The organism is Bartonella sp. SL320, from assembly GCF_059687635.1.
In genome coordinates this window covers 461,370-510,000 of record NZ_CM185143.1, presented here as the reverse complement: position 1 = coordinate 510,000, position 48,631 = coordinate 461,370, and the positions used below count along the sequence as shown (strand labels likewise).

Sequence of the window (48,631 nt, the reverse complement as noted above, 5' to 3'; positions counted from 1 at the left end):
AATGTAACCGTTTCTCCGCAAAGTCACCGTATCGATCTGGCAAAAAACTATGTTGAAGATATTATTCCTATTCGTAAAAAACAAACAATAGCCGATGCTTTTAAAAAAACCAGTTACACAAAGAATCAAGTTGAACAAGTTGTCAGTACGCTAGAAAAATTTAACCTTTCCGATACCTTGAAAGAGGGAAGTCTTTTACGCATTGGTATCGTCACACAAGCTGGAGAAGAAGATCATCTCGTACGTGCAAGTATTTATCAAGGGATGTATCATGTGCTCACCATTGCCCTCAATGATAAAGGTCAATTCATTGAAAGCACAGAGCCTAAAATGTCTAAAGCCCTTAAAACGGCTTTTCAAAATGGTATTCCGCATTCTTATATCAATAGCGCGCAATTACCAACAGCCTATGATGCCCTCTATAGTGCTTTGCTAAGCCATAATATATCACAATCTCTCTCTCATCGTCTTATTCGTCTGCTGGCCACCAATATTGATATGAAAAGCCGAATAACCCCCAATGATCAGATTGAAATATTTTATGCCATACCACAAAGCGATAAAGAGACCTCAAATGGCAAAAAGAATTTAAAAACAAAAGAACCATCCAAAAATGTTGATCCAGAAATTCGTTATATCAGTGCAACTTTTGGCAATACAACCTATAAATATTACCGTTATCAATCAAAAGACGGCAGCGTCGATTATTATGATTCTGAAGGAAAAAGTTCAAAGCCTTTCTTGCTGCGCAAACCCACACCAAACGGCATTTTTGGTTCCCCATTTGGACCACGCAAACATCCTATTTTAGGCTATGTCCGCATGCACACAGGTGTTGATTGGGTTGCACCAAAAGGATCTCCTATTATTGCTGTGGGAGATGGTATTGTCACAAGAGTCGGTATAACAGGTGGTTATGGAAATCATACAGAAATTCAACATGCCAATGGATATGTGAGCAGTTATTCCCACCAAAGTCGTTATGCACCAGATATCAAACCAGGCGTGAAAGTACGACAAGGACAAATCATTGGCTATGTTGGAACAACAGGGATGGCAACCGGCCCCCATTGTCACTTTGAAATCATTGTCAATGGCGTCAAAGTTGATCCCATGCGCATTCGTATACCCGATAGCAAAGCCTTAACCAATCAAGACCTGCAAGTATTCTTGCAAGAAAAAAATAATATTGATTCCTTAATCAACAGCCCAATAACACCATCTGAAGAAACGTAAAGTATGGAAAGATCTAAACCGCTTTTTTATGACTTAAAATATCTAAAAAACAGGCTGTCCACTGACCTTTCTCAAAAAATTCTGCACTTTAAAATATCCGCAAAAGAATAGGCTAAGAAAGAGACATCCCATGCAAAGCAGCAAAGCAACAATCAAAAATTAAACGCCCTCCCCTTTCAAATTTTGGCCTCTTTCAGATTTTACGCATACATCATACATAAAGTGCAAAATATGATCTAAAGCATAAAAGAAGTCCGTAAAATTTTGACTTTTCTTCCTTGTACGTTGATCCAGAATCTGAAAAATGCATCATTGATGCGATCTCAAAACGCATGAATCAATAATCAATTTTTAAAAAGTTATTTTATACAAATTGATAAAATCATTTTGAGCTTTATATCATAAAGATAATAAAATATTTAAAAGAGATTGAGTTTATGAAATCTCCAACAATAAGCATGATTATTGTTACACTGATGAATCCCTTTTTCCTTATCTCTGAAAAAGTGGTGGCGATGCCTTATCATGTGCAAAACGGTATAACAGAATCAAAAACGCAATCAGAAAAACGACAAAATCACGCACCAACGAAGAAAAACATCCCAAATAAAAAAAACATCAATGGCATTAAAAATCTAAGAAACTCCGGTATTTCAGTTAAAATTGAGGGACATGAAAATGCACAACAAAAAAAGAGAGCTTTCCCCATCAAGAGATTGGCTAAGCTAAAAAATGAAAAACGCGCATCAAGAATTCTTCATATAAACTGGCAAAAGTGGCTGAAAGAAGGGGGAAAAATTGAGAAAAGCAAACTTCTGTATGGTCCATTTTCTAATGCTCCCCCCACCCATCCATTAAAATTTCTTCCCATCAACAGCAGTGACATTTTGCAAAAGCAGCAATCTCAAAAAAATAAGCATTCAACAGCAATACAGCAAGCTCAAAGACAGTCTCAATCTCCCAACAATTACACCATTATTATCGCAGCCGACCCCCAACCATGGAAATTGCCAACCGGTGATCCGAATTCAAGAACAAATAGAGATCCATGGATCAAAAAAAATAAACAAGTTGCAGAGACCATAAAATCACATAACGCCGCTTTTATCATCGTGAATGGTGATTTAACAGAATATGGCCGAAAAGAAACATACGACGACTATGCTAATATTTATAAAACACTTGGTATTCCTGTTTATGAGGGGCTCGGTAATCATGATTACGCGAATAATGTTGACGATTGCATAACGCCTAAGGCATTGAATTTTTTTAGAGATTCTTGTGCGATAAGTGCTGTGGAAAGAATGGTCGTAGAAATAAAGAAATATGAAAAAACTCTCTCTAATTTCAATAAGCACCTCTCTGAAAAATGGCTTTTTAATGGTTTTTATCTCCTCGAAGGCAGTTTGAGTTATTCATGGGATCGCGGCGATATTCACTACGTACAACTTCAACATCATCCACTCTATGAAGTAACTTTAAGAGAACGCACGACATCCGTACGCATTAAGAACTCTTTGGATTGGCTGAGAAAAGATTTAGCAGCAGCTGAGAAAAGAGGGAAAGTGATAATTCTCAACTTTCACGATGGGCGTCCCTATTTGCAAGATAGAGATTCGCATTTTCTTCAACCCCAAAATGTGCAAAAGCTCGCTGAATTTAAATCAATTATTACAAAGTACAATGTCAAAGCAATTTTTGTAGGACATGAACATGTTCCATTCTATTGTCTTTCAAAGGACGATAAAGTCTTTGGCAATATCCCAGTCTATACATCTGGCGCACTCTTTATGGGATTCTACCATCTCATCAATGTGCAAGGGCAAAATATTCGTGTTCAATCATATATTGAACAAACAGGAGAAGAAATTTCAAGCGCTGATCTTTTAGAAAAGAGTAGACACAAAACATACTCCTTGAAAGGGTGTAGTAATTTATAAAAATATTTTTTTCCCATCAAAAAGCAAACCTTTAAAGACTTCTTTAAAAAAAAGTTTTCTTAAAAAAAGCGGGTGAATTACTTTAATGACTGATGATGAGTTTTGATAAAAGAAAGAGTCTTTGCGTGCTCTCAAAGCAGAAATGTCAAAAAGAGTTTTTTTGACCTAGGTACCAAACGGTTCCCCAAGTGCCAAACGGATCCCCAGTTGCCAAACTGTTCTATAAACGACACGGACTAAATGCCGTCTTTTATTCTAAAGCTTGGCTCTTCATCCCAACACCTCATCTTCTATCATAAGCATCAATTGTCCATTGGGCTTAGAGCCAAATGACAAATTTTTCGACAATACTTTTACAAAGAGAGCAAAAGCATTTTGCAAAAGAAGCTTATCAAAGCGCAGAAAAAACTCTCCATATTAAAGATGATAGTGTTCTCTTAAAGCCTTATACAAACCTTATTATTAACGATGCACGCTACCATTGATTATCGCTTAATTTATACCCTAAAAAACATAAAGCTTTGTTTTTGGAATTTCTCACGCATAATTCAATAGAGAAGAGTAAAGAAAGAAATTGCAAAAAGAAAACGCATAAATCGAGCAAAATTTGTAGATTGATCTTATTGTTTTCAGTATGAGCCGTCTGACAGATAGATCTGTATCATCTGAAAAAGAGTGACCAAAATACCATAAAAAAATCGAATTTAAAGTTTCTAATTGATATGACACCTATCAGGTATTTTCTGGGGGGGAATTTTTGATGATACCCTCATGAAATGCAACATAACAGTTCCTATAATTTTTTTTACCACCTTTGTTTGTATGAAGCCTTATAGCCTTCACGCGCAAAATGTTTGTATAAAAAACGAAACAAGGCGAGATTTTATCGACAAATTACCTAAACCGCAACGCGTTGCATTTGATGATCGTTCTACAGATGTCTATATCGTTAATGAGCTGACCAATCCGCCTACTTCTATGGTATTAATCGATAAAGGTATAGAACGTGGAGTATGGAAAACAGATGAATATTGGAAGAATAAAGGACCTTCAAATATAATTGCATCTGGTTGTGTGGGAAAAGCAGCAACAACCTCCAATGCGTGGCTTTTTGGATCTGGAGGATGGGCTAAATATAAAGTACAAGATGATGGCACGATTTTAACATTCCAATGGTATAACCCTTATCACGGTGCCAATCAATATTCTGCGACCGCAAGCAGAAAAGGTTATTATTTTGAACGTGTGGAAGGGGTTGGTGATAACGCGAGAACAATTTGGTATATAAAAAGAAAAGCCCCTATCAAAAATTATAACATTGTCATAGCAGCTGATCCGCAACCATGGCGTTTAGATACTGGCGATCCTAATGGGAATAGCAACAGGCAGCCATGGCTAGAAATAAATAAGAAAGTCGCGCGTGCACTAGAATCTCATGCAGCTGCATTTTATATCGTCAATGGCGACTTAACAGAATATGGCCGCCCCCAAACCTACCAAGACTATGCAGATGTCTATAAAAGCATGCCTTATCCTGTCTATGAAGGACTTGGAAATCATGATTATTACAATAATATTAATGATTGTACGATACCGATAGCAAATCTTTCAAAGGATGCATGTGCGCTAAGTGCTATAAAAAGAATGTTGCAAGAGCTAAAAAAATATAGTCAGTCTTTACCTGAGTTTAATCAACATGTCATTTCTCGTAAAATTTTTCGCCTTGAAAGATTCTATGACATCATAACGGGAAGCTTAAGCTATTCATGGGATTATGGAGATATTCACTACGTACAACTGCACAATTATCCAACATATACTGCATATTTATCTGATGGTATGACTAAAGTAAGAATAACGGGTGCTCTTAAGTGGTTAAAAAAAGATTTAGAAGCAGCTGATAAAAGAAGGAAAGTGACAATTCTCAACTTTCACGATGCTCGCCCCTATTGGCACGATAACGATTCGCATTTTCTCCATCCTCGAAATGCGCAAAAGCTCGCTGAATTTAGATCAATTATTACAAAGCACAATGTCAAAGCAATTTTTGTAGGACATACACATCGGCAATTCTATTGCCGTGCACACAATGATAAAGTCTTTGGCAATATCCCTATATACACATCTGGAGCACTCTTTAGAGGAGACTATTATCTTGTCGATGTACAAGGAAAAAATATTTACGTTAAAGCCTATAATGGGAAAACAGGAAAACCAGTTTTGCTCAAAAATTTAAAACTCAATGGAACCAACCCCTCCCTCTGGACGAGTTGTAGTAATTTATAAGGACATTTTTTCGCTTTCAACTTTCACACACAAAAGGGAGGACCTTCAAATTATCTAAGGTGCTCCCTTTTTACCCTCTACATTTACGTTTTGGTCAAGGAATGATAATGGTTATCCCCTCTCAAAGCAGGAGCTCAAATAAAGGTTTTTGACCCAGTTACCAAACGGTTCCCCAGTTACCAAACTGTTCTATAAATGACACGGACTAAATGCCGTCTTTTGTTCTAAAGCTTGGCTCTTCATCCCAACACATCATCTTCTATCGTAAGCATCAATTGTCCATTGGGCTTAAAGACCAAAAGAGATATAAATATGCCCCGAACGTTGATCAGGAAAAGCCTATTTTAAAGAATGAGAACAGTTTGATCATTTCAAGTGTTTTCACATCTCTTAAAAATTGTCGAGACTCTTTAAATTCCATTTGAATAGTCATGTTTTTTGCCATTCAAAAGGATTGACCAATTCGACGTCATGCACCACAAAACTAAGTAAACTCTGCCAAGAGCGTCATTTCCCTGTCATCACTCAAGCGCAAACGACGATATGCTGTGAAAATTGTCTGAATACAATCGCGTTCAGCTCTTAGAACAATGGGGGAATTCCAAGGGTTATGGCATCTCTTGAAGACAAGCAGGTTGCGTAGGAATAATCAAGCAAATCTCCTATAAATAATGATGTGTTCGAAAAGCCATCTTTTATTTTCCTATGAAAACAAACAAGCAGAAAAAATTGATGCTTTTTAAAAAGATGCCTTTTAAAAATCAGTCAGAGATTTTTTTTGAACGCTTCGTGACTGAGTTTTGGCAAAGGAATGACAATTTTTGTTCCTCCTAAAGAAGACGTTTCAAAAAGGGGTTTTTCACCAAATTGCATACAAAGCTGTTCCACCACCACACGACCAAGTCCTGTCTTTTGTTCTAAAGTTTGGCTCTTCATCCCCACGCCATCATCTTCGACAACGAGTATCAATTGTCCATTGGGCTGAGGACCAAAAGAGATATAAATATGACCCGGCCGTTGATCAGGAAAAGCATGTTTTAAAGAATTGGTCAGCAATTCACCCAGAATAATTCCAAGGGTTGTTGCATCTCTTGAAGACAGCCGACACTCTTTAAAGTTCGTGTGAATGGTAATGTTTTCACGCAATTCAAAAGGCACGGCCAATTCGACATCATGCACTACAGAACTGAGAAACTCTGCCAAGAGCGTCGTTTCCATATCATCACTCAAGCGCAAACGACGATGAGCTGTAGAAATGGTCTGGATACGATCCCGTGCAGCCCCAAGCACAGAACGGACTTCTTCATTTTTACTCCGGCTTAATTGCAGCCCCAGTAAAGAAGACACCGTCCCAAGAGAGTTGCCAATACGATGACTTGCATCCTGCAACAATATTTCAACCCGTTGACGTTCTTTCTCTGCGTGATTGCGTGCTCTTTCTAATTCTTGTGTTCGTTCTTTCACACGAGCTTCCAGAGCGATATTTTCGCTATGAAGCAGCAATTGATACAATTTTAAAGAGCGCACATCACGATGAAAACGATTAATAACAAAATAGGCAGAAATAAAAGTACTCACCACAGAAACAATCGCTGCCAATGTTAAAGCAGCCCGCATTAATGCAATACCCTCACGCTGTTTTTGCCGCACCACATCATCACCATTAATAAAACTTGTCATCAATTGCGCTAAACGGGCCACAGGAATTCTCGAGACGTCCGGAGCAGAAGAAGTTTGTAAGGATTGATCCGGCAGTTTATCAAGAGCCTGCATATGGGCATTCATAAATTCTTTTCGTGCTTCAACCTCGCCTTTAAAAGCCGTAAACCATTCATCCCATTGCGGATGTGCATAAACAATCAGCGCGATATAATCGAGAATATCCCCCAACTCCCGCTCGGCATTTTCAAAGCGGATCTTATCTTCCACCTTGTGCGTTTTTGCGTAGCTGCGATCAGCAACCGCCATATCAATCAAGCTAATAAGCACCAAATCAGCCTGTTCGCGCAATTCTGAACTTGTATTTAACTGAGCAACTTCTCGATCAACGGCATTGGAAAGCAACATAATAAAAATCGATGCTAAAAGAGCCATAACAAGAGAAACAACAATCGCCACCCACCGCCAGCGTGATATCGTTGCATCAGAAGAAGGCATTTGAGGCAGCAAATTTGTCTTTGTTGTCATAGAATTTCCATTGGCGAACTTAAAAGTCGTCATTTTTCAGCACAAAGGAAGGCAAGCTTATGGAACAAACCCCAAAAGCCTACAAGAGCATTTCATCAAGGCTTTTCTTGTGTTCCTAAGGAGCAAACGCCACATTTTCTGAATTTCCTCAGATACTGACTTTATTGTAATAGCTATAACGGGAATAAAAAAAACAAGGCTATCCATCATAATTATTATGCTTTTTTAGCCGTTAAATGAACACAATGTACTTCCAGCTGAATAAGAATCGGGACCATAATCGGATTCACCATCCACATGAAGAAGCTCCTGTAATCGATGACGCGCCCTGCTCACACGGCTTTTAATGGTTCCAACAGCACAGCCACAAATAGCCGCCGCATCTTCATAAGAAAACCCCGATGCTCCAATAAGAATAATGGCTTCTCTTTGATCGGCGGAAAGCAGATTTAAGGCTTTTTTAAAATCTTGCAAATCAAGCGATCCATATTGGGCAGGATGAACCGCAACATTTTGGGTAAATGCGCCATCAGTATCTTGAACTTCCCTTCCCTTTTTGCGCATTTGACTATAAAATTCATTGCGCAAAATCGTAAAAAGCCACGCTTTAAGATTGGTTCCCATCTCAAAGGAATCTTGCTTAGCCCATGCTTTCATCACCGTATCTTGAACCAAATCTTCGGCTTTGTCATGCTTGCCGCTTAAAGAAACAGCAAAAGCACGTAAAGCCGGCAACACCAAAAGAAGTTCTTGTTTAAAATTTTTCGCGCACTTTGACATAAAGGACTCAAACCTTTTCCACATTGTTTAAGCCAAATTGCTCTGCACGCTCTAACTTCTCTAAAAGATCGAGCAAACGCCGTGGCAGCGCTTCTTCTTGAATTTCCATGTAAAATTGGCGTAATTTCCGTGCTATTTCGCTGTTGACCCCGAGAAGATCATCTCCAACTTTAAATTGTGTGGTGAGATTTTTTTCATCACGGTCGTTCATTTTTCATCCCCCTAATCCATATAATATCAGTAGCACCGCGAAGAATTTTTTCGCCTTATGGTTGTAAATATAGCTATCGGTAAAAAGTTCCATACAAATCAAGGAACTTTTTTATCTGTTGAGAATTTCAACCAACGAAATGCTTGAAAGGTCAAAGGAGTTATAAATTATGTCATTATCAACGCGCATTGCCCCGCATCTTCCCTATCTTCGGCGTTTTGCCCGCTCAGTTACAGGAAGCCAATCCTCTGGTGATGCCTATGTATCAGCGATGTTGGAAGCCCTCATTACCGACATTACCATTTTTCCCAAAGCATCCAGTGACCGGATTGGAACTTATTGGCTTTTTTGCCATCTTTTTGACCAAACCACCCCGAATATCCCTGAACCCTTGCCACAATTGGGGCTTGAACAAAAAACCAGTGCCAAATTATCCTATCTCACCCCCCGTGCTCGCCAGGCATTTTTGCTCATTGCCGTTGAAGGATTTAATGAACAAGAAGCCAGTGAGATTATGAATCTGGATACGAAGGCATTTCGTAAGCTTCTCAACCAAGCCTCGATTGATATTTCTCAACAAATTGCCACTGACGTGATGATTATTGAAGATGAGCCTCTTATTGCGCTTGATATTGAGCAAATGGTCGAAAGCTTAGGTCATCATGTTGTCGGCATAGCACGCACACGCGATGAAGCTGTTATTATGTATCATAAGAAAAAGCCACGGTTGATTTTAGCGGATATTCAATTAGCCGATAACAGTTCAGGCATTGATGCGGTCAACGAAATTTTGCAAAATGACCGTATACCAGTGATTTTCATCACGGCTTTTCCCGAAAGGCTTCTGACCGGCGAACGCCCCGAACCGACTTTTTTAGTGACCAAACCTTTTAACCCCGATATGGTGAAAGCCCTTATTTCGCAGGCTTTATTTTTTCAAGAGAATGCTTCTAAAGCGGCTTAGATATCTTCTGTCATGATCGTTACGCCTCTTTCAAAGCCTCCTATGGACAGATCTCATATGAACGCGCTCATGCAAGCAATTCGTGGCGCTGATATTTGTGTTCTCTATCAGGCAACAAATCTGGTTTATTTATGGGCTGAAAACTTGCCCCACCATTTGCACCATAAATGGCGGGTTGGCTGTCGTGACAGCGACTTTTTCTCGCTTGATCTTGCAGACAATATGGAAACCATCAAACTTCAGGTTTTAGCCAGTGGTAAAATGCAAACCGTTGAAGCCCGTTTTGAAGATAAAAGCAAACAAGAGATTTGGTACAAATTTTCTATTGATTGCCACCGTAACGATAACGGAGACATTATCGGTATTATCACCACCGGTGTTAATATTTCGGGCTTACGCCGCCGTGAACAAGTGCTTAAAATTCTCCTTAGAGAAGTCAGCCACCGTTCTAAAAATCTTCTCGCAATCATTCAAAGTATTGCCAGCCAAACGGCCCGCTATACTGAATCCCTTCAGGTTTTCTTACGCAAATTTCAAGGCCGTCTTCATTCTCTTTCTCATTCTCAAGATCTAATCACCGATTCCGATTGGCGTGGTGCCCAATTTCGTGAATTGGTTCAAACGCAGGCTTTAGGCTATTTAATGAAAGAAACGGACCGTTTTTCACTTGAAGGTGTCGATCCTTATCTTTTTCCCAATGCTGCTTTGCATATTGGTTTGGCTTTTCATGAATTGATTATTAATTCTCTTTCTTTTGGTGCCCTTTCCCAAGAAAAGGGCAGCGTCTGTGTATGCTGTGAAATCGAAACAAACCTGAATGGCAAAACACAACTCCTCATTACTTGGAATGAACATTTTGAATCTGGTTCTCCTCTTACAAACAATAAAAAAGCTTGTTTTGGCAGTGCTGTTCTCGAAAAAATTGTTCCCATTTCTGTCAATGGCTCTGCTTCCTTCAAATGGACAAAAGAAGGGATTGTTTATTGTCTTTCTGTTCCGGATACTTACTTTGATATTTTTTCTTAAAAAAGCCTTTTCAAAAAAAGAACCTTTCAAACCATAAATTTCTCTCTTTAGAAAAATCTCTAATTTATTCAGCACTCTTTTATGAAGCATAAAGATTATTTTCCAACTGCGACCTTAACAATGAAAACGTTGCCACAGTCAAAGTCCCTTCCCGCTGTCCATTAACTTCCCCCCTCCTATAACCACATATTTTATGATCTTTTATGATCATTGAACCTTTTTCACCTTAAACAAGAATCTCCAATATCATCAGATTCTCTCATTTTAAACTCCTCTCATGTTGCATCAACGAAAACCATTTTTTTGCACGTCACAAACGCAAAGAGCCTGTGTGGATAAAAACATGATGAAGAAAGGACTAAAAATACTTTTTCATGAGAATCATCAAAACATGCCAAGGATCGGCCCACAAACACTCAAAGGCTGGAACAAGAGGATGATGATGCCTGCTTCACAAGCGTAAAAAGGAGCTTGCCCAATGGCTTTTATATTATTAATGGCTTTTATATTATGACATGGGAGCTTTATTGTTATACTATTCACAAGCATCGCCGTGATAAGGTGTGTGAAGTGCTGTCTCCTTTAAGAGAGAAATTAAAACGATGAAGAACAAGCTGTTTTAGCGTTGACATGCCCGATCAAAGCGAACCGATCCCCCTTTTTTTGCGTTATTTTTGCAATAGGCATAGCTTTTCATTTTGCAAGAAGATGAAATTTCAAGCATTAAAGCCAACGTCTATCATTACTCTTGAGCTTGACGCGCTTAAAACATCCACGACAATGAACGCTCAGAAATTACTAACGCATAAAAATTACACGGTTTTATACTTTTATTTTATTGATCATATATCTAAGTCATCTTTTTCACGCAAAAAAGAATATCAGGCACTTTCCTCTTCTCACATTTTTTTTAAATAATTTCTCATTGCCTGCAAGCCATTCTCAAATGCCTATAAGTGCTCAAATGCCGGCAAGCGCCTTTTAAAACAGCACTTTATAAATAGGCTACCACCTCTCCTAGAAAGGTAAACCACTCCGCCCCCCGCTCTTTACCTTCACCCCATTTTACCTTCACAAAAATACCTCCCTTTTACGCCGCAAAAGCATTGAGCATCATTATCCCCCCATACAAGAAAACTCCTTTATATTGCCTCGTACCCCCCTCCTCATACAACACCCGCCCCGTACAAATCCCCCCTCGTACAACAAACTTTTGACATTAGAGAGCATTCACAAGAGCATTTGTATTTTCTTCAAATATTTTGCTCCCCCATAAGTTTTCCCTACACAAAGCCTCTTTTTATGAGGTGCAAAACCATGGCTTTAATTGCATCACAATAAACTTGGAACGACTTGGAACGACTTGGAACGACTTGGAACGACTTGGAACGACTTGGAACGACTTGGAACGACTTGGAACGACTTGGAACGACTTGGAACGACTTGGAACGACTTGGAACGACTTGGAACGACTTGGAACGACTTGGAACGACTTGGAACGACTTGGAACGACTTGGAACGACTTGGAACGACTTGGAACGACTTGGAACGACTTGGAACGACTTGGAACGACTTGGAACGACTTGGAACGACTTGGAACGACTTGGAACGACTTGGAACGACTTGGAACGACTTGGAACGACTTGGAACGACTTGGAACGACTTGGAACGACTTGGAACGACTTGGAACGACTTGGAACGACTTGGAACGACTTGGAACGACTTGGAACGACTTGGAACGACTTGGAACGACTTGGAACGACTTGGAACGACTTGGAACGACTTGGAACGACTTGGAACGACTTGGAACGACTTGGAACGACTTGGAACGACTTGGAACGACTTGGAACGACTTGGAACGACTTGGAACGACTTGGAACGACTTGGAACGACTTGGAACGACTTGGAACGACTTGGAACGACTTGGAACGACTTGGAACGACTTGGAACGACTTGGAACGACTTGGAACGACTTGGAACGACTTGGAACGACTTGGAACGACTTGGAACGACTTGGAACGACTTGGAACGACTTGGAACGACTTGGAACGACTTGGAACGACTTGGAACGACTTGGAACGACTTGGAACGACTTGGAACGAAAAAACTTTAAAAACGTTCAACAGTGAAGAAGCCTTAAGGCTGACAAATTGGAGACCACGGTGTCAACTGCTCATTTGGAAAATATTTTATGAATCCCCTTGTCTTTATTCTCTTATTGGTTTCATGTACGGATGATTTTAACAGTTGCTATTCCAACAATACAATGGCTAAAATCTACCCAACAGCTCAAACATGTGAACAAGCCATGGTGCCATCTACAAAAAAATCTAAATTTTATGGACAACAAATTTTTGCCCAATGCATAAGCGTGCACCCCAATTTACATCAAAAAACAGTAAATTTGATCTGGTCTGTAACAAATCATGGAAATTTTCTGCTTAAAAGCGAAAATGTCCATACCAAAAGATTGACAGTCCATAAAGAAGACATTTTACCAACATCGCTTCCTCTGCTGCGTTCTTCTTCCACAAATCTCTTGCACAAAAAACTTTAAAAGCATAAACCCATCAGATCTAAAAAAATAATCAATAGAAGACATGATGGATAAGAAGCCAATGACCTCCTCAAAAGACCCTCACACAGAGCAAAACCCTCTGCCCCAAGATCTCCCCCTAGATCCTGCTGTAGAACGGGTGAGAAAAAAATTAATGGGTTTAATGATGATCTCCGTTTTAATAACGCTCTTCCTCATTCTGATCGTACTGTTTTTAATCGTTTATAAAGTAACAACGGGATCAACACTCAAACAAACAGAAGCCTCTTCCTCTCATAACAAAAATCCACTCGTTATCCACCACACGCTCTCTCTACCAGAAGGAGCACAGATTTTGTCACAAAGCCTCTCAGAAGAAAATATTGTCCTGCAAGTTTTAACGCCTGATGGACAAATAAAATTGATGATTTATAATTATCATACCGGTGCACTGATTGCCGTTCTTGCAATTAAAACAACTGAAAAAATATCAACGACAATACCGCATTAAACAAGCCAACAGCACAGCGAACACAGCTCTTCTTGAAAGCCCCTACTTATCATGCAGATGATACGCCTTAGGGGAGGAGAGTTTTTTCTCCGTCTCCCCTCTCCAAATACATACAAAGAGTCAACCTTTCTATCACCCCCATTCTTATTTTTAAGAAAACGAAGGTTACCCCATGAAAACTCAAATGAAAGCACAAAAAGCTTCTTGAATACGAAAATTCAACATCTTAATTGATCATGATCATTTATTCTTGCGTTCTGCAAAAAAATTGATTGGTCAATATCATTGAGCATTCTTCACCCTAGAATAAGAAGACCCGAAAATTGTAAGCTTCTCTCATTTTAAAATCTCTCTCATGTTGCATCAATCAAGATCATGTCTCTTGCACGTCAAAAACGTCAGGAAGCCCTATAGACTGAGACGGTATAAGAAAGAAGTAAAACATGCCTTTTCATGAATGGTCGAGAAGGGCCCAAAGGATGATCTGCAATATGTCTCAAGCTGGCTCAAATATATGAGAGCTGACAAAAGTCGTATGATGATGCCTGCTTGCTCTTTCACAAGCGTAAAGATGAAAGGCTCAATAAATGTTATATTAGGAGGCTTTGATATTATCCCGTGGAGGTTTTACGCGTTTATAGACTTCATGAGTAACACCGTGAAACGGGTGCGCCGTGCTGCGCTCTGAAAGATGTGTCTTTAAAACAAGCTTGTGAATATGCCACATACCTATATTCCATTTGAAGCGTTCTATTTTACATAAAGGTCGTGATCCCATTAAAAGACACGCAAAGCTGAAAGGTTAATGGTAAAGATAAGTACTCATTTATCCCTTCTTCATATTCTTCCCAAATGAGAAAGCTTACTCGTTTCAAAGATTATACAACCGAAAGAGAGACAATAGGCTTCTCCTATTTAGCATACACAAATTAAAGCAACGCATTTTGCTCTAAACCGTTTTAGTGTCTTCAACATGGCAGCTGCATTGGAATTGGATGTTGATTGATAAGCAATAGAAAAAACAAAGGCTTTCTTGAGAAAACAACGCCGTAAAACCATTAATAGACCCGCAAGGGATTAGAAAGATGTGTGAACGTATGACCAAACACTTTACCAAACAAACACCCATAACACATTGAGCTTTACGTCCCCTTACTGTATTCGTACACGCCCTTTGCGTCATACCCATAAAAATCAACTTGAAGAGGATCGCTATTCTTGACTCAAGAATATGAAAAGCACGCGTGATGCGACGACAGAATTTCGCATGCCCTTATAATCAAAGGCATGAGAAATTTTCAAAAGCATTGACTTTCTCGTAATGATTTCTTTCTGCAACCGTTCACGGCCCCCTTAGGTATATACAACGATCTGGGCTTACTGCTTGTCCGCATGACTTTCGTTCTCATTGACATGGGATTGCACTCACTCAAAAAAGCAATGCCTCTTACTGAGATCGCTGCCCCCCTCCTAAGGCATATGGTTAAAAGTCAAGGAGAGCGTGCTTATCGTCGTATTGATTATTAAAAACAACATCCCTATCTACAGCACTCGTAACTATAGGGATAGCATTCCCTTAAGAAAAATGGGCTGAGCTCCATTGGAAGATTTTCAACCTAGCTGCGAAGAAACAAAGCAAGCTGTTTTTTTATAAAAGAACAGCCTCTAAAAATACATGAATAAATATACAAACGCATTTTTTCTCTATATCCTCACACCTATTCCAAGCCAAGAAACAATCTTTTTGCTCACTCCCCTACATGCAAGAGCCCATAAAAACACAAAGAATAAAAATTAAAGCAAATACAAACAGCTCCTCCTTGAGCCCCTATAACGCATCACTCCCCCACGGACAGGAAAAGCATTTAAACAGCATTCTTGCGGCTTAAACATTTTCTTCTGTTTCAAGATTGGTCACACGACGACGACGCGTTTTCCTCTGTATCCCCTCACTTAATTTAGGCAAAGAAGCAACCTCTTCTGTTGATGCGGATGCATCCCCATTTTTAGAGCTTTCTGCTGTTGTCAGTGAAAACTCAAGAGGTGCTTGATCTTGAGACCGCGCAGCCCTCCGACGGGGAGAACGACGCGTTTTCTTGACAGGTTCAACAGTTTCCTCACCAAGAGCGTGTTCTTGATCCGTTTTCTCATTCGATAAAGCTTCTACAGCATTTTCACGCGCATCGCCATTTTGCGCCTTGGCAGATTGGTCATAACCATTTTTTTGCGACGGTATCTGTAATGCCTCAGTATCCCCCTCGACAGCATCCTTTTTGTCACCGTCAAGATTTATTTCAGCATTTATTTCAGCGCATTCCTGTTCATTGTTTTCATCACCGCGATTGTCATCACGTCGTGCCGATTGGGACATTTGCCCAGCTGCCGCTAAAATAATACGCAAATAGTGCTCGGCATGTTGTAAATAATTCTCTGACATCACGCGATCACCGGCACCTTGTGCATCACGCGCAAGACTGATGTATTTATCGGCAATCTGCTGAGCATTCCCACGAATTTTAACATCCGGACCGCTACTTTCATAATTGCGAGACAACGGATTAGGACCGCGACGATTATTATTGTTATTACCATTATTGTTATTATTGCGACCGCGTACCCGTCTATTTTGTTGTGGCCTCATTTTTATCCCTTTTTGGAGTGTGTGTCTTAATTGACTCTTCTTCATTGCATTACTGTTTGATAATGCTGATCATGTTTAACATGCGGTTATCAAGCTATCCGCGTTTCATTTCACTCAAACGCCCCCTACTGATATTGATAAAAGCATATATTTTCTTGAAAATCACAAAACAGCAGGGAAATCTAAATCAAAAATTCCCTATTTCTCTGTCAACCAGCAGAAACGTAGTGATGTTCACATAAAATGCCAAGTATTTTTTTTTAAATAAACCATATTTCACTAAAAAAATAACTATCTTGTGGAAAACAAAAAGGAGAATACACATCAACATACCCGACACGAGGAAAAATTCCCGCCAGAGAACATTAAAAGCATTTCTTTTCTTTTTTGCTCTAAAACCACCGCTCCTAAAAACGCTGATATCCTCTACCCCTAGTGCCTTTAAAATAAGCACTTCCATCCCAACGAGTCACTGCGCGAACCTCTTTGTTGTATGAATATAGCCTCTCTTCACCGCTAAAGCAACCCCACTGCGAGCAATTATCTGTAATCACTTCACAAAACCCCTTACCTTTTATAGATAGATTAATATGAAGTATTATTCAAGCCCTATAATCACGAAAGAGAGCATTCTTTTCCCAAATAGCGCAACGATACAATCAATTTCTATTTTACCTCCATGAATTTTTAAGTTAATCACGCCCTTTAATTTACAACAAAGTAAATTTAAAATAAAAATATTTAAATACAAAAAATATCAAACAATGAATTATAAAATACAACCAACAGATCACACTTGCTTAAAAAGTTAGTTTTTTCTCAAAAAAACATGCCCCTCTCAAAGTCTATCAATAAAAATGGAATGGTGCATTTCCTTTCCTATTTTTTCGGATAAAGAAAACGAGGAGAGATAAAACAAACCAGCCTAAAACAATCCCATGTGTAAACCCAATAGAGCACTTTATGCATCAAGATGCATAAAGCATGCCTTAAAGATCTATAATCTTTCAAATATAAAAAATATTTCTTTTTTATGCATTTGTACCATATCTATTGTATATCATGCCTATTAACTTATTTGTCATATCTATTGAGTTACCGCTCTTACAAGAACGAGTTTTTTTAAATCCACACTATTCTGTCGACAGTTCCAATAGTTATATCGTACAATAGATTGATCTATAAAAGAGTATTTATTTTTTTGTGTTAAGCCAAAAACTTTCATACCCTAGGATCTTTTCATTCTAAATTGATTCTCTGTTCAATTAAAATCATAACTGTCCCGTTACACGCAAGAAAAGCCTACCTGAAATAAAAAAACAGAGAAAAAACGAACAATGGCATCTTGTGGATTGTGAGCCGTTTTAAGGATCAAAAGCTTTCGTCATATTGGAGAGCAAAATATATAAAAACACCAGAATTTCCTTTTATGAGACATGAAAAAGCACCTTCCCCATTTACGAAGCATCAATAGACTAGAAAGCGAGATGTCTCTTACAAAAAATCTTGTGAAGATGTGCCCCTCCAAGTACCCCCTAAACACCCCTCAAGTGTATTTAGTTTGTATTATTCTATATTACGGGAGAAATATGACCTCAAAAATCACGGGATCAATAAAAGCTGTCCATAACATTGGAGAGAAAAATATAGCAAAATACCAACTTTCCCTTTTATGAGACATGAAAAAGCATCATCCCCATTCACGAAGCATCATCGAAAAAACGGAGTGCCGTCGAAAATAATCTTTCCATACCAGTTATGTCTTTATAAATAAAAAACGCAACAAATTCTTCAGAATCTCTCTCTCCCTTAAACATTTCAAAGAAACATCCATGGCTTATATTACGCACTTTAAATGAGAGGACTTGGCAGCTGCATGAGACAAAGATTGAAACGGATAAGAGGATTGAAACAGACAGGAACTCTACGCGCTGTTTTCAGCTTTTGTATGCCAGATGGAAACGTAAGTGTTGCGTCTGTTTTGTTTGTGTAATCTCTAAAACCGGCAGATAGCCTCATTTGAGAAAAATAGAAAGTTTTAAAGGGATAAATTAGGTTTCATCGTTCCTCTCATCTTCCAACTTTACGTGTTTTCAAAAATATTCAAGGCGATCTTGTTAAAAGAATAAAGATTTTTGTTTATTACCTGTTTTTTAATGGGTCACAACCTTCATGTAAAATAAAATGCCCCAAATGAGAAAGATATATTGCATCCCCACGAGCTTGTTTAAAAAGAACATCTCTCAAAAGCACACCTCACACCTGTTTCATGGCACCGCTCATGAAGGCCATAACGCGTAAAGCCCTACGGAATAATATAAAATTCCCCCAATATAAAGTCTATTGAGCACCACGATCTTTACATCCACTATCTTTACGCTTGTGAAGAAGAAAGTAGGCACCCTCACACAACTTGTACCAACCCGAAACATGTTGCGGATCATCCCTTGGCACTTCCCAACGATTCATGAAAAGGCCTTTTTATTATTTTATTGTACTGTTTTTACCCATGAACCTCCCTCGCCTTTGATAGGCAAGCGACATGGTTTTGATTAATGCAACATGAAAAAGATTCTTAAATGAGATAATCTCACGATATTGGGGACTTTTCTTCAATATAAAGAACAGAAAATGATCATTATAAGTCAATATATTATAACAAGTTAAATATCGTCTGTTGATATAAAGGCAGAAAACAATAACATGCTTTTTATCTTTTCATCAAACCTTATACCTTTTTTACATACATCTTTAAAAGTAATGGCCATCTTTAAAAGTAATTGCGCCTTTTACCTTTTTCATTTTCTTTTTCATTGAGAAAACAGTCCCGTAAGAGAAAGTAATTCCCATCTCCGGGTCGTACCATTGTCAAACATTGTTTTTTTGCAGTCTCCGAAAGCTTATCCCACATTTCACGAATAGCAAAATAGGCTTCACTTTCCAAATTAAGGCAATGCTGATAGACTTCTCTTTTCATATCAGGCATCACGGAAGCAGAAATTTCCTTACAATACACGCGCATATCAAAGACAGGAATAACTAATTTAACAGGTTCTTGTTGTGTTATTTTTTCATGAGAAGAAAAATAACTCACCACCTTTGCAACAACAAAAAACAAAATCACGATAGAAAAGAGTATTATGCAAACAAAAGCAATCTTGCGATATAGCCTTTTGAAATAAGCCTTTTGTCTTGCACGGATTCTTTTTTCCATAAAAACTATACCCTTTAAACATCCCCCAAAAAAGCTGTTTATAGCAAAAAATGAGAGAAATATCTGTGTACACAATACAGGGGATAACAACAAACAATCAAGACTCTTAAAAACTCTTTTTTCTCTGTATGATTATAATATTGATACGCTTTTTTATCGTATAAAATCCTTGTAAAAAACTTCCCTCTTCTATGAAAAAAGAGAGATTATAGCTTTCTCCCTCCGCTTAAAAGACAAAGATTTCTTAACGCTTCAACAGCTCTCATGACAACCAATGCAAAGAAACAAAAATACCCCTACATTTTACTTTAAATTCCCTATTGGGATAAAAATACACAAGAATTTAACGCTTTCATTGCAAAAGAACATCACAAGTGACAACAATAAGAATAATATCTTTCCTTTCAATAACAGATATAGCATCCCCTTGCTGTGAGGCAATAAAAAAAGCCGCGCCATTAAATAGCGCGGCTTATGAATAGAGATACAATTTAAAATAAAATACAAAAGAAATTAATAATAAATATTTATATACAAAACGTATAGTATTGCAATATTTTTAATTATATTTATCAAAATTATCCCCAACGAATATAAAACCAAAACGAATGTAAAATATGAGCAATAAAAGTACTTCTTATAACATTCATTTGCATGAAAAAAGTCTATGGTTTTGCTTATGGTTTTAACCATAGGAAGAATAACGCTTCTATTGAAGAAAGATAGTGGCAATAATACATACTTTAAAGTCAAAGGATATCTTATAAATTAAAAACACTTTGTTGATTGTTCTTAAAAAGCCCCCTGCTTAAACATGTCATTTATGCGTAAATGCGTCATTTAAGCATAATAAAAAGCTTTTTTAAATTGTTGCCAATTCAAATTGTTAATAGTCTAAATTGTTGCAAAATCTTTTCTCTTTTTATAAACGCCCTGCGTTTCTGCTGGAATAAAGCTTCCTTTTCTCTAGACTTCCCAATCCCTATAGACTTTCCTCTGCGTCTTCTTTATACGCCCTTATTTTCTTAAACGAGATGATGAGAAACTTTCCCTATAGCAGCGTTTAAGATGCTCTTTTTATCAATTTTTGACATTTTTAAAACATTCCAACTTCATAGAAATTTTAAATCGCACCGAAAATATAGAAAATCTATTACCTTCAACGCAGGCAGATTGTTCTGATCACTCTCTTTTATTTTTCTGATTTAAAAAAGAAGACATAATTCCAGAAGCCTCAATAGCCATATTTTTACCAGTACTCATGGATATTTCTGACGCCTTTAATGATAAAGGTTCTGACACAAAAGATCCGTAGTTTATTGTGGGCGTTTCCTGTGCTGTCCATTGAGAAACAAAGCTGCTCTTCTCCACAGAGGCCTCTAGTTTAATTTCTGGTACATCCATCTTAATGTCTGGTATGGTTATTCCACCGCTCACAAGACTACTCATACTGTTTTGCCCCTCTTTTTTTGCATTTTGTTTCTTTTTGACATTAGCAAGATCGTTGGTATTTAACTTTTTTTCTAAAGCATCCATACGCTTTGAAATTTTTGTTATCTCTTCATATACTTTTTTCAACAAAGCATTCAAAGGAGCATGCCCCATTCTTCCGCTGGCATAAAGAACCACACGAATACATTCAGGATCATCAATATCCGCAATAGAAAATGGAAAAAGTGCCATTATCCCCCCTTTTTTAAACAGCCCCATGGAGCATTTGAATATCTTTTTTCTTTACACGGACTTTTTCATTGACCCGTGAAGAGCCTGCCTGCAAAGAGCCTGCCTGCAAAGAGCCTGCCTGCAAAGAGCCTGCCTGCAAAGAGCCTGCCTGCAAAGAGCCTGCCTGCAAAGAGCCTGCCTGCAAAGAGCCTGCCTGCAAAGAGCCTGCCTGCAAAGAGCCTGCCTGCAAAGAGCCTGCCTGCAAAGAGCCTGCCTGCAAAGAGCCTGCCTGCAAAGAGCCTGCCTGCAAAGAGCCTGCCTGCAAAGAGCCTGCCTGCAAAGAGCCTGCCTGCAAAGAGCCTGCCTGCAAAGAGCCTGCCTGCAAAGAGCCTGCCTGCAAAGAGCCTGCCTGCAAAGAGCCTGCCTGCAAAGAGCCTGCCTGCAAAGAGCCTGCCTGCAAAGAGCCTGCCTGCAAAGAGCCTGCCTGCAAAGAGCCTGCCTGCAAAGAGCCTGCCTGCAAAGAGCCTGCCTGCAAAGAGCCTGCCTGCAAAGAGCCTGCCTGCAAAGAGCCTGCCTGCAAAGAGCCTGCCTGCAAAGAGCCTGCCTGCAAAGAGCCTGCCTGCAAAGAGCCTGCCTGCAAAGAGCCTGCCTGCAAAGAGCCTGCCTGCAAAGAGCCTGCCTGCAAAGAGCCTGCCTGCAAAGAGCCTGCCTGCAAAGAGCCTAAGCTTTTGAAAAAAATTTCTTTATCGAAAACTTTTACAAGATATTTTTTAAAATTATAGTCTGTTTTCCACCTAAAATGGTGTTTTCTCCCCTTAAAATCCAAAACCTGAAATCCCCAAAATGTATAACAACAGGGTATCCTTTATTGACGTTCCCAAAAAGACAAAGCCAACCTCACCGATCTTTAAACAGTGCCAAGCAACAAAAGTGCCAAGCGACAAACAAGAGTCTATCAACAGTTCAACTTCTTGGGTCTCGTGGGATTCCACTTGGGATTTTCCCTTCAAAGGCTCTCTATCGCCACAACCTTAAAGGAGAATATTTCATGAAACTTCTAAGAAAAAATACAGCTGTTAAAAATACGCACACATAAAAAAAACAACGCATGCATAAAATGAGGATCTGACAACGCTAAACAAAGGCATTTTAAACAAGGACATTTTATAACACAATGGGCTGATTGTCTGAAAGATTTTCCCCATATCACTCTCAGCCTATTTTAAGAAATGACCTGACACAAAATGGCCATACCCCAAAAGATAGTTTCACTTCTTATCACGCGTTAAACCCCATTGCCAATCTGCTTGAGTAAACCAATCACCCATTTTGCAAGCAAGAGAAAGAAAGCTTTATTTTTCACCCTTTCAATGCCCCATTCTCCCCCCTTTCAGCGCTTAAAAAAATATTAAATATATTCATTGACCGCCTCCCCACATTTTAAAGGATAACGATTTTTCCCCTATCCGTTTATCAATAATCTAACTTTTCAGATCTCGTAAAATCCCACTTGGGACTTCCCCTTCAAAAGGTTTCACCAACTGAGCATTAATGTATTTGGCTTGTATAAAACTTTATGGGCTTTAAGCTCTATGAACAAACCCTGCCCTAAACCTTTGCTCTGCAATATTTCATGGATCAAGCTGTTTTACTGATATCACCGCCTTGATGATGTTTTAAGGATGAGACTTTAAGAGCCTCATAAAATAAAATGATCCACGGTCTTTTTTTCATCTTCTCATCATTCATCAAAGCGCTAAGCTCAAGAATTTCTAAACAATATAGCACAATACAAACAAGAGAAAAGGTGGCTAAAGCTTTGATTTATCATCCCCAAAACGCTCTAAATAAAGGAAGATTTTTCATCTCTCTTTACCCCCACCCTTCAATGATCATTCTCTTGCTCCTCGCCAAGAAAAGTACAAGAAAAGTAAAAGAGCTTCCCTGATACCTCTTCAAAATAGGCTCTATAATAAAACACAATAACAAAGAAAGAGATATTTTTTCTAAAACACCGCAAAACTTTCTACACACTCTATGCGATAAGGCTTTTTTCTCATTCCAGATATTTTGCAATCATTGTTATCTCTCTTAAAGCTTTCATTCTTAGGTTTTGATGGCATAAACCACCGCCATATTGACGGGACGCGTTTCATCACCCCCTGTTTTTTGCAACGAAATCTTATGTTCATGCTCTCCCGCTTCTCCTGTCAACCAATTATCATCGATAACAATAGCATTATATTCCTTAGTTTCACCCCAGCCGTGCTTTATAATATAGTTGTTAGACTTGGACACACTATGCTGGTGTTTACCTGCCGCATCTGTTTTTCCTTCATGGGTATGGGCTTTAAAAGACCCTTCTTGTTGGCTTCCCAAGAGGCGTCCTTTATCAATTTCTCTCCCACTATCGAGCCCCCGTAAAAACATTCCCCGCAAATCAGGAACATTAAATGTTGTTTGCCCATCTCCTTTTCCCCATGTTTCCCCCAGAACAGCAAAGAGATTAGCATAGTTCTTTCGCGAATATTCTTTACCATCACACAGCAGCCACCCAGAGGGTATTTTTTCACTCGCAAAAGTACCAATAAATCCAGATGAAAAAGATTCCGGTAAAGGAGGAAAGGGCGGAATTTCAGGAAGTTTTATGGTAGGATTGGTTAAAAACCAGCCATCAGCATTTTTTCCAGCAATATCACACGTATAGACGAGTTCATAAAGCCCTCCCTTTTGGATTTCTCCCCCCTTTAAAGGCACAATACCCTCTGGTGTTGCCATATAGGTTGGTTTTGGTGGCAATTGATTTAAAGAAACATTGGTTATGCCTCTATTGACCTCTTGTGCTTTAAAGCGCACCACAATGCCCTCTATATAAGTCTCAAAAAAAGACTTTGTGGCCAAACGAAGGGATGTGCTCTTATTCTCCTCATCAACCGTAAACTGTGTTTCAATCACGCCTCCATTATCCAACAAATATTCTTTAATCCGTTGCATCATAGCGCGCGCACTATCATTGACTGAACTTGGAGGTTGCCCTTCGGCCCAGTTTATACTCTCATCGGCATAAGCATTTTCTGATGCGATGATTGACCAATTATAAATCGAACTCATAAAAGACACTCTTTTTTTAAAAAAGGAAAACGAGAAAAAACGGAAGCAAAGAAAGCTGCAGTTTTATTTTTAGATACCGGCGTTTTCTCCATTTTTATTTTCTTCATTTTCAAGCCTATTTGGTCATAATCCACATGGAGTAATTTTGTTTTCGCATTGACAAAAACAGCTTCCGGCTTCACGCGCAACACATCTTGCGCCATAACGCCCTGATAACGTTGTGGATTTCCTTTATAATTAAAGCTATAAAGAGGGTAGCCTTTTTTCTCTCCCAGAGGGATAATATTTTCTTTTGCTCTCACATCACAAAGCCCTAAAATTCCCCCGACCAATCCCAGCACTTTTTGGGCATCACTCAACGGATCTTTGGTTACAGAAGGGATTGTTGTAGATTTTCCGGAAGTTGTTCCGTAATTTCCAGCCGCTTGTGTTCCCACCTGTAACAAGCGTTCCAAACGGTTCCAATCTTGATTATCTTGTTCTGACCATTTTTGACGCTCAGCATCTAAGATATTTTGACGATTCATATCTTGAATCATCCCCCCTTTTAAAGCATTGCTTTGCGCGTTACTCTGACCTTGATAATAAGTATTTGCCGCATTTGCTTGATCATGCTGCGCGCGATCAATCATCTGGTTTGCATTCATCATATTGCTAATATCTTGATTATATTGCTGCGCTGCGGCATTTGTTGCCAAGGCGCCGAGCTCATCAGCAAGCACACCGGTATGGGCTCCAGAGCCATAACGTCCTGCCCCAGACATCGATTGATTAATGGCATCAGATGTTTTATTCAGAGCATTTTGCAGTGCAGCATTAAACTTACTATTGCTGCCAATCCAATTTCCCTTTGCCATACCGGAAAGATTGGCCGCGCTATTGGTTGGTGCATTTAACCACTGCGTGACCATAGGATTGTTATAAAGCCCTGCGGCTTGTTGTAAACCCGACAGCGCATTTTTTGTCATATTGCTCAGACCGGCAACTCTGTCTCCCTGATAAACATTTCCCCCAATACCCTTATTATAAAGCTCCTGTGCATCCGCAGTAGCTTGTTTTAGAATACCCGCCGCCCAAGCAGGGGGGGCATTGGTTTGTGTTGTCGTCTGCACTTGCGGTGTTTTTTTTCTACTCATAAAACCAGAACCTTTCTATATTGAATAAGATGACGAGAATATCCGTGATGCGCGAGCCTTTTTGCCCATCCCGTTCTTCCAAACATGTGCAATTCTTCAGCCTTGATTTTTCGTGCCCATTTTTCGACCTCCTCGATCAATTTGACCAATTTCAGCCCTCCCTCTCCAGCCAGATCAGAGAGAACGACGCATTTTTTCCCCGTATGGGCCCTTTCAATTTTCGTTATTGCAAAAGCACTAAATTGGATTTTATTTTTTAAGACCAGCCACAATTGTGCTTGTCCGGTGGCGATTTCTTCAGCAATTTTTTCCAGACAAACATCATCTGGAAAGCGCTGAGCATATTTTTGAAACGCCGCATTAAGGGCCTCTTGATAAGGCGCTATTTTTTCCCAAGACCAGTGCTCTGTCAGATGAGCAGAATACACCTCTTGACAATCTTGACGATCTTGACGATCTTGACGATCTTGATGATCTTGATGATCTTTCATCATGAGCTTAGCTCTCTCAAACTTTTCTCAAACATATCCTTAAAACAGCTCCCCTTGCGCCCTTCACGCATTCCATGACCTCGCGCACAATTTTCAAAAAAGAAGAAAAAGCCCCCCATCCCTTATGTCAAAAGCCCACCCTCCCTTAGTATCGCAAGATACAAAGAGCACCTTTTTTATAAAGAAACATCCACCCCACCCTATCCCTTTGATGATAAGGACTTAAACTTATCACATCGGTCCTTTGATCATCATGGCTTGGGCTCACCGCATCTATTCTTTGATTATTATGACATGCCTGCCGCATCTGTTCTTTGATCATTATTGGCTTGGGCTCACCGCATCTGTTCTTTTATTGTCATGGCTTGGCTATCGCATGCCGGCGGCCTTCAATTCCACATCAAATCCCGTGACATGAGTCCAATTCATTCCCTCCGGAATGCGCAATTTAAAGCGATAAAACCGTGCTCTTGCGCGACAATGAATTTGTCCGGTATTATAAGAAGGCTGTTTTTCTGGCAACCAAACGGTTTCCTCTTCAAGAGATTGTCGAAAGCGCATTCCCACAGACAAATAATACTTTCCACTATTGACTTGGGGCATAATATTTTTCACCCGTGTTATCATGCCATTTGTCTGCCCCATTTCTTGTGAAGTAACCACACAAGCCATAGGAGAACCAGAAAACGACCCCAGTCTGCCCTGTTGATCAAATGCCCCCAGAATAGGCGATTCATTTTTCCACGCTTTACTATCGAGAGAAAAGGCTAAATCATCAATATTCTGAGCGACAAAATCAAGAGCTTCTAGCGTTGTTCCCGTCAAGAAAATGGGGAGGATCATTTTGATATCCACGAGAGCTTTTGTCCATTTTTGCAACCCCCAATCATAAATGAGCAAGATGCGTTTATGAAGGCTTTCATCGGTATCCACCATCCAATAAACACGATTATAAACCCCATCAATCGCCGCAGACATGGTATAAAGATTACTCTGCCTTGATTTAGCGGTCATGGTTCGATCAACTTTTTCAAAGCCAATGGGGATAATCTGTCCGTCATTGGCTATTTGATAAAAACCACCCTCATCGGCAAAGAATGCCAAATCTCCCCGACAAACAATTGATTCAGCATTTTTTGCACCTCGTTTATCGTGGATTTTTTGGAAACTAAAAATAATCTTAGAGCCAGGAATAAAAGACCCAGCATAGATTGCAGAACGCATAAAGATAATGGGATTTGTTGTCTCCGTTGCGCCTTGCACGAACCCGCCATCAGGAAAGTCTTGATAATCACAGCTTTTTTTACCCACGGTCCAAAATTCTGCATCATTCAATCCCGACCAATGAACCCGTCTTGGATGCTCGGTTAATTTCATCAAACACACGAAATCTCCCCAGACGCGAACGATACCTGCTTGTGGTGGATTTCCCCCTAAATTTCTAAATGCTTTATCATGAATAATATCGATCACTTGTGGTTTATCGTTGGCATTTACCGCAATGATAAAATCACCAAATAAAGCAAAAGACCACGGCGCATCGATATTCGCCATATAAGGCTTTCCTTTTTGGCTAATATCTTTCCAGTGCATTGTTGTATTATCAAGCAAGAGAATTTTTTCTCTTGTCCCAACAATAATCGAAACCCCATTTTTTGTTTTCACCGCCAGAGCCCCTAAAATAGGCTCTGGACATGGCTCTGACAAAGGTTCAAAACTTGGCATAGGGATATAAGAGCCATCCGCCGGAAGCACATTGACAAGTTCATCGGTAAAAATTCCATTGATATCCGCCACATCGGGTCGATAATCAGCAATTGGGAAAAAAGCCATCAAGCCCCCCATAAAATGTTTGAAAAACCCAGTGCCAAAACACCAAGGCTTGCTCATTGAAACCACAAAAGCCCTTAAAATGAAATTTTAAGAGCACAAAATTCAATCAATAATATACAACTATAAGTTGATAAAACACCTCAAAAAAAGTGAGACCATAGATAATGATAAGCCCACTACCCTCCAGCAACGTCTCACCAAACTCACCCCACACGCTTTAATGCCCACACTTTTCCCCCATGGTCAATACTTCTCCCATGGCCAACATTCTCAATACCAGCCCCCCAATATCAACCTGAAATCTAGTGACCAACTTCAGTAATTGAGAAAAAACCATAAAACCCTTCATAAAATCTTTGAAGAGCCCAGTGCAAAATACCCAAGCTCTGTAGACTGCAAGAAATATCAGCACTTATAGAGACACCAGCGCTTACGGAGTTAAAACCACAACAGCCCTTAAAACGAAAACACAAAACTCAACAAAAACACAACCAAAAGTTGATTAGCTTTCCAATATCCACAGCCACACATCAGCATCTCACCAAAATCACCCACACGCTTTAATGCCCATACTTTCCCCATGACCAATACTTCTCCCATGGCCAACATTCTCAATACCAGCCCCCCAATATCAACCTGAAATCTAGTGACCGACTCCAGTAATTGAGAAAAAACCATTAAGCACCCTTAACGCTCGCCCTTCCATGGCAATCTAAGCCTCAGCACTCTTAACACCAGCCTCTCAAAGCCCATCCAAATCCTAAAATTCTTCTAGCTCCAGCGCTCATTTAAGTATCCATACCCCTCTTAAGCATAAATATGGAACAAGCATTTTTTAAAAATACATTGGCTGAATCTTTGAAGAATCTTTTCGACGTGATGTTTCAATACGCAAAGCTTGCAGCTGTTCTTGAAAATCTCTAAAAGAAACGGCCGCATATTCAGGATCTTTAAGGATATTTTTATACAGTTCATATTTTGCGCGTGCTTTAATGAGATCAAAAGCATAAATGAGCCAAGGATTATGATCCTCTTTAAGCTGTTCATCCACCAAATGGATAGGAACGTAAGAAAGCTGTACGGTTTTAACACTTTCTGGTGTTGGAAAGAGCCCTATTTTTTGCTCACTGTACGTATAAAAGCACGGTGTTCCTAACTCAGGATGCCGACCATATTGCTGATGCAACACTTCCAAGGGCTTAAAGAACAACTTTGTTTGGGTTGCATTCTTTGTTGCTAAAAAGACGTCCTCCAGCGTTTTTTCTGATTTAATAACAACGCCCTCTTCTGGTCCATACCATGTTTTTCCACTTTGTGTTTTGAAGGTTCTTTCTTGTTTTTCATTAAAGAAAAAGGGTTCGCGTTCACACAGACGCAAAGCCGTAACAATTGAATCTTGAATTTGCGGAGAATATTCAGCGGTTGTATCGTCAATTTCATCTTGAATAAGCGCAACCATAGAGGCAAAAGTTTTAGAATGATCTGAATATGTAAACTCGCGCGTGTTAGCATCAACGGAGAAAGTGGTCATAAGCCTATCCTTGTTTTGGAAAGCATTTTAAAATTTTTCCCCCAACAAGAAGAATCTGTTGGGGGAAGCAAGTCATCATTTTCTTTAAGCAGGTGCACCATATGTTGGAATGACAATTGTTCCAAAATCTTGAGCCCCTTGCGCACTTCCAGGCAAGGTAAAGCAGGTTTTTTTCATGCCAATAATGGTTTTTGCTGCGACCCCGAATTCCCTTTCATAATCAAAGAGTTCTTCGACCAATTTATAGCGTGTTGCGCCACGATCTTTCCCAAAGGCGATCACAGCACTTTGCGCCCCAAGCAACACCGCACGACGCACATTGGGAACAGCTTTATTGGCGGCTCCAGACTCAACCCCTTCGGTAATATGTTCGGCTTCGCGTAAAACCACACCATTATACATGCCTAAAGATCCATCATAGAGTGGATTTTTGATCCGGCTTCCACTATAGATTGCCTTCGTGATGTCGAGCCATTGCCCCGCATCGGTATTGGTTCGCAACTGCGTTACTTGGGTTGGATGAAGATAAAGCACATAGACACTTTCCCCATCGATGCGTACAGGTCTAATTTTAGGATTGGCCAATTTAGCGCGTTCAACCGCTTTATCGATCAGTTTAAGATCAAAAACATCATTTTCTTTTAGATCTTCATCTTTTGTTTTATTGTTAGGACGCACCACACGTTTATTGGTAGGTGCGGTTGGTGCATTAAAGCCATAATGAACCGGTTTAAGAGTAATGGAACGCCCTTCAAAGTTAATGGATTTTGCGGTATATCCGCACACTTGAATGAAGAACATCATACTCAAACGATCCGCATACCAATCTACCAAACCATTTTTTGCTTCCGTGCGCAAATCATGGAGAATACGTTGCTGATCAATGGTGCCCTCATTTTTGACCCGCACGGCATGAACAAGTTCATTAATGGCCAAGCGATCATTGAGAAACTGTAAAGCTTCTTCATTTCCTTCCAAAGTTTGCCCTTCACTGACCCCATCACCGAGCAGTTGCACACGCAAACCAAAGCTAATGGCATCGCCACTTGCCTTATTGGTTTCATCTTTTAACTGTACGATACTGTTTGAATCATTTCCAATCAGTGGCGCAATCGGGATTGCTTTTGAGACTTCTTGATTTAAGAGTTTAGACCATGTGCGCACGGCCATTGGGTCATTAAGTCCGATATAAGTTACAGTCATTTTATCCTCTAAAAGTTTATTGACATAAAAAAACCGGCAAAGTGCCGGATACTCAAAACACCACATTTCATTTCAGATGGTGAATAAGTTGTGTTCTCGTGTGTTTTGTTTTTGTTAGCGTCTGCCTCCCCTTCTATTAAGAGCTCTCCTCACCGCCTCTTTAGCTTTGAGAAATCCCCACCACCACTCACGCAAGCCTCAGCCCACGCATATCCCCTCGTGCATTCCCGCACCAAAAGCCTCTCAGGTATTCAGAAAAAATAGCCCCCGCATTCCCCGCGTATCAAAACCCCTTGCACGGTTCCCGCAAAAAACAGCCCCCGCACTCCCGCACCAAAAGCTCCTCCACATGTTCCCGCAAAAAATAGCCCCCGCATTCCCCGCGTATCAAAACCCCTTGCACGGTTCCCGCAAAAAACAGCCCCCGCACTCCCGTACCAAAAGCTCCTCTCACATGTTCCCACAAAAAGCCTCTCACCACAGTTCCCCGCGCCCAAAGCCCCTCCACATATCCGGCAAGAAAACACCTACCGCATTCTTGTCTTAAAACTCTCTTCCCCCCATTAAACGATTAAAAGCGGCTTTATTTTTAGGCTCAGCAACCCAAGCGCTAAATTCTGCTTCTGACATTTTATCCAGCATATCCAAAGAAACCGCCCCACTGGGTGCCAAGCCATTATAAGCCGCAAGCGTGCGTGCAGAATTGTGTCTTTCCTGTAAATTTTCCCCCATAGTATTGGAAACATTTGTATAGCCAAAATTTTGTGCAATCGCGTAGATCACTTCAGCCGGATTTTGATTTTTTTGCGCACAATCACGCAAGATCTGTTTCAACTCATCACCAATCCTTGCATCAATATTTTGCGGATCAGCCAACTCCGGATAGAGCGAAGCAAAAGCGGACAACTGTTTTGCCCGCGTTTCATAAATAAAATCGGCTGCTTGATCAAAGTCATCATGCTTTTGTTTAACACTGGCAACAGATTGCTGATAAAACGCCTGTAATTGTTCTGCTTCGCGAACTGGGGAAGGTTGTTGTTGTTCACGCAACAGCTCTTGTTTTTGAAGTGTTTTTCCCAACCATTGCATATAGCCCATAAAGTCCTTTTGCGGATCTGGTGGACCATCCTGCCCCCCTTGCCCCTCTTTTCCACTGTCTTGTGAAAAGGACTGTTGTTGCAGGTTTTGCTCTTGGAAATTTTCTTGCAAAGCCTTTTCTTCTCTTCCACTTTCACCGGCTTCTCCCTCTTGTATTGAGTCCTGAAAATCCTGTTTCAAATGGTTTTGTTCTGCCGGCGTTAAGTGTTCTTGATCCATGACATTAGCCTTTTCTTTTTTTAAAACAATAAAATGAAATTTTTCCGATAAAACGATCTGTAAGCATTAATCCCCTCAATGCTCTTTGATCCGTTGAGCACCAACAGCTCTAGCCGCTCCACCATACCACCATACCCCTCCACCATACCTCTCCTCCCATGAATGACCATAATGACAAAATACCTCCCACCACTGATCAATCTCACACCAAAACACCCCCGCCCTTCAACACCCAAGGGGTAAACAACGCTGCTGAAATAAAGGAGAAACGACAGTGCACGCCATGAGCAACACTGTGCCATAGAAATTTATAAGCCCCCGCTTAATAAGCCCCACCGCTTAATATCCCCTCACCACCAATCCTCTTGTCGCTCAATAAAATAAAATGCATCCGAAACATCAGCTGAACTCACGCATACCCCTAGCATCCCCCTCCACCATGATGACAAGATACCTCCCACCACTGATCAATCTCACACCAAAACACCCCCGCCCTTCAACACCCAAGGGGTAAACAACGCTGCTGAAATAAAGGAGAAACGACAGTGCACGCCATGAGCAACACTGTGCTATAAAAATTTATAAGCCCCCGCTTAATAAGCCCCACCGCTTAATATCCCCTCACCACCAATCCTCTTGTCGCTCAATAAAATAAAATGCCTCCAAGATCACCCATCAGTTAAGCGCCAACATCCCCCACCATGCCCTCCATCATAGTGACCATAATGACAAGATGTCTCATAAAGCATTTGTTATTATTGATCGTTTGCACTTTGCAACATCTGCATGATCTGCTCTACGCCCTCGTGATCCCCCATCTGTTTTGCAGTATTTTGCACTACAGCATTTTGTGTTGCGGCATTTTGTTCTTCTTGGAGCGCATTTTGCGCCTTGATCGCAATTTTATGAATCAGGGAAGCTGGTAAAGGTGAATAGCGCAAGAGATCGAGCATAATCTCTGGTGTTGCAAAATTTTGCATCAAAGGAAGCAATTGCATAATCAATGCAAAAGTACGCTCTTTTTCATTAAGACTTGTTGGGGCATCATCCACAACAATATCATATTCCAAACTGGTCACCATTTCACGTGTGAGAGGAACATATTGGGCATTTTCATCGCCTGCAATACGCACCAACCGCCCATCGGAGAGGTAATTTTGAATAAGGTAGAGAATAATTTTTCCCTGCCGTTGTCGATAGCGACGCAAAGCATCAAAAAAGGAAGCCAAAAGATTAAGAGATGACTGACGGCGTTGTTGTTCAAGAATACCCGGCTGGTTAACCGCTCGTGTTCCAATAAATTCAGAAGACAAGCCCGTCACTTGTTCAAGAGCGCTTTTTGCTTCATTAAACAATTGGAAAAACCCTTGCGGAAATTGTGCCACCGGTTTAGGCTGAATTCTTCCCCCAGCGACAGCCCCACTTTTCAACCAAGTAATACTATCAGCGCGAGCCCAACTCTCAAGGGCTTGTCGATCATCATCAAAAGCATCGCGTTCTGCCATAATCCCGCCTTTTGATTGGCTATTGAGCAAATGCATGACTTGACTAAAATATTTATTTGCCCAACGTTGTGGATCTTTTGTAGGGCGCACCAGTCCGTAAAAGTGTCGGCTTAATTTATCAAAAGTACCGGTAATACACTCCCACCCCAATTGACCTGCTGGGACCAAAGGCTTATCCGGTTCTTCAAGCAGCTTTCTGCCCAAAAATGCGCGTTTGACAATTTTTCTGGTCAACCTTGTTGCTTGAATATCGGGAAATTCTTTTCTTAAACTTTGAAAATCACGCTCCAAATACTCAATAAACTGTCCACTTTGCGGCTCGAGTACTTTATAGACCACCTCACGTTCAAACCAGCGACATTCCACCAATGTCACCATTTTAGGTCGTTGAGAACCACCAACCTCTTCTTCCAGATAGGCTCCCTCTCCTTGATACCCCCCTGCCTGATAGCTTTTCGTCATACCATTGCTGGTAGGGTATAAGAACCCCTGATGTTTTACCCAATCGGCATGAAGATCACTCCAATGAACATGGGGAAACATTTCGGCCGCCACATCCAGAGGCTTTTCATCAATATACCATAAACGTTGTGCATCAATAAGATTAGGCTTAACAGCACTCGCATCCCAGACCATTTTCATAGGATCGAGCCTTGCAATAATGGGGTTTCCTTGCGGATTTTCTTCATAATCAAGGCGCGTATCGGTCCATCCCATTCCGCAAATAATAGCATCTTGAAAAGCATCGGAATCTTCATATTCGCCGTCAGCTTCATCACGAAACCATTCGGCCGCTCCTGTCAAGATCTGGTTGGCAAAGGCTGCGCCTTCTTGTCGTGGAATAAACTGCACTTGTCGTTTATTATTGCGTTCTGTCCCAATGACAGCATTAATCAAAGGTGCAATACGATTAAAAGTCATCACGGGTCTATTTTGTTCGTTCAAGACAGCCAAGTCTTGCTCATTCCATTGTCGCCCATTATAGAAATCATAGTCTTCTTGGGCATTTTTTCGCCATTTTTCGACATGTGCAATATCATCCTGATACCACCCGACAAGTTTTTTAAAGAGAGCTTGCTGTTCAAGCGTTTCGATTTGTTCAAAAGAAGAAGAAGAAAAAGAAGAATCTGTAGACATATTCATTAAAAAGCCATCCATGAAGTTTGAGAACGGTGAGAAGAGCGATAGGTACTTTTTCGTGTGCGCGCATGGGGCTGTTCATAAGCCACACACATCAATCCAAAGGCATCCGCGCCATGGCTTGCCCAATCATGTTCAGCCCCAAGACCAATATTGCGCTGTTCATCACGCTTTTCATGATACCAAGCGAGTGCTTTTCTCCCCGCACCTGTTGTCTCTTCGTTAAACCATAGAGCAGGAAACAAACGCCTTACGGCTTCGATACGCATTTTCACAGCGCCTGTTCCCTGATTCGGAATGATTTTGGTTTGAAAACCGGCTTGTTGCAGCGCACTTTCAAAACTAACATTATAAACACGATCTTTTGTCGCGCCATCATGGGGTAAGACCATCAGTGCCTTTTCATATCCCCTTTGAAAAATCCACCCCACATGCTCTGAAAGCGGTTGTCCTTGTGCTTCATAATAATCGAGCACACGAATTTCGCGTCCGACAAATTGCGCCACCCACAAAGCGGTTGCATCGGCTTTTGCTCCTGTTCCCCCGATATCCCAAAAGATTTTCACCTGTATCAAAGGATCCCGTGGAACGGTGGTAATCCGCCCTTCCATTTGCGCTTCCAAAAGACATTTTTGATAATAAGCACCTTGCACAGCTTGGAGATAGTCCCCTTCCCAAATATGGTTATACTGCTCTGGTCTTTGCTGCAAATCGTCCATTCTATCTCGATTAAGTTTTTCAGGAAATTGCGGATTATCGCGCCAATTAATTTCCACGCCTTTGATATTGGGATTATCGACATTTCGAAAACGTTTTTCCACGGGAGCATTTTCATGGCATGGGTTCCAAGTAACCCATAATTCTGCATTCCAATCGTCTCCCTCTTCACGCAAAGTTGGAATAAGCGTTTGCCAAGCAGTCTCGGTGACCGGCTCCGCCTCATCAACCCAACACAAGAAAACGCGCCCCATTGATTTAATACTAGCAATATTTCGATCAAGACCCGCAAACACATAGACGATGCGTCCATCTTTTGATTTAATATATTTATCGCCGATTTCATAATAGTCTTGAAGAAACGAATAAGCTTCTATGGCGCGTTTAATTTCTTCCAAAGAGCTCTCATTGAGAGAATTTTGAAACTGGCGCGCACAAAGAATAATTCCGCGTTCTCCTGCCATGCCATGGCGATATCCCACCACCGCCGACATCAAAGCAAAAGACCGTGTTTTTCCAGAACCCCGTCCGCCCCAAGCGGCTCGTACATCGGCTTTTCCGGAAAAGATAGGAATAAGCTTTGGAATAAGAGCCACTTGCGCTGTCTGCCCTATTTTTTGAGAAATTTTCTGAACCGTTGTCATGTATAAATTTTCATCACTGAGAATGATTTTTACTCTTTTAAAGAATACCAAGTTTCATCATTTCAGAACCTTTTAAAGAAAAACACTCTTCCCAACAGCGCTCTCTTCATCCTGATACGCAATCCATTGCCTTTCTTTGGGCATTGTCCTTTTTTGCGCATTTCGCTTTGTTTGCATGAAATTCCCCCACCATAAGCCCCCACCATATGCCCCCAAGCCCTTCTCTTCCAAGCACACGAAGAGCCCCCCTCAGACACCGTGCCCCTGTCCCCCACAAAAGCACGGTATCCGCCCCCATTTCACCATTCCCTTACGAAAAGCAAAGCAGACCATCTGGCAACATCACACCCCTTAGAACAAAGTGCCCTAAAAGGATTTCCCCCAAAAGGGTTTCCCCCAAAAGGGGTTTCCTAAAAGAATTACTCAAGCCTCACACTTGTCGCCCCCCAAGGTCCCTCAAAGATAAGATCTCAACACGGCATCTAATTCATAAAAGCCGTGCTCTCACGCCCCAACACGCAAAAACCTCTCCAACACACGGAAGCCCTCACGGCCCCCTTCACAAAAACTCTTGAAACATCACGCGCCCATCACAAAAGCACGGATAACCTTAGCTTCATACATGCTCCACCAAACCATGCACCAAAGCTCCTCCAAGCGCACGAAGAGCCCCCTCAGACACCGTGCCCCTGTCCCCCACAAAAGCACGGTATCCGCCCCCATTTCAGCATTCCCTTACGAAAAGCAAAGCAAACCATCTGGCAACATCACACCCCTTAGGACAAAGCGCCCTAAAAGGATTTCCCCCAAAAGGGGTTTCCTAAAAGGATTGCTCAAGCCTCACATTTGTCGCCCCTCAAGGTCCTTCAAAGATAAGATCTCAACACGGCTAACTCATAAAAGCCGTGCTCTCACGCCCCAACACGCAAAAACCCCTCCAACACACGGAAGCCCTCACGGCCCCCTTCACCAAAACTCTTGAAACATCACGAGCCCATCACAAAAGCACAGATAACCTTAGCTTCATACATGCTCCACCAAACCATGCACCAAAGCTCCTCCAATCCACGCTTTAGGTATCATCCATCAAAGCCCCTGAGACGACATTCCACATCCCTGTCCTCATCTAACTCATTTTCCACGATCACCCGCTTGCATTTCCGCATGATCACGCTTCAGGATTATGTTTCTTCGATTGGGTCTTTTTTGACTTCACCGGTACGATCTCGATCCGCGAGATTGTTTTGATATCGCTTTCTCCCGTTACTTGAAGAGGCAAAACTTTTGCCAGCAGCGAAAAAAAAGGCACGGGATTATTCAGGGCATGATATTGCAGATAAGAGACCAATCCATCCTCACCATACTGAGATCCAGCCTGTTCTGCCGCTGTCAGTAAGGCTTCATTAAACCGCTTTGTTGTTTTATTCATCGTTCCTTTTTTCCGCCCTCTTCGAGTTAAGGGAAGACAAGGTTTCTCAGCCATTCTTATGCTTCCTTTTCAATCAAAAAAATCAATCCCATGACATAGAAAAATGATCGCCACCCCTCACCTCAAAGGACGAGGATTCCACCCAACGCCGGTCTGTCAAAAAGTCCAGCTTCTTCTCTAGAAACTTCCCCCTTATGGTTAATTTCTGATTAGGAAAAATCCCCTACAAAGCCGAAATTCCGCATCTGATTTTTACAGATCCACGCCTTTACGCTTTTCTATCTTAACTAAAGCGCAGCAAACAAAAGGCTTACCACCTCGCACTGCTCTGTAAACACGAGTCTGAAACAATCCTACTTTTTGCCTCGTAAATTCCCCTGCTGAGTTTGAATCCCTCTCCCTCAAAGTTCTCCATGCCTGACATCACGCCCCCTCAAAAGCATGTGTTTTACAACATGATAGGATAAAGAGAGCACCCCGCGAACAGAAGCCTCACAAACTCTTATTGAAATATCCCCTATAGAGGTATATCACATCAAGCAACTGCTACTCAATCAGGAGGAATTTATGAGTAATATCTCTAGCTATTCTGTTACCCCAAACCTACAGTTGATATACGTATCAAACGTAGAGCATTCTACCGCTTTTTACAAATTCATCTTCAAAAAAGAGCCTGTGTTCATCTCGCCACGCTATGTTGCCTTTGCTTCTTCAGGTGATGCACTTTTTGCACTCTGGTCTGGAGGCGATGCGCCTCAGGAAAATGTGCCTCGTTTTTCAGAAATCGGCATTATGTTGCCTCACGGAGAGGATGTAGATAAACTCTATGCGGAATGGCAAGAGCAAACCACCGTTGAGATGAATGTCTTGAAAGAACCATATACAGACGTATTTGGACGTACCTTCCTCATCAAAGATCCCGACGGCCATATTATTCGTGTTTGTCCACTGGATTAAAAATCCTTAAATCTGATTTAATCACCAGAATTTTGACCTCCACCCCTCGTCTCAAGGGCTATCACCTCAAAGGACGAGGATTCCACCCAACGCCGGTCTGTCAAAAAGTCCAGCTTCTTCTCTAGAAACTCCCCCCTTATGGTTAATTTCTGATTAAGCCCCCATAAAGCCGAAATTCCGCATCTGATTTTTACAGATCCACGCCTTTACGCTTTACCATCTTTACGCTTTACCATTTTCACAGAAATAAGCCCCGCGCGCTGCTCAGTAAACAATCCCCCAAAAAACCACCCCGCAGCACTCTATAAACAACCACCCAACTTCTTGCCCCACGTCCCTGCCGTCCAATCCCCCTCAAAGTTCAGTACTTCAAAAAACACGCCAAGCAAGCCCACCTCTAAACTATTCACCAGTCACTCTTACAAAAAGGACCTTTAAATTTACACACCTGCCTATCCCCCGCTCCTCAAACGACACTCTTACAGTATAAGAGCAAAGTTTTAATTTTTCTTGCCAACCTTTTGAAAGTACTTTATTGATAAACACGTGTTTTTGATCGTCCACGCAACGGTCAAATAGGGAGTTGAAAACCCGAAAACTCGTACATGAATTTGCCCCGCTTTGCGGGTATCCCGGAGTTCCGGGAGTTTTTGCTATGTCCAAGTGCTTACCAGCACTAAAAGCAAAAAAGCTGATTCGAGTTCAGTATTTTCAACCTCCCGGAATACCAATGCGAGGGCGCTCGCGACCGGAGGGGGCACAAAGTGCAAACCAAAAATCCACATTTTCAAACTAAAAATTCACGTTTTAATGACATTTCGATTGGTAAAAGAATTCGTCACAGAAGAGTTACAATGGGGCTTTCTCAAAAAGCATTAGGAAACTCTTTAGGTGTCAGTTTCCAACAAATTCAAAAATATGAAAAAGGTTTGAACCGTGTAAGCGCAGGGCGTTTACAAGAAATTGCCAACCTGCTGAAGGTTCCTATTACCTTCTTTTATGCTCATCTTGTCACAGCAGATATTTCCACAAAAGACAATCCATCATACGCTGATCAAGAAACCTACAGCGAAAAGGAACAAACCCTTGTAAAAAATTTTAGAGAGCTTCAGCCGAAAAAACAAAAGGCAATTTTGTGGTTAATTTCTGATTAAGCCCCCTACAAAGCTGAAATTCCGCACCTGATTTTTACAGATCCACGCCTTTACGCTTTACCATCTTGACGAGAAAGCAGCCAAATAAAAGGCTCCCCCCCCTGCGCTGCTCAGTAAACACTGGTCAGCAACATTCCAGCTTCTCTTAAAGCAAGTTTCCTCTGTTGACTGCAGATCACCACACCTTCACAAGCATGGTGTTTTTTCAAACTTGCCAATCTTGCCCTTTAAATATTCACCTGCCACTCTCACAACAAGGACCTTTAAATTTACATTGCTCCACAATCATCATCCTTCAGAGAGCAGTATTTTACAGTAAAATTTTAAAGCAGAAAAACGCTCATCATCTAAAAAATGATGAAGAAGTAGGTCTTACACATCCTATATCCTTGCTTAAACAGCAAAGAAATTCGCAATCGGTCGTAAAAAATACCCCCGCCCTCAAACTTTTCCATGCCTGATATCACCGCCTTAGACGACGGTGTTTTACGGCATGATAAGATAAACACTGGTCCCTCAACACTCCAATTTCTTGCCTAGGCCAATTCCCCTGCTAAATTTAAATCACCACACCCCAAACAATATGCTTTACAGCACAACAGGATATCACGCCATTTCAAATGACAAAACCTTGACGCACTCATAAAATAACAAACAGCAAAATTTAGGAAGCAACAAACAGCAAAATCTTGGAAAGCTTAATCCCCCTCAATGTCACCCTGAATGATCCCCACCACATCATTTTTCCAACCATTATCTTTCATTATCTCTTCAATGAACTTTTATGTTTCAATGGACTTTACAGGAGACTTTACGGCCATAGCTCAACAGATTTTATGTTTTTTCTACCTATTTTATGGAGTTTTATTTACGGAACTCCCACCTATAGGACCTTTACGGCTGGGACCCTTACGGCTTTTACCAAGAGCTCGATCTGATTGAGAGCTACAATTCCGATTATGTCATAATGATATCTTTTTACATTGACCTTGTCAAGTTTTTATCTTTTATTTTTATCTTTTCATATCATTCTTTTTTGTGCTCCTCTCTCTCATACAACCACAACGCCCAAAATATAAAGCACAAAATAAAACGTCATTGTGTTGCATATTCACGCGCTTGTAAGAATATGTCTTACAGCCTTCCCCATTTCACAACATCCCCCTTCATGTGTCATATGACACAACAGGGCGCGACAAATATAATGCTCAACTCCTCATGATTATAAAAACCACCCCCCCCAACCACGCCCCAAAGCGCGCACAACGCTACCACAACGCATCCCCCCACGCCCTAAAACTTCCCCTTGATTTTCACGATTCCACATTTTTACGTTTTTACAGCTTTACTGAAAGTTGCAAAGAAAATGTACAAACCACCACTGAACAATCCCTCATTTTTTTAAAATCCCCCAAAGGACTACCCTGCACTCCGTAAACAATGATCTCACCTCCTTCCCCATATTCTAAAACTGCTCCTTGCCTTTTACGATTTCACGTTTTTACGTCTTGCCTAAAAAAGCAACCAATAAAACTTGCCCACCACCACCGCCCCCTTTCTTTAAAAAATGCCCCCAAAGGAGAAAAGTTCTCCTTTCTTTTTTACAGATACACGTTTTTACGCTTTTACAGATTTGCAGACTTTAGCTCAATAAAACTTTCCTCCCAGTCCGCACACTTCTCTATCAAGAATCCAACCTCTCATAGCCAGCAAATTTTTCTACCAACCACACATGCAAATCAACACACCTAAGCGCCCCTCAAACAACGGTATTTTATGGCATAAGAAGCTTATCGCCACCTTTTGATACCATGAAATTTTCCTCGAACCTATGTTGAAGGCAAAAACACCAACCACTCACCTTGACTTTGCAAGGATCACAGACGGCTTTTCTGTGACCACCCTCTCACCCGCGCACTGTCTCAAAGCCTACTTTTCAGGCAAAAACGCTAAGCGATCACCTTGTTTTGTCACTGTCACAGCCATCTCGTCGTGAATTTCTCCAAACAAGATTTTTTCTGCCAAAGGATCTTGAATTTCCTTTTGGATAATCCGTTTCAGCGGGCGTGCTCCATAAAGAGGCCTTTATCAGCAAGGAATTCTCGCACTCTGGGTTCGATAGGCAAGGTTATGTTGCGTTCATTGAGTAAATTTTCAAAGGGTGTATCTGAATATCAACAATTGCCTCTATTATCTTTTGATCGTTGTAGCCACAAAAGAATAATCGGTTTTAAAACACCAACCACTCACCTTGACTTTGCAAGGATCACAGACGGCTTTTCTGTGACCACCCTCTCACCCACGCACTGTCTCAAAGCCTACTTTTCAGGCAAAAACGCTAAGCGATCACCTTGTTTTGTCACTGTCACAGCCATCTCGTCGTGAATTTCTCCAAACAAGATTTTTTCTGCCAAAGGATCTTGAATTTCCTTTTGGATAATTCGTTTCAACGGGCGGGCGCCATAAAGGGGATCATAGCCTTTATCAGCAAGGAATTCTCGTACTTCTGGTTCAATATGCAAGGTTATATTGCGTTCATTGAGCAAATTTTGCAAATGTTGTATCTGAATATCAACAATGGCCTCCATGTCTTTTCGTTGCAACCGTTGAAAAAGAATAATCTCATCAATACGGTTTAAAAACTCTGGACGGAAAGCCGCTTTTACAACATTCATGACATCGTCTTTAGCTTGATCAACCATTTGTCCTTCCGGCAAAGCGGTTAAAAATTCAGCCCCAAGATTGGAAGTCATAATCAACAAAGTATTACGAAAATCAACCGTTCTTCCCTGACTATCGGTCAAGCGCCCTTCATCCAACACTTGCAGCAACAAATTAAAGATATCCGGATGTGCCTTTTCAATTTCATCAAAGAGAATAACTTGATAAGGTCTTCTGCGTACAGCCTCTGTGAGCACGCCGCCTTCTTCATAGCCGACATATCCAGGCGGTGCTCCAATGAGGCGTGCACCGGCATGTTTTTCCATATATTCTGACATATCAATCCGCAACATGGCATTAGCATCTTGGAAGAGAAAAGCCGCCAGTGCTTTGGTGAGTTCGGTTTTTCCCACACCGGTAGGGCCCAAAAACATGAAAGAACCCAGTGGACGATTGGGGTCTTGCAACCCAGCCCGCGCGCGCCGGACAGCCCGTGCCACCGCTTGCACCGCTTCGCCTTGTCCTACAACACGGGTTGCAATTTCATCTTCCATACGCAAGAGTGCCTCGCGTTCAGCCTCTAACATCCGATCAACAGGGATGCCCGTCCAGCGTGAAACAATCCGCGCGACATGCTCTGCGGTTACCGTTTCTTCCACGAGATGATTTTGTTGATCGTCATTTTCCGCTAAAGTCAATTGTTTTTCGAGTTCCGGAATAACACTATAAGCCAACTCTCCCGCTTTTTGGAATTGTCCATCACGCTGTGCAATCGCCAAGGCATTGCGTGCTTCTTCGAGTTGTTTTTTCAAATCAGCAGCATGGCCTAATTTTTGTTTTTCAGCCTGCCAAGCCGTTGTCATTTCAGCAGACTGTTGTTCCAATGTTTTGAGCTCTTCCTGCACATTTTTCAAACGTTCTTTTGCTGTAGGCTCAACATCCGTTTTCAAGGCTTCCCGTTCGATTTTCAACTGTAAAATACGCCGATCCAGCGCATCGAGTTCTTCTGGTTTTGAATCCACCTGCATACGCAAGCGTGCAGCGGCTTCATCAATGAGATCAATGGCTTTATCCGGCAAAAAACGATCGGTAATATAACGATCAGATAACCTTGCTGCGGCAATCAAAGCACTGTCTGCCAAACGCACTTTGTGGTGTTGTTCGTATTTTTCTTTAATCCCACGCAAAATAGAAATGGTATCTTCCAAAGAGGGCTCGGGCACAAAGACCGGTTGAAAACGACGCGCAAGAGCGGCATCTTTTTCGACATATTTGCGGTATTCATCCAAAGTTGTTGCGCCCACACAATGAAGCTCTCCACGCGCCAAAGCGGGTTTTAAGAGGTTTGAAGCATCCATGGGACCATCAGATTTCCCAGCCCCCACAAGATTATGCAATTCATCAATAAAAAGAATAATCTGTCCATTTTCGGCTTGCACTTCTGCCAGCACAGCTTTGAGACGTTCTTCGAATTCTCCACGATATTTTGCACCCGCAATAAGTGCCCCCATATCCAAGGCATAGAGTTTTTTATCGCGCAAAGTTTCTGGAACATCGCCATTGATAATGCGCAGTGCCAATCCTTCCACGATAGCGGTTTTTCCCACGCCGGGCTCCCCGATTAGGACGGGATTATTTTTCGTGCGCCGTGAAAGCACCTGAATGGTGCGTCGAATTTCTTCTTCTCGCCCAATGACAGGGTCGAGTTTTCCCTCGCGTGCATCTTTTGTGAGATCACGAGCATATTTTTGCAAGGCATCATATTGACCTTCAGCATGAGGACTTGTTGCTGTTTTTCCTTTGCCCAGATCATTAATAGCTTGATTAAGCGCTTGCGGGGTCAAGCCCGCTTTTGTGAGAATATCGGCTGTTTTTGCGGACTTTTCCATCAACAGCGCTTGCAAAACGCGCTCCACAGTGACAAATTGGTCACCGGCTTTTTGTGCAAGCTCTTCTGCCCGCGCGAAAACTTTTGCCACCGGCTGCGAGAGATAAAGTTGTCCATTTCCACCCTGCACTTTTGGCAAAGCCTCAAGCGCTTCTTTAAGTGTCGTTTGAATAAGCTTAAGATCGCCCCCTGCTTTTTGAATAAGCGACGCGGCCAATCCTTGAGCATCATCTAATAAGACTTTCAAGACATGTTCGGGCATAAACTGCTGATGATCAGAAGCCAGAGCATTATTTTGTGCTGATTGTAAAAACCCTTGCACGCGTTCGCTGTATTTTTCCAAGTTCATTTTTTTTCCTTTCTTGCACCACCGCTCTTTGAGCATCCCCCAGGCACTAAGGCAAGGAAGTGCACCGCCCACAAACACTGCCAGCAGTGTGAAGAACTATCGTGCTAAAAGGAATATGGGTTTTCAACAGCCCCATAGCAAGAGGGGAAAAAAGGCGCACTGTTATTTTTAAATAAAAACTGCAACTCTTCTATAAATTCTATAAATTCCCCCAAAATGCCCCCAAAATTCCCCAAACGCCACCTATGGACGCCCCAAACATCACCATCAAAATCCTCCCAACACAAGCTCTATGAGCCAAGAGCTTGCTTCCCCTACGGCCTCTTACTCAAAATTAATTTTGCATAACAAAAAGCACCATGTAAATACACATTTTGTTTTAAATAATATCATGTATTTAAAACATATAATTAAATATAGAAATCAAAAAGTATTCTTCATATTGTTTCTTTTAAAAATATTAAATACATTTTTATTCGCAGAATCATATTGAATAACTTAACTGAAAGGAGGTTAAATATGTACTGTAACATTAAAAAGATACTCTTAATACTTGTATTTTTTCTGATGAGTAAGCCATGCTATGCCGTTTTTGCTGGAAAAGTTGTCACGATGGAGCACACATGGTTTGAGGGTACATTACTCGATGAAGTTTATTTCTATCAGCAAATAACCTATGATGGTGGATCTGATAGCATCTATTTCTGGGGAAATGAATTTCAGTTCAAAAATGGAAACCGTGGCCATATTGGTTTATTCAACAGAGGCAGCAACACCGTTCACTTTTCTATTTTGAATGCAACGGGATGGAAGGGTAATAATTGTCAGCATCTTACCCATAAGGGCTCCGGAGTACGCTGTGAAATTAAATATCCTTGGAAGATGGGACCCCGATACCAATTAGCTGTTTTGAAAAAGAATAATCTGGTTACAGGGATAATAACCGACCTTATAACAGGGAAACAAACAACCGTTGGTACCATAGAAGTGCCAAGCACATTTGGTGAATTTCATAAAACACATAGTTTTGTTGAAGACCATTCTCGTTGGAAGAGACATCTTACCTCTTGTTATGTATTAAGTCCGCAAAGTTCCACCTTTTTTACTCCTATAGGCTTCAAAAACAATCAGAGAGTCGCCGCAACACTGCGTGCTTCTGCTCAAGGAAAGTGTAAAGATTCTTACGTCGTGCAAGTATCATGTGACTTTGGTTCTTGCATGAATAGTATAAGCAACCTCGGGGGTTTAGCCTCACCTTATGCACCGGAAGTCCCCATTTCCAATGGGAAGGATCTGTCTGCACAAACTGTGTCAAATGTATTAAAAAAAGAAGAGCTTGTTGCTATCTATTTAAAAAATGGCTCTTGGACACCCAAGATCTCTTTTCCATCTCCTGATTTATTCAAGGATAAATCAATCTTTATAGATCATCAAGCACATTTCAGTTCTACACTTCACGTTAACAACAGCACACGAAAAATCACTCAAGGACAAAAGATCATGTATATGTCTGATGGGAAAACTTGGAAAGTTATGAAAACCAATTAATTTTTTTCCGTCTTGAAAGATACACAATTCCTCCCCTCTATTTGAACAGAAATGAAGGGGGGGATTATTTTTTTACACTCTGATTATTTTTCCTGATGATTTCATTCTAGATAAAATGGTGCTTTCATTTTGAAAGAGACTTTGTTCTTTAAGGGGAATTTTACTTTTCCACCCTAACTTATCCCTCCATTCACAGGGCTCTTTACTGTTCAGCTTTCTCACCCCACACCATGCCACAAGCCTAAACCATGCCCTAAAGCCTCCACAACGCATCAATTCTCCACATCCTAAAATTTCTTCTTACTTTTTACGGCTCCACATTTTCACGTTTTTACAGTTTCACAGAAAACAGTCAATGAAACTTACTACCCGCCTCCCCCTTTCTTTAAAAAATGCCTCTAAAGAACAAAACTTACCATTCACCACCGAACAATCCCTCATCTTTTAAAGAATCCCCCAAAGCATAATTTATTTGTTGACTATTATAACCAAAGCGTGTGAATTGATTTTTATCAAAATGTGTATTTGCCTTATTGTAAGAGCAAAAGCATTTGTAAATTTTAATTTTTATAAGGAAATTTATCTCATGAAAGGTATTACTTTAATAGCGGCTCTATTTTCTGTCTTTTTTTCAGTATTGTCCCCAGTAACGGTTAATGCATTACCGATGGGGAATAGTTGGGGACAGACGGATGCGATAGTGGAAAGACTTATGCAACAAAGTAATTTGGCAGAAGGAGTAGCCCCCACATCCCAATTCTTATCCGCAATCCGAGTATTACAAAAAAAGGTACTTGATTCAATAATTGCTCCTGAAAGATATAACATGTTTACATATAATCCGAACAGATTTCAAGTTCGAGAGCAGTATCTCCCACTTCTTAAAGATATGGGATTGGGGAAAGGATGTTCGTATCTTAATCCGGGACAACAGGGGGGAATAAAATTTATGTCGTGCCCTGTTAATCAAAATCAGTAAATAGAGAGAGGCAAAGCATTTTGTGTTACATGGGGTGCTTTGCTTTACAAAATTTCCTTTATTTTGGCCGTTTAGCTTTTGAAAAGATGGCTGATTGATATAATTTTTGAAATATATTGTCTATGACTGTCGACAACATGTTGATTAAAGTGGTCAAGTGCACGTTTTTCTTTAAAGAGCCAGAAGGGACTTTTCATCTCTTAGGTCTTTTAATAGGAATTTTATTTTGATTATGATCAAATTTCGTCTTTTTCTCTTTTTTTCAATAAAAGCAGCAGCTTCTTCTTTATACCTAAAAGAGTGGTAAGAATAATTGAAGTAAAGCATACATCTTCCACGCCCTAAAATTTCCCCTTAACCGTCACGATTTCACGTTTTTACAGTTTCACAGAAAATAGTCAATGAAACTTACAAACTAACATCGAACACTCCCCCTTCTTAAAAAATTCCCCAAAGGATAAAATCTCCCTTCCCCCACGCTGCTCTGTAAACAAAGATCTGTAAACGATAATCCAGCCATTTACCCCGCGCGCCCTATCTCAGATCATCCCTCTCAACGCACATGCTAGCGCTTTCCTGACATCCCACCTTCTCTCACCCCCCCGACTTCACAGCCCCTCTTACTGCACCACTTTTCCCCAAACCTTGCCTTTAAAATGCAAAGAGCTTAGGCAGCATTCTCCAACCGTTTCCGAACCTTCAATTTGTCCTTCCCCAACCTTACTCTGCCAAAACTCTCTTGCAACCCTCCCCTTTAACTCAAATGCCTGAATTTTTCCTGCTCAAAACATCAAACCTTCTAAAATCCTCTTCAGAAGCAAACAACGCATTTATCAAAGCATCATCTCCTAACTTATCTCTCCATTCACAAGCCTCTTCACCCCTCGATACTCTCACTCCCATTCCACGCCATAATAAAAACGCAACATATCCCACAGCACACATAATGCATAAATCCTCCCTGTCCTTGAACACCCCCTTACCTTTTACGATTTTACGCTTTTATGTATTTAAAGAAAGAAGTCAATGAAACTTGCAAACCAACATCGAACACTCCCCCTTCTTAAAAAATTCCCCAAAGAATCATCCCACGCTCTATAAACAACAATCTAACTTCCCCCCACTTCATCGAAGCTTACCTCGCACCAATCCTATCTTCAAATCCCCCTTCCAACGAAGAATCTTCATCAGACAGAGCCAAACACGCCCCATTCCTTCACACTATTTTTCATACATCTCGTCACACCAACTCTTGCACACACCGCTTCTTGTACACAACCATCCCTATCCATATGCATATTTTCTTCCTCGTTCCTCCCATCATACCCTCGCATCACGCCCCAACAGCGCTTTTTTCTTGCCAACCTTTTGAAATTCCTTTATCACTTAAAGTGATATTTTGATCGTCTACGCAGCGATCAAGAGGGAACTAAAAGCCCTAAATCCGAGCGTACAATTAAACCCACTTTTGTGGGTATCCCGGAATTCCGGGAGTTTTTGCTATGTCCAGGTGCTCGACCGCACTAAAAGCAAAAAAACTGACTCGGATTCAGTACTTTTAGACTCCCGGAATACCAACGCGAGGGCGCTCGCAACCGGAGGGGGTGCAAAGTGCAAACCAAAGATCCACATTTTAAAAATCCACATTTTATTGATATTTCAATTGGCCAAAGAATTCGTTTTAGGCGCATTGCTATGGGGCTTTCTCAAAAAGCATTGGGAAGCTTTTTAGGTGTGAGTTTCCAACAAATCCAAAAATATGAAAAAGGTTTAAACCGTATAAGCGTAGGGCGTTTACTGGAAATCGCTCAAAAACTGCAAGTGCCTATGAACTTTTTTTATGC

The 48,631-nt window shown here is 40.9% G+C and carries 39 protein-coding genes and 4 pseudogenes (2 of these 43 only partly in view); 17 read left to right on the top strand and 26 right to left on the bottom strand.

The genetic code is table 11. From position 1 onward, the window contains the following. From AC6ER8_RS02160 to AC6ER8_RS02145, 4 genes are all read left to right on the top strand, one after another. Nucleotides 1-1,236 carry the 3' portion of a M23 family metallopeptidase gene (locus AC6ER8_RS02160; protein WP_497078963.1) on the top strand. 750 nt of this gene lie to the left of the window's left edge, so only the last 1,236 of its 1,986 coding nucleotides appear in the window; its start codon lies beyond the left edge, outside the window; the stop codon is at nucleotides 1,234-1,236. A 437-nt stretch (nucleotides 1,237-1,673) separates the two neighbouring features. Continuing rightward, nucleotides 1,674-3,176 (top strand): metallophosphoesterase, encoded by a 1,503-nt coding sequence (locus tag AC6ER8_RS02155; protein WP_497078961.1) that lies wholly within the window; start codon nucleotides 1,674-1,676, stop codon nucleotides 3,174-3,176. Between the two features lie 329 nt (nucleotides 3,177-3,505). Next, nucleotides 3,506-3,661 (top strand): hypothetical protein, encoded by a 156-nt coding sequence (locus AC6ER8_RS02150; protein ID WP_497078959.1) that lies wholly within the window; start codon nucleotides 3,506-3,508, stop codon nucleotides 3,659-3,661. Between the two features lie 286 nt (nucleotides 3,662-3,947). Next, nucleotides 3,948-5,462: a metallophosphoesterase gene (locus AC6ER8_RS02145; protein ID WP_497078957.1), complete on the top strand. Its 1,515-nt coding sequence runs from the start codon at nucleotides 3,948-3,950 to the stop codon at nucleotides 5,460-5,462. Between the two features lie 213 nt (nucleotides 5,463-5,675). Here the strand turns inward: AC6ER8_RS02145 and AC6ER8_RS02140 are convergent. The 4 genes and pseudogenes from AC6ER8_RS02140 to AC6ER8_RS02125 form a co-directional block, all read right to left on the bottom strand. Continuing rightward, nucleotides 5,676-6,051: pseudogene (locus AC6ER8_RS02140) on the bottom strand (sensor histidine kinase); the annotation flags it as partial. 176 nt (nucleotides 6,052-6,227) lie between these two features. Beyond that, nucleotides 6,228-7,649: a sensor histidine kinase gene (locus AC6ER8_RS02135; protein WP_497078955.1), complete on the bottom strand. Its 1,422-nt coding sequence runs from the start codon at nucleotides 7,647-7,649 to the stop codon at nucleotides 6,228-6,230. Nucleotides 7,650-7,874: 225 nt separating this feature from the next. Beyond that, a complete protein-coding gene (locus AC6ER8_RS02130; RefSeq protein WP_497078953.1) occupies nucleotides 7,875-8,429 on the bottom strand; it encodes an RNA polymerase sigma factor in 555 nt (184 codons plus the stop codon). A gap of 7 nt (nucleotides 8,430-8,436) precedes the next feature. Next, the gene (locus tag AC6ER8_RS02125) at nucleotides 8,437-8,640 is read right to left on the bottom strand and encodes a NepR family anti-sigma factor (protein ID WP_497078951.1); all 204 of its coding nucleotides are present in this window, start codon (nucleotides 8,638-8,640) and stop codon (nucleotides 8,437-8,439) included. Nucleotides 8,641-8,809: 169 nt separating this feature from the next. Between AC6ER8_RS02125 and AC6ER8_RS02120 the strand changes: the two genes are divergently transcribed. The 5 genes from AC6ER8_RS02120 (at nucleotide 8,810) to AC6ER8_RS02100 (ending at nucleotide 13,677) form a co-directional block, all read left to right on the top strand. After that, on the top strand, nucleotides 8,810-9,604 hold the full coding sequence (locus AC6ER8_RS02120; protein ID WP_497078949.1) for a response regulator: 795 nt from the start codon (nucleotides 8,810-8,812) through the stop codon (nucleotides 9,602-9,604). 12 nt (nucleotides 9,605-9,616) lie between these two features. Then, a complete protein-coding gene (locus AC6ER8_RS02115) occupies nucleotides 9,617-10,630 on the top strand; it encodes a sensor histidine kinase (protein ID WP_497078947.1) in 1,014 nt (337 codons plus the stop codon). 1,353 nt (nucleotides 10,631-11,983) lie between these two features. Beyond that, nucleotides 11,984-12,868: a hypothetical protein gene (locus tag AC6ER8_RS02110; RefSeq protein ID WP_497078945.1), complete on the top strand. Its 885-nt coding sequence runs from the start codon at nucleotides 11,984-11,986 to the stop codon at nucleotides 12,866-12,868. Then, nucleotides 12,822-13,187 carry a hypothetical protein gene (locus AC6ER8_RS02105; protein ID WP_497078943.1) on the top strand — a complete coding sequence of 122 codons (366 nt, stop codon included), beginning with the start codon at nucleotides 12,822-12,824 and terminating at the stop codon, nucleotides 13,185-13,187. Before AC6ER8_RS02110 ends, AC6ER8_RS02105 begins: the two co-directional genes overlap by 47 nt. Nucleotides 13,188-13,248: 61 nt before the next feature. Continuing rightward, the gene (locus AC6ER8_RS02100) at nucleotides 13,249-13,677 is read left to right on the top strand and encodes a hypothetical protein (protein WP_497078941.1); all 429 of its coding nucleotides are present in this window, start codon (nucleotides 13,249-13,251) and stop codon (nucleotides 13,675-13,677) included. Between the two features lie 1,885 nt (nucleotides 13,678-15,562). Here AC6ER8_RS02100 and AC6ER8_RS02095 read toward each other — a convergent pair. The 4 genes from AC6ER8_RS02095 to AC6ER8_RS02080 form a co-directional block, all read right to left on the bottom strand. Continuing rightward, on the bottom strand, nucleotides 15,563-16,318 hold the full coding sequence (locus AC6ER8_RS02095; RefSeq protein WP_497078939.1) for a DUF4167 domain-containing protein: 756 nt from the start codon (nucleotides 16,316-16,318) through the stop codon (nucleotides 15,563-15,565). Nucleotides 16,319-18,658: 2,340 nt separating this feature from the next. Beyond that, a complete protein-coding gene (locus tag AC6ER8_RS02090; RefSeq protein ID WP_497078937.1) occupies nucleotides 18,659-18,787 on the bottom strand; it encodes a hypothetical protein in 129 nt (42 codons plus the stop codon). A gap of 301 nt (nucleotides 18,788-19,088) precedes the next feature. After that, on the bottom strand, nucleotides 19,089-19,532 hold the full coding sequence (locus tag AC6ER8_RS02085) for a hypothetical protein (protein ID WP_497078936.1): 444 nt from the start codon (nucleotides 19,530-19,532) through the stop codon (nucleotides 19,089-19,091). Nucleotides 19,533-20,714: 1,182 nt separating this feature from the next. Further along, nucleotides 20,715-21,215, bottom strand: coding sequence for a hypothetical protein (locus tag AC6ER8_RS02080; RefSeq protein WP_497078934.1), 501 nt, complete (start codon nucleotides 21,213-21,215; stop codon nucleotides 20,715-20,717). Between the two features lie 88 nt (nucleotides 21,216-21,303). Between AC6ER8_RS02080 and AC6ER8_RS02075 the strand changes: the two are divergent. The 3 genes and pseudogenes from AC6ER8_RS02075 to AC6ER8_RS02065 all read left to right on the top strand — a co-directional run. After that, nucleotides 21,304-21,414 (top strand): annotated as a pseudogene (locus AC6ER8_RS02075) (pentapeptide repeat-containing protein); the annotation flags it as partial. Next, nucleotides 21,368-21,715, top strand: a pseudogene (locus tag AC6ER8_RS02070) (hypothetical protein); the annotation flags it as partial. The pseudogenes AC6ER8_RS02075 and AC6ER8_RS02070, both read left to right, overlap by 47 nt. Then, nucleotides 21,604-21,918, top strand: a complete 315-nt coding sequence (locus AC6ER8_RS02065) for a pentapeptide repeat-containing protein (RefSeq protein ID WP_497079565.1) — start codon at nucleotides 21,604-21,606, stop codon at nucleotides 21,916-21,918. The pseudogene AC6ER8_RS02070 and the gene AC6ER8_RS02065, both read left to right, overlap by 112 nt. A 1,382-nt stretch (nucleotides 21,919-23,300) precedes the next feature. Here the strand turns inward: AC6ER8_RS02065 and bgtC are convergent. The 14 genes from bgtC to AC6ER8_RS01995 all read right to left on the bottom strand — a co-directional run bounded on the left by bgtC (nucleotide 23,301) and on the right by AC6ER8_RS01995 (nucleotide 37,305). Beyond that, nucleotides 23,301-24,305 (bottom strand): gene transfer agent tail collar protein BgtC, encoded by a 1,005-nt coding sequence (gene bgtC / locus AC6ER8_RS02060; RefSeq protein WP_497078932.1) that lies wholly within the window; start codon nucleotides 24,303-24,305, stop codon nucleotides 23,301-23,303. Continuing rightward, entirely contained in the window at nucleotides 24,302-25,441 is a 1,140-nt protein-coding gene (gene bgtD, locus AC6ER8_RS02055) for a BaGTA-type gene transfer agent maturation protease BgtD (RefSeq protein ID WP_497078930.1), read from the bottom strand. The genes bgtC and bgtD overlap by 4 nt, the downstream gene beginning before the upstream one ends. Then, nucleotides 25,438-25,935 carry a hypothetical protein gene (locus AC6ER8_RS02050; protein ID WP_497078928.1) on the bottom strand — a complete coding sequence of 166 codons (498 nt, stop codon included), beginning with the start codon at nucleotides 25,933-25,935 and terminating at the stop codon, nucleotides 25,438-25,440. The genes bgtD and AC6ER8_RS02050 overlap by 4 nt, the downstream gene beginning before the upstream one ends. Nucleotides 25,936-26,301: 366 nt before the next feature. Then, nucleotides 26,302-27,765 carry a gene transfer agent protein BgtE gene (gene bgtE / locus AC6ER8_RS02045; RefSeq protein WP_497078926.1) on the bottom strand — a complete coding sequence of 488 codons (1,464 nt, stop codon included), beginning with the start codon at nucleotides 27,763-27,765 and terminating at the stop codon, nucleotides 26,302-26,304. A 456-nt stretch (nucleotides 27,766-28,221) separates the two neighbouring features. Then, complete coding sequence (locus AC6ER8_RS02040; RefSeq protein WP_497078924.1) at nucleotides 28,222-28,443, bottom strand: hypothetical protein; 222 nt, start codon at nucleotides 28,441-28,443, stop codon at nucleotides 28,222-28,224. 157 nt (nucleotides 28,444-28,600) lie between these two features. Beyond that, nucleotides 28,601-29,296 carry a phage adaptor protein gene (locus tag AC6ER8_RS02035; RefSeq protein ID WP_497078922.1) on the bottom strand — a complete coding sequence of 232 codons (696 nt, stop codon included), beginning with the start codon at nucleotides 29,294-29,296 and terminating at the stop codon, nucleotides 28,601-28,603. A gap of 84 nt (nucleotides 29,297-29,380) precedes the next feature. After that, complete coding sequence (gene bgtG / locus AC6ER8_RS02030; protein WP_497074756.1) at nucleotides 29,381-30,499, bottom strand: BaGTA-type gene transfer agent major capsid protein; 1,119 nt, start codon at nucleotides 30,497-30,499, stop codon at nucleotides 29,381-29,383. Between the two features lie 543 nt (nucleotides 30,500-31,042). Beyond that, nucleotides 31,043-31,816 carry a hypothetical protein gene (locus AC6ER8_RS02025; protein WP_497078920.1) on the bottom strand — a complete coding sequence of 258 codons (774 nt, stop codon included), beginning with the start codon at nucleotides 31,814-31,816 and terminating at the stop codon, nucleotides 31,043-31,045. Nucleotides 31,817-31,836: 20 nt separating this feature from the next. After that, the gene (locus AC6ER8_RS02020; protein ID WP_497078918.1) at nucleotides 31,837-32,118 is read right to left on the bottom strand and encodes a hypothetical protein; all 282 of its coding nucleotides are present in this window, start codon (nucleotides 32,116-32,118) and stop codon (nucleotides 31,837-31,839) included. A gap of 453 nt (nucleotides 32,119-32,571) precedes the next feature. Continuing rightward, on the bottom strand, nucleotides 32,572-34,479 hold the full coding sequence (bgtI, locus tag AC6ER8_RS02015) for a BaGTA-type gene transfer agent portal protein BgtI (RefSeq protein WP_497078916.1): 1,908 nt from the start codon (nucleotides 34,477-34,479) through the stop codon (nucleotides 32,572-32,574). Then, nucleotides 34,464-35,822 (bottom strand): PBSX family phage terminase large subunit, encoded by a 1,359-nt coding sequence (locus AC6ER8_RS02010; RefSeq protein ID WP_497078914.1) that lies wholly within the window; start codon nucleotides 35,820-35,822, stop codon nucleotides 34,464-34,466. The genes bgtI and AC6ER8_RS02010 overlap by 16 nt, the downstream gene beginning before the upstream one ends. Nucleotides 35,823-35,928: 106 nt before the next feature. After that, entirely contained in the window at nucleotides 35,929-36,120 is a 192-nt protein-coding gene (locus AC6ER8_RS02005; protein ID WP_497078912.1) for a hypothetical protein, read from the bottom strand. A 281-nt stretch (nucleotides 36,121-36,401) separates the two neighbouring features. Next, a complete protein-coding gene (locus AC6ER8_RS02000) occupies nucleotides 36,402-36,545 on the bottom strand; it encodes a hypothetical protein (RefSeq protein WP_497078910.1) in 144 nt (47 codons plus the stop codon). Between the two features lie 445 nt (nucleotides 36,546-36,990). Then, nucleotides 36,991-37,305 (bottom strand): hypothetical protein, encoded by a 315-nt coding sequence (locus AC6ER8_RS01995; RefSeq protein ID WP_497074763.1) that lies wholly within the window; start codon nucleotides 37,303-37,305, stop codon nucleotides 36,991-36,993. Nucleotides 37,306-37,818: 513 nt separating this feature from the next. Here AC6ER8_RS01995 and AC6ER8_RS01990 point away from each other — a divergent pair. Both AC6ER8_RS01990 and AC6ER8_RS01985 read left to right on the top strand, forming a co-directional pair. Continuing rightward, the gene (locus tag AC6ER8_RS01990; protein ID WP_497078908.1) at nucleotides 37,819-38,208 is read left to right on the top strand and encodes a VOC family protein; all 390 of its coding nucleotides are present in this window, start codon (nucleotides 37,819-37,821) and stop codon (nucleotides 38,206-38,208) included. A gap of 764 nt (nucleotides 38,209-38,972) precedes the next feature. Then, nucleotides 38,973-39,362: a helix-turn-helix domain-containing protein gene (locus AC6ER8_RS01985; protein ID WP_497078906.1), complete on the top strand. Its 390-nt coding sequence runs from the start codon at nucleotides 38,973-38,975 to the stop codon at nucleotides 39,360-39,362. 1,929 nt (nucleotides 39,363-41,291) lie between these two features. Here the strand turns inward: AC6ER8_RS01985 and AC6ER8_RS01980 are convergent. Beyond that, nucleotides 41,292-41,562 (bottom strand): annotated as a pseudogene (locus AC6ER8_RS01980) (ClpB D2-like domain containing protein); the annotation flags it as partial. Between the two features lie 118 nt (nucleotides 41,563-41,680). Further along, nucleotides 41,681-44,260: an ATP-dependent chaperone ClpB gene (clpB, locus tag AC6ER8_RS01975; RefSeq protein WP_497078904.1), complete on the bottom strand. Its 2,580-nt coding sequence runs from the start codon at nucleotides 44,258-44,260 to the stop codon at nucleotides 41,681-41,683. Nucleotides 44,261-44,827: 567 nt separating this feature from the next. Here clpB and AC6ER8_RS01970 point away from each other — a divergent pair. Both AC6ER8_RS01970 and AC6ER8_RS01965 read left to right on the top strand, forming a co-directional pair. Further along, nucleotides 44,828-45,808: a DUF3472 domain-containing protein gene (locus AC6ER8_RS01970; RefSeq protein WP_497078902.1), complete on the top strand. Its 981-nt coding sequence runs from the start codon at nucleotides 44,828-44,830 to the stop codon at nucleotides 45,806-45,808. Nucleotides 45,809-46,394: 586 nt separating this feature from the next. Continuing rightward, nucleotides 46,395-46,787, top strand: coding sequence for a hypothetical protein (locus tag AC6ER8_RS01965; protein WP_497078900.1), 393 nt, complete (start codon nucleotides 46,395-46,397; stop codon nucleotides 46,785-46,787). A gap of 759 nt (nucleotides 46,788-47,546) precedes the next feature. Here AC6ER8_RS01965 and AC6ER8_RS01960 read toward each other — a convergent pair. Together AC6ER8_RS01960 and AC6ER8_RS01955 are read right to left on the bottom strand one after the other, a co-directional pair. Continuing rightward, nucleotides 47,547-47,732 carry a hypothetical protein gene (locus AC6ER8_RS01960; protein ID WP_497078898.1) on the bottom strand — a complete coding sequence of 62 codons (186 nt, stop codon included), beginning with the start codon at nucleotides 47,730-47,732 and terminating at the stop codon, nucleotides 47,547-47,549. Between the two features lie 242 nt (nucleotides 47,733-47,974). After that, nucleotides 47,975-48,151 carry a hypothetical protein gene (locus AC6ER8_RS01955; protein ID WP_497078896.1) on the bottom strand — a complete coding sequence of 59 codons (177 nt, stop codon included), beginning with the start codon at nucleotides 48,149-48,151 and terminating at the stop codon, nucleotides 47,975-47,977. Nucleotides 48,152-48,398: 247 nt separating this feature from the next. On the opposite strand from AC6ER8_RS01955, the gene AC6ER8_RS01950 reads away from it, so the two are divergent. Then, nucleotides 48,399-48,631: the 5' portion of a helix-turn-helix domain-containing protein gene (locus AC6ER8_RS01950; protein ID WP_497078894.1), read on the top strand. The gene runs 163 nt beyond the window's last position; the window shows 233 of its 396 coding nt (coding positions 1-233); its start codon is at nucleotides 48,399-48,401; the stop codon falls past the right edge of the window.

Bases quoted from the DNA above. Each gene is read 5' to 3' on its own strand.
- AC6ER8_RS02020 (WP_497078918.1), bottom strand. From the start codon at position 32,118: ATGGCACAGTGTTGCTCATGGCGTGCACTGTCGTTTCTCCTTTATTTC.
- AC6ER8_RS02105 (WP_497078943.1), top strand. From the start codon at position 12,822: ATGAATCCCCTTGTCTTTATTCTCTTATTGGTTTCATGTACGGATGAT.
- AC6ER8_RS02040 (WP_497078924.1), bottom strand. From the start codon at position 28,443: ATGGTTTTTTCTCAATTACTGGAGTCGGTCACTAGATTTCAGGTTGAT.
- AC6ER8_RS01995 (WP_497074763.1), bottom strand. From the start codon at position 37,305: ATGGCTGAGAAACCTTGTCTTCCCTTAACTCGAAGAGGGCGGAAAAAA.
- AC6ER8_RS02085 (WP_497078936.1), bottom strand. From the start codon at position 19,532: ATGGAAAAAAGAATCCGTGCAAGACAAAAGGCTTATTTCAAAAGGCTA.
- clpB (WP_497078904.1), bottom strand. From the start codon at position 44,260: ATGAACTTGGAAAAATACAGCGAACGCGTGCAAGGGTTTTTACAATCA.
- AC6ER8_RS01965 (WP_497078900.1), top strand. From the start codon at position 46,395: ATGAAAGGTATTACTTTAATAGCGGCTCTATTTTCTGTCTTTTTTTCA.
- AC6ER8_RS02010 (WP_497078914.1), bottom strand. From the start codon at position 35,822: ATGACAACGGTTCAGAAAATTTCTCAAAAAATAGGGCAGACAGCGCAA.
- AC6ER8_RS02120 (WP_497078949.1), top strand. From the start codon at position 8,810: ATGTCATTATCAACGCGCATTGCCCCGCATCTTCCCTATCTTCGGCGT.
- AC6ER8_RS01960 (WP_497078898.1), bottom strand. From the start codon at position 47,732: ATGTGTGCTGTGGGATATGTTGCGTTTTTATTATGGCGTGGAATGGGA.
- AC6ER8_RS01990 (WP_497078908.1), top strand. From the start codon at position 37,819: ATGAGTAATATCTCTAGCTATTCTGTTACCCCAAACCTACAGTTGATA.
- AC6ER8_RS02095 (WP_497078939.1), bottom strand. From the start codon at position 16,318: ATGAGGCCACAACAAAATAGACGGGTACGCGGTCGCAATAATAACAAT.
- AC6ER8_RS02130 (WP_497078953.1), bottom strand. From the start codon at position 8,429: ATGTCAAAGTGCGCGAAAAATTTTAAACAAGAACTTCTTTTGGTGTTG.
- bgtE (WP_497078926.1), bottom strand. From the start codon at position 27,765: ATGGCTTTTTTCCCAATTGCTGATTATCGACCCGATGTGGCGGATATC.
- AC6ER8_RS02150 (WP_497078959.1), top strand. From the start codon at position 3,506: ATGACAAATTTTTCGACAATACTTTTACAAAGAGAGCAAAAGCATTTT.
- AC6ER8_RS02155 (WP_497078961.1), top strand. From the start codon at position 1,674: ATGAAATCTCCAACAATAAGCATGATTATTGTTACACTGATGAATCCC.
- AC6ER8_RS02115 (WP_497078947.1), top strand. From the start codon at position 9,617: ATGATCGTTACGCCTCTTTCAAAGCCTCCTATGGACAGATCTCATATG.
- AC6ER8_RS02000 (WP_497078910.1), bottom strand. From the start codon at position 36,545: ATGGGGGCGGATACCGTGCTTTTGTGGGGGACAGGGGCACGGTGTCTG.
- AC6ER8_RS02090 (WP_497078937.1), bottom strand. From the start codon at position 18,787: ATGAATCGTTGGGAAGTGCCAAGGGATGATCCGCAACATGTTTCGGGT.
- AC6ER8_RS02025 (WP_497078920.1), bottom strand. From the start codon at position 31,816: ATGGATCAAGAACACTTAACGCCGGCAGAACAAAACCATTTGAAACAG.
- AC6ER8_RS02125 (WP_497078951.1), bottom strand. From the start codon at position 8,640: ATGAACGACCGTGATGAAAAAAATCTCACCACACAATTTAAAGTTGGA.
- AC6ER8_RS02145 (WP_497078957.1), top strand. From the start codon at position 3,948: ATGAAATGCAACATAACAGTTCCTATAATTTTTTTTACCACCTTTGTT.
- AC6ER8_RS02100 (WP_497078941.1), top strand. From the start codon at position 13,249: ATGACCTCCTCAAAAGACCCTCACACAGAGCAAAACCCTCTGCCCCAA.
- AC6ER8_RS02135 (WP_497078955.1), bottom strand. From the start codon at position 7,649: ATGACAACAAAGACAAATTTGCTGCCTCAAATGCCTTCTTCTGATGCA.
- bgtD (WP_497078930.1), bottom strand. From the start codon at position 25,441: ATGAGTAGAAAAAAAACACCGCAAGTGCAGACGACAACACAAACCAAT.
- bgtC (WP_497078932.1), bottom strand. From the start codon at position 24,305: ATGAGTTCGATTTATAATTGGTCAATCATCGCATCAGAAAATGCTTAT.
- bgtI (WP_497078916.1), bottom strand. From the start codon at position 34,479: ATGGATGGCTTTTTAATGAATATGTCTACAGATTCTTCTTTTTCTTCT.
- AC6ER8_RS02080 (WP_497078934.1), bottom strand. From the start codon at position 21,215: ATGGCACTTTTTCCATTTTCTATTGCGGATATTGATGATCCTGAATGT.
- AC6ER8_RS02005 (WP_497078912.1), bottom strand. From the start codon at position 36,120: ATGGGGGCGGATACCGTGCTTTTGTGGGGGACAGGGGCACGGTGTCTG.
- AC6ER8_RS01970 (WP_497078902.1), top strand. From the start codon at position 44,828: ATGAGTAAGCCATGCTATGCCGTTTTTGCTGGAAAAGTTGTCACGATG.
- bgtG (WP_497074756.1), bottom strand. From the start codon at position 30,499: ATGACTGTAACTTATATCGGACTTAATGACCCAATGGCCGTGCGCACA.
- AC6ER8_RS02035 (WP_497078922.1), bottom strand. From the start codon at position 29,296: ATGACCACTTTCTCCGTTGATGCTAACACGCGCGAGTTTACATATTCA.
- AC6ER8_RS02050 (WP_497078928.1), bottom strand. From the start codon at position 25,935: ATGATGAAAGATCATCAAGATCATCAAGATCGTCAAGATCGTCAAGAT.